Source organism: Ferruginibacter paludis (genome assembly GCF_030409685.1).
In the GTDB taxonomy this organism is placed as follows: Bacteria; Bacteroidota; Bacteroidia; order Chitinophagales; family Chitinophagaceae; genus Ferruginibacter; species Ferruginibacter paludis.
The window spans coordinates 1-57,671 of record NZ_JAUFQJ010000002.1 but is presented as its reverse complement, the minus strand read 5'-3'; the positions used below and the strand labels follow the sequence as shown (position 1 = coordinate 57,671).

Annotated in this window: 47 protein-coding genes (1 of these 47 running past the window's edge); 15 read left to right on the top strand and 32 right to left on the bottom strand. The window is 38.4% G+C overall.

All coding sequences use genetic code 11. The features are described from left to right. Together QWZ08_RS02255 and QWZ08_RS02250 are read right to left on the bottom strand one after the other, a co-directional pair. Nucleotides 1-138: the 5' end (the start) of a hypothetical protein gene (locus QWZ08_RS02255; protein ID WP_290335565.1), read on the bottom strand. Its footprint begins 237 nt before the window's first position; the window shows 138 of its 375 coding nt (coding positions 1-138); its start codon is at nt 136-138; its stop codon lies off the left edge, out of view. A 91-nt stretch (nt 139-229) separates the two neighbouring features. Beyond that, nucleotides 230-1,654 (bottom strand): sigma-54-dependent transcriptional regulator, encoded by a 1,425-nt coding sequence (locus QWZ08_RS02250; protein ID WP_290335564.1) that lies wholly within the window; start codon nt 1,652-1,654, stop codon nt 230-232. A gap of 213 nt (nt 1,655-1,867) precedes the next feature. Here QWZ08_RS02250 and QWZ08_RS02245 point away from each other — a divergent pair, with 213 nt between their 5' ends. Then, nucleotides 1,868-2,245 carry a response regulator gene (locus tag QWZ08_RS02245; RefSeq protein WP_290335563.1) on the top strand — a complete coding sequence of 126 codons (378 nt, stop codon included), beginning with the start codon at nt 1,868-1,870 and terminating at the stop codon, nt 2,243-2,245. Nucleotides 2,246-2,391: 146 nt separating this feature from the next. Here the strand turns inward: QWZ08_RS02245 and QWZ08_RS02240 are convergent, their stop codons facing one another. Continuing rightward, complete coding sequence (locus QWZ08_RS02240; RefSeq protein WP_290335562.1) at nt 2,392-2,568, bottom strand: hypothetical protein; 177 nt, start codon at nt 2,566-2,568, stop codon at nt 2,392-2,394. A gap of 393 nt (nt 2,569-2,961) precedes the next feature. Here QWZ08_RS02240 and QWZ08_RS02235 point away from each other — a divergent pair, with 393 nt between their 5' ends. From QWZ08_RS02235 to QWZ08_RS02225, 3 genes are all read left to right on the top strand, one after another. Next, nucleotides 2,962-3,240, top strand: a complete 279-nt coding sequence (locus QWZ08_RS02235; RefSeq protein WP_290335561.1) for a YtxH domain-containing protein — start codon at nt 2,962-2,964, stop codon at nt 3,238-3,240. A 117-nt stretch (nt 3,241-3,357) separates the two neighbouring features. After that, the gene (locus QWZ08_RS02230) at nt 3,358-3,747 is read left to right on the top strand and encodes a hypothetical protein (protein WP_290335560.1); all 390 of its coding nucleotides are present in this window, start codon (nt 3,358-3,360) and stop codon (nt 3,745-3,747) included. Next, nucleotides 3,744-3,986, top strand: a complete 243-nt coding sequence (locus QWZ08_RS02225) for a hypothetical protein (RefSeq protein ID WP_290335558.1) — start codon at nt 3,744-3,746, stop codon at nt 3,984-3,986. The genes QWZ08_RS02230 and QWZ08_RS02225 overlap by 4 nt, the downstream gene beginning before the upstream one ends. An 87-nt stretch (nt 3,987-4,073) precedes the next feature. Here QWZ08_RS02225 and QWZ08_RS02220 read toward each other — a convergent pair whose 3' ends face one another. The 6 genes from QWZ08_RS02220 to QWZ08_RS02195 all read right to left on the bottom strand — a co-directional run bounded on the left by QWZ08_RS02220 (nt 4,074) and on the right by QWZ08_RS02195 (nt 16,906). Then, nucleotides 4,074-6,197: a hypothetical protein gene (locus QWZ08_RS02220; protein ID WP_290335557.1), complete on the bottom strand. Its 2,124-nt coding sequence runs from the start codon at nt 6,195-6,197 to the stop codon at nt 4,074-4,076. 106 nt (nt 6,198-6,303) lie between these two features. Continuing rightward, on the bottom strand, nt 6,304-8,598 hold the full coding sequence (gene tamL, locus QWZ08_RS02215; RefSeq protein ID WP_290335556.1) for a translocation and assembly module lipoprotein TamL: 2,295 nt from the start codon (nt 8,596-8,598) through the stop codon (nt 6,304-6,306). 2 nt (nt 8,599-8,600) lie between these two features. After that, on the bottom strand, nt 8,601-13,841 hold the full coding sequence (locus QWZ08_RS02210) for a translocation/assembly module TamB domain-containing protein (RefSeq protein ID WP_290335555.1): 5,241 nt from the start codon (nt 13,839-13,841) through the stop codon (nt 8,601-8,603). Nucleotides 13,842-14,013: 172 nt separating this feature from the next. Next, nucleotides 14,014-14,979: a non-homologous end-joining DNA ligase gene (gene ligD, locus QWZ08_RS02205; protein ID WP_290335554.1), complete on the bottom strand. Its 966-nt coding sequence runs from the start codon at nt 14,977-14,979 to the stop codon at nt 14,014-14,016. A gap of 30 nt (nt 14,980-15,009) precedes the next feature. Then, the gene (ku, locus tag QWZ08_RS02200) at nt 15,010-15,783 is read right to left on the bottom strand and encodes a non-homologous end joining protein Ku (protein ID WP_290335553.1); all 774 of its coding nucleotides are present in this window, start codon (nt 15,781-15,783) and stop codon (nt 15,010-15,012) included. Nucleotides 15,784-15,811: 28 nt separating this feature from the next. Further along, nucleotides 15,812-16,906, bottom strand: a complete 1,095-nt coding sequence (locus tag QWZ08_RS02195) for a DNA topoisomerase IB (protein ID WP_290335552.1) — start codon at nt 16,904-16,906, stop codon at nt 15,812-15,814. A gap of 196 nt (nt 16,907-17,102) precedes the next feature. Between QWZ08_RS02195 and QWZ08_RS02190 the strand changes: the two genes are divergently transcribed. Then, the gene (locus QWZ08_RS02190) at nt 17,103-17,576 is read left to right on the top strand and encodes a pyridoxamine 5'-phosphate oxidase family protein (protein WP_290335551.1); all 474 of its coding nucleotides are present in this window, start codon (nt 17,103-17,105) and stop codon (nt 17,574-17,576) included. Between the two features lie 65 nt (nt 17,577-17,641). Here the strand turns inward: QWZ08_RS02190 and QWZ08_RS02185 are convergent, their stop codons facing one another. Further along, nucleotides 17,642-20,191, bottom strand: coding sequence for a cation-translocating P-type ATPase (locus QWZ08_RS02185; protein ID WP_290335550.1), 2,550 nt, complete (start codon nt 20,189-20,191; stop codon nt 17,642-17,644). 568 nt (nt 20,192-20,759) lie between these two features. Between QWZ08_RS02185 and QWZ08_RS02180 the strand changes: the two genes are divergently transcribed. Continuing rightward, nucleotides 20,760-21,500 carry a metallophosphoesterase family protein gene (locus QWZ08_RS02180; protein ID WP_290335549.1) on the top strand — a complete coding sequence of 247 codons (741 nt, stop codon included), beginning with the start codon at nt 20,760-20,762 and terminating at the stop codon, nt 21,498-21,500. Between the two features lie 91 nt (nt 21,501-21,591). Further along, complete coding sequence (locus QWZ08_RS02175) at nt 21,592-22,881, top strand: O-antigen ligase family protein (RefSeq protein ID WP_290335548.1); 1,290 nt, start codon at nt 21,592-21,594, stop codon at nt 22,879-22,881. A gap of 7 nt (nt 22,882-22,888) precedes the next feature. Here QWZ08_RS02175 and QWZ08_RS02170 read toward each other — a convergent pair whose 3' ends face one another. From QWZ08_RS02170 to QWZ08_RS02115, 12 genes are all read right to left on the bottom strand, one after another. After that, nucleotides 22,889-23,623, bottom strand: coding sequence for an ABC transporter ATP-binding protein (locus tag QWZ08_RS02170; RefSeq protein ID WP_290335547.1), 735 nt, complete (start codon nt 23,621-23,623; stop codon nt 22,889-22,891). 2 nt (nt 23,624-23,625) lie between these two features. Further along, complete coding sequence (locus QWZ08_RS02165) at nt 23,626-24,423, bottom strand: ABC transporter permease (RefSeq protein WP_290335546.1); 798 nt, start codon at nt 24,421-24,423, stop codon at nt 23,626-23,628. A gap of 154 nt (nt 24,424-24,577) precedes the next feature. After that, nucleotides 24,578-26,737 carry a glycosyltransferase gene (locus QWZ08_RS02160; protein WP_290335545.1) on the bottom strand — a complete coding sequence of 720 codons (2,160 nt, stop codon included), beginning with the start codon at nt 26,735-26,737 and terminating at the stop codon, nt 24,578-24,580. After that, nucleotides 26,734-27,627, bottom strand: a complete 894-nt coding sequence (locus tag QWZ08_RS02155) for a hypothetical protein (RefSeq protein ID WP_290335544.1) — start codon at nt 27,625-27,627, stop codon at nt 26,734-26,736. The genes QWZ08_RS02160 and QWZ08_RS02155 overlap by 4 nt, the downstream gene beginning before the upstream one ends. Then, nucleotides 27,624-28,346 (bottom strand): rhamnan synthesis F family protein, encoded by a 723-nt coding sequence (locus tag QWZ08_RS02150; protein ID WP_290335543.1) that lies wholly within the window; start codon nt 28,344-28,346, stop codon nt 27,624-27,626. The genes QWZ08_RS02155 and QWZ08_RS02150 overlap by 4 nt, the downstream gene beginning before the upstream one ends. A gap of 64 nt (nt 28,347-28,410) precedes the next feature. Beyond that, nucleotides 28,411-29,148, bottom strand: a complete 738-nt coding sequence (locus QWZ08_RS02145) for a class I SAM-dependent methyltransferase (protein ID WP_290335542.1) — start codon at nt 29,146-29,148, stop codon at nt 28,411-28,413. After that, complete coding sequence (locus tag QWZ08_RS02140) at nt 29,126-30,295, bottom strand: glycosyltransferase (protein ID WP_290335541.1); 1,170 nt, start codon at nt 30,293-30,295, stop codon at nt 29,126-29,128. The genes QWZ08_RS02145 and QWZ08_RS02140 overlap by 23 nt, the downstream gene beginning before the upstream one ends. Beyond that, a complete protein-coding gene (locus QWZ08_RS02135) occupies nt 30,295-32,520 on the bottom strand; it encodes a glycosyltransferase family 2 protein (protein WP_290335540.1) in 2,226 nt (741 codons plus the stop codon). Before QWZ08_RS02135 ends, QWZ08_RS02140 begins: the two co-directional genes overlap by 1 nt. 183 nt (nt 32,521-32,703) lie before the next feature. Further along, nucleotides 32,704-34,800 (bottom strand): glycosyltransferase, encoded by a 2,097-nt coding sequence (locus tag QWZ08_RS02130; protein WP_290335539.1) that lies wholly within the window; start codon nt 34,798-34,800, stop codon nt 32,704-32,706. A 112-nt stretch (nt 34,801-34,912) separates the two neighbouring features. Beyond that, nucleotides 34,913-35,230: a hypothetical protein gene (locus QWZ08_RS02125; RefSeq protein ID WP_290335538.1), complete on the bottom strand. Its 318-nt coding sequence runs from the start codon at nt 35,228-35,230 to the stop codon at nt 34,913-34,915. Beyond that, complete coding sequence (locus QWZ08_RS02120) at nt 35,217-36,362, bottom strand: glycosyltransferase (protein WP_290335537.1); 1,146 nt, start codon at nt 36,360-36,362, stop codon at nt 35,217-35,219. Before QWZ08_RS02120 ends, QWZ08_RS02125 begins: the two co-directional genes overlap by 14 nt. 59 nt (nt 36,363-36,421) lie before the next feature. Beyond that, on the bottom strand, nt 36,422-37,234 hold the full coding sequence (locus QWZ08_RS02115; RefSeq protein ID WP_290335536.1) for a glycosyltransferase: 813 nt from the start codon (nt 37,232-37,234) through the stop codon (nt 36,422-36,424). Between the two features lie 312 nt (nt 37,235-37,546). Here QWZ08_RS02115 and QWZ08_RS02110 point away from each other — a divergent pair, with 312 nt between their 5' ends. After that, nucleotides 37,547-38,299: a glycosyltransferase family 2 protein gene (locus tag QWZ08_RS02110; protein ID WP_290335535.1), complete on the top strand. Its 753-nt coding sequence runs from the start codon at nt 37,547-37,549 to the stop codon at nt 38,297-38,299. 420 nt (nt 38,300-38,719) lie between these two features. On the opposite strand, the gene QWZ08_RS02105 is transcribed toward QWZ08_RS02110, so the two are convergent. From QWZ08_RS02105 to QWZ08_RS02075, 7 genes are all read right to left on the bottom strand, one after another. Further along, on the bottom strand, nt 38,720-39,088 hold the full coding sequence (locus tag QWZ08_RS02105; protein ID WP_290335534.1) for a cupin domain-containing protein: 369 nt from the start codon (nt 39,086-39,088) through the stop codon (nt 38,720-38,722). A gap of 349 nt (nt 39,089-39,437) precedes the next feature. Then, nucleotides 39,438-39,998: a helix-turn-helix domain-containing protein gene (locus tag QWZ08_RS02100; RefSeq protein WP_290335533.1), complete on the bottom strand. Its 561-nt coding sequence runs from the start codon at nt 39,996-39,998 to the stop codon at nt 39,438-39,440. 226 nt (nt 39,999-40,224) lie between these two features. Continuing rightward, nucleotides 40,225-40,587 carry a cupin domain-containing protein gene (locus QWZ08_RS02095; protein ID WP_290335532.1) on the bottom strand — a complete coding sequence of 121 codons (363 nt, stop codon included), beginning with the start codon at nt 40,585-40,587 and terminating at the stop codon, nt 40,225-40,227. Between the two features lie 326 nt (nt 40,588-40,913). Further along, a complete protein-coding gene (locus tag QWZ08_RS02090; protein WP_290335531.1) occupies nt 40,914-41,261 on the bottom strand; it encodes a universal stress protein in 348 nt (115 codons plus the stop codon). After that, a complete protein-coding gene (locus QWZ08_RS02085; protein ID WP_290335530.1) occupies nt 41,215-41,337 on the bottom strand; it encodes a hypothetical protein in 123 nt (40 codons plus the stop codon). The genes QWZ08_RS02090 and QWZ08_RS02085 overlap by 47 nt, the downstream gene beginning before the upstream one ends. Next, nucleotides 41,334-42,437: an alkene reductase gene (locus tag QWZ08_RS02080; RefSeq protein ID WP_290335529.1), complete on the bottom strand. Its 1,104-nt coding sequence runs from the start codon at nt 42,435-42,437 to the stop codon at nt 41,334-41,336. Before QWZ08_RS02080 ends, QWZ08_RS02085 begins: the two co-directional genes overlap by 4 nt. A gap of 9 nt (nt 42,438-42,446) precedes the next feature. Beyond that, nucleotides 42,447-43,469, bottom strand: coding sequence for a 2-hydroxyacid dehydrogenase (locus QWZ08_RS02075; protein ID WP_290335528.1), 1,023 nt, complete (start codon nt 43,467-43,469; stop codon nt 42,447-42,449). Between the two features lie 199 nt (nt 43,470-43,668). On the opposite strand from QWZ08_RS02075, the gene QWZ08_RS02070 reads away from it, so the two are divergent. The 7 genes from QWZ08_RS02070 to QWZ08_RS02040 all read left to right on the top strand — a co-directional run bounded on the left by QWZ08_RS02070 (nt 43,669) and on the right by QWZ08_RS02040 (nt 54,596). Then, nucleotides 43,669-44,271: a 2,3-bisphosphoglycerate-dependent phosphoglycerate mutase gene (locus QWZ08_RS02070; protein WP_290335527.1), complete on the top strand. Its 603-nt coding sequence runs from the start codon at nt 43,669-43,671 to the stop codon at nt 44,269-44,271. Nucleotides 44,272-44,686: 415 nt separating this feature from the next. Continuing rightward, entirely contained in the window at nt 44,687-45,511 is an 825-nt protein-coding gene (locus tag QWZ08_RS02065) for a DUF6544 family protein (RefSeq protein ID WP_290335526.1), read from the top strand. Nucleotides 45,512-45,664: 153 nt separating this feature from the next. Beyond that, nucleotides 45,665-46,411: a two-component system sensor histidine kinase NtrB gene (locus QWZ08_RS02060; RefSeq protein WP_290335525.1), complete on the top strand. Its 747-nt coding sequence runs from the start codon at nt 45,665-45,667 to the stop codon at nt 46,409-46,411. 322 nt (nt 46,412-46,733) lie between these two features. Continuing rightward, nucleotides 46,734-47,294 (top strand): helix-turn-helix domain-containing protein, encoded by a 561-nt coding sequence (locus QWZ08_RS02055; RefSeq protein WP_290335524.1) that lies wholly within the window; start codon nt 46,734-46,736, stop codon nt 47,292-47,294. Nucleotides 47,295-47,319: 25 nt separating this feature from the next. Then, nucleotides 47,320-50,271 carry an ATP-binding protein gene (locus QWZ08_RS02050; RefSeq protein WP_290335523.1) on the top strand — a complete coding sequence of 984 codons (2,952 nt, stop codon included), beginning with the start codon at nt 47,320-47,322 and terminating at the stop codon, nt 50,269-50,271. Beyond that, the gene (locus QWZ08_RS02045) at nt 50,255-50,689 is read left to right on the top strand and encodes a response regulator (RefSeq protein ID WP_290335522.1); all 435 of its coding nucleotides are present in this window, start codon (nt 50,255-50,257) and stop codon (nt 50,687-50,689) included. The genes QWZ08_RS02050 and QWZ08_RS02045 overlap by 17 nt, the downstream gene beginning before the upstream one ends. A gap of 730 nt (nt 50,690-51,419) precedes the next feature. Then, nucleotides 51,420-54,596, top strand: coding sequence for a chemotaxis protein CheB (locus tag QWZ08_RS02040; protein WP_290335521.1), 3,177 nt, complete (start codon nt 51,420-51,422; stop codon nt 54,594-54,596). A gap of 223 nt (nt 54,597-54,819) precedes the next feature. Here the strand turns inward: QWZ08_RS02040 and QWZ08_RS02035 are convergent, their stop codons facing one another. The 3 genes from QWZ08_RS02035 to QWZ08_RS02025 are packed head-to-tail and all read right to left on the bottom strand — an operon-like array spanning nt 54,820 to nt 57,648. Then, the gene (locus tag QWZ08_RS02035) at nt 54,820-55,701 is read right to left on the bottom strand and encodes a helix-turn-helix domain-containing protein (RefSeq protein ID WP_290335520.1); all 882 of its coding nucleotides are present in this window, start codon (nt 55,699-55,701) and stop codon (nt 54,820-54,822) included. Between the two features lie 23 nt (nt 55,702-55,724). Then, a complete protein-coding gene (gene fabF / locus QWZ08_RS02030) occupies nt 55,725-56,981 on the bottom strand; it encodes a beta-ketoacyl-ACP synthase II (RefSeq protein WP_290335519.1) in 1,257 nt (418 codons plus the stop codon). Nucleotides 56,982-57,003: 22 nt separating this feature from the next. Beyond that, nucleotides 57,004-57,648, bottom strand: coding sequence for a pyridoxamine 5'-phosphate oxidase family protein (locus QWZ08_RS02025; protein ID WP_290335518.1), 645 nt, complete (start codon nt 57,646-57,648; stop codon nt 57,004-57,006). Nucleotides 57,649-57,671 lie beyond the last annotated feature (23 nt).

The following is a 57,671-nucleotide window of genomic DNA, read 5'->3' as shown; positions in this document are numbered from 1 at the left end:
CTGTTCCGGAGTATAATATTTACCATTGCCTGTGCCGAATCCTTCTGGCGTCATTCTAAACTCGCTATCACGCTTTTTAATACGCAGTTTTTCCAGTACGGCGGAAAGGGTTGTCATTTCACCTGGTGTGATACTCATAATCGAATGTTTTAAATATTAGGCAATTATTTGCATGTGTATGGTGCTAACTTCATACCAGCTTTTCAAATACGGAAAGAAATTTTACACCTTAATTTTCGTAGTTTTTTATTTTGTTATACAGGGTTTTTCTGTCAACATTTAAAATAATGGCAGCTTTTGTCTTGTTAAAGTTTACCTCCTTCAGCACTTTCATAATAGCTTCATATTCTGCTTTGGCCGCAGTGTCTTTAAGATAGACATCTTTTTTAACAGGTGTTAACACTTCAGATCCGTTGGTATTGTTATCCCCAGATGTATAAACGGGGTTATCGTGTTTATATTCTTTATTAGCATATTGTAAAATGATTTCCGCGGGCAATAAGTTGGCTGTGATAATTTCTTCATTACAAAGTAATACCGAGCGTCGAATTACATTCCTGCATTCCCGCAGATTGCCTGGCCATGTATAATTGACGAACATGTCAATTACATCATTGGCGAATCCCTTTACATCCTTATTAAGTTCTGCACATGTATTTTTAAGAAAGAAATTGGCAAATAACGGGATGTCTTCTTTCCGTTGGCGTAATGGGGGTAATTGTATACAGAATTCATTAAAACGGTGATACAAGTCTTCCCTGAATTTGCCTTTCCGGTAAGCATCCTGAAGATTTTCATTGGAAGCTACAATGATTCTTATATCGAGCGATATTTCTTTGGTGCCTCCCACTCTTTTGAATTTCCTTTCCTGTATCACCCTTAACAACGAAGCCTGAATATCGTATGATAAATTGGCCACTTCATCCAAAAACAATGTCCCTTCGTTGGCCATTTCAAAGTGCCCCTCCTTATCAGACTGGGCTCCCGTAAACGCACCTTTTACATGTCCGAATAATTCACTACCTGCCAACTCTTTTGAGAGGGTGCCACAATCCATTGCTACAAAAGGCTTGTTTTTACGATGGCTTAAATCATGAATTTTTTTGGCTATTACTTCTTTACCGGTCCCACTTTCCCCATACAGAATTACACTGTAATCTGTAGTTGCTACTATTTCTACCTGGCGGTATAATTCTCTTGTACTGTCGGCATGGCCGGTTAAAAAAGACTTATCATCGGTTAACGGACTATTTTTAAGTGGATGATTCAATTGCTTTTCGGCATTTGCATTAAACTTATTGACTGCATTTTTAAGAACACTCAGCACCTCGTCAGGTATCAACGGTTTGGTTATATAGTCGTATGCCCCTAACTTAATCACTTCTACTGCAATTTTTATATCGCTGTATCCTGTAATGATGAGTACAATCGCATTGGGATTGTGGGCTCTTATTTCCAGCAATACATCTTTGCCATCTTTATCACCCAACCTAAAATCAGAAATGACAATATCAAAATTAGATTGCTTAAATTTGGCTATACCCTGCACCGCCGAGTAAGATACTTCCACTTCATAATTATTTCGAGTTAAGAAGCTGCTTAATAAGGCACACATATCAAGATCGTCATCAATAATTAATATCTTTTTTTTCATACTGTTTTAATTGGTAGTTATCGAAAGTTATTGTAACAATTGAAAATATCCTGCCACTTTTTTTTTCATTACATGTAATACATCTATAAAGTATATGGGGAGATTTTTCAACGATATGTGGAGGTACATTGTTAGCATTTTTCATTATTAACTCGTTTGCTCCTACGGCAAGTTGGCGTTATAATTGACACTTGTATAATAAAACTATTTATTTTGACTACCCTTGACGTTAAACAAATTGATGTACTAATTATAGATGATGAGAAAGATATCTGTTATCTGTTGGGCAACCTGTTGCGAAAAAAGCGGTTACAGTCCGAATACGTTAACTCATTAAAAGATGCAGCAAGTATGCTAGAGAAGAATGAGCCTGAAATAATTTTTTTAGACAACCATTTACCGGACGGCCTGGGCGTAAATTTTATCAGCTATATCAAACGCTTTCATCCTCTTTCCAAAATAATTATGATTACAGCACATGACAACGTTGCTGACAAACAGAAAGCGTTCAAAGAGGGTGTAGACTATTTTCTCAGCAAACCATTTTCCAAAGAAACCATCAACGGAATTATGGAAACTTTGGCGCATTGAGTTATCATGCCGGCTGTATTTGTAAACACATACCCACATAAAGAAAGCAGGCACAAGAGCCTGCTTTCTTTATTTAATCTCACATTTGCTGCACCGCATTTCCGGCTTCAACTGTTCGTTGCGGTTGTATTACATTCAATCACCCTTTACTCTTTTCTTCCAAACCTGCTAATGAGGTAAATTATTAAACCTACTACAATAACTACTACCAGTATACCCGTCCACATACCGGCTTTAAATATGTCGCCGATTGCCTGGCAACCAGGTAGTAAAGTTATTGCTACGGCTACCAGCAATAATGTTGAAAGTGTTGTTTTTTTCATCGCGTTGATCAGGTTTAAAGTTTAAAAAATAGTTCTTGAGAACACTATTAGGAAAGATTGATTGTTTTACTGCATTCTGCGTCTTTCAAATGAATTACACTTAGCATTATATTACAATCGTGCCGTTAATTTTAACCCTGTTGCCCGGCAAACACAGTATTGTAAGCGGGTTAAATGTTTATTCCATCCTTTTCCATGTGCTTTATATTCCTCATTTGTAGAAAAAGATACTCAGGCATGAGAAGAACATTGGATTAGATGCGACCATAGACACGTTGAAAAGCCTTAATTGCACTGATTTAGGTAGTATTAACAATGCTTTTCAACAGTTGGCAGCATTTTGGAAACCCTATACCTGAATAACTTTTTAAAACGATTCTAAAAACAAATACTATGTCAAAAGCAAAATTATTAACAGGTGTATTAGCAGGTGCCGCAGCAGGCGCAATTTTAGGAATATTAATGGCTCCGGATAAGGGATCTGAAACACGAAAAAAAATTGCAAAGAAAGGCAATGACCTGACTGATTCAGTTAAGGAAGGTGTTAACAAATTTGGAGAAACCGTTTCTGAAAAATATAAAAACATAAAAGGCGATGCCAGGCAAATGATGGATAAGGCAAAGAAAGAAGTAGAAAGCAGCGAGAATTACAACCCTGAAAAAGCTTTTTAAAAAAAGTACATTTGGTGGCCTGGTTATACGATTAGATTAGATTTCATTAATTGAGATGTGGAGAATTGTTTTAACCAGGTCATTTTTTTTAACTCCTTATGAACTGTATTTTTTTCTATGTCTATCATTAACAGGCAGCAATTAGCCAATAACATCGAAAATTTGAAGGCAGCTGAACGGGTCGAGAAAGCTATGTTTATTCACCAGTTGCAAACTATTCAGCAATCAGTAGACCCGGTGTTTTTATTGAAAAGAAAGTTGGGAAACGGGACAGCCCATATCCCGCAGCTTTTTGATAATTTGATTGATCAGTCATTTTATTCCGCTACGGATTTAATGAAAAATAAAATTGGTCTCAACAATGGTTCCTTTGTTGCAAAAGCAGCAGACAAACTAGTACAAGGAAATATTAACCGCTTCTTTGCAAACAACCGCTACAAGGTCAAATCAATCGCACTTGCCATTGCCAAAAATATTTTTAATTTACCCATCAAACAATTGTCATGAAAGAATACAATTATGCAGATGAGCTTACAAAAGATAGTAATTTTCAAACAACCTCAATGCGGATGAATCAAGATCCAAAAGAAAAAATAGTGAATGAACAGGATGAAGACATCATCCTGAATTTTGAGGATGATAAAAATTTATCGGATGAAAAATTACAGGGCTTTGAAGAAGGAGTTAAAAATGATTCCTTAATCCCTGAAGAAGACAACACCGGCACAGACAAGGATAAAGTATAAACCGGTAATAATAACCGGATATCTTTATACGTTTCCTCATACTTCACCGGGCGAATAACTTTGCCCGGTTTTTATTTTTACTATTTTCTATTTACGTATCACGGTTTTTTTAACACCATCAAAAATGCTTTTCCAGAGAAAGTTGAAAAACGACTTGTGTATGTCCCTTTCAAAATCAATTTCACCGGTATAGGTATTGCCATTTTTCGGATTGTTATTAACTATCAAAGTGTTCGCCAGTAACGAGACAAGCCCCCTCTTTTTTAGTTCATCATTATCGTCCATCTTTAATACTGACACTCCCAGGTTATTATATAAAAAAGTAGTGTTTCCCTTTGACTTGTAATTATTTCCGGTAAGGTCAAATGCCAATTTATTAATAGTGCCGTTTTTTATAGCTGCCAGCCCCAAAGGTTCTGTAATACTATTTAAGACGGTAGCGTTCATGGCGCCTAAAGAACCGGCTGCCGAAAAAGTGCTATCCGACTGATTCAACGGCATCCGCCACTCAGTAACAATATCAGCAGCGTTTAAAAATTGAGCCTTCGCGTTTAAAACCAATGTACTATTTGTTTTTATTCTTGCTGCAATATTCGTGACATTGCTCAAAGTTGCATCGATATGGGTAAAACCTACAATGCCCGTCTTCTTGGATTTTCTCCCCCGTTCTTTATACAACACCTCACCATCATGCACCAAGAGCCTTTTTATATATAATTGAAATGGTAATTTCAACAAAGCCTGGTAAGGATATCTGCCTACTTTGCTGCTGGTATCAAACGACAAGGTGCGATCGTTAAAAACTTTTAGCATTACCCGTAAAGACACCTCGTCTGTTTCCAGTACGTTATCGTTGATAAGTTTTTTAAAATTCAAACCACTTACATTGATATCAGTTGCATCAATATCATACCGGTCCTTTTGAATGGAAAGTTTTTTTACAAAAGCTGCCTCAGTTAAAAGCGGCTTATATGCAACATGCTTTACCTTTATTGTACCTGCCTTATTATTTAATACCAACCCTTCAGCCCTCACCTTATACAAGTTATTTTTAGTGATAAATGAAAAACCGCCTGCAGATAAATTCCAATTGGCATTACTAACCAGGTTGCTTAAAGTGCCTCCATTGGTACTGCTGACAATATCTGCCGCAGAAAACTCAACATCATTTATTTTAAAGGGAGGCTTGCCGGGTTTTTCAGGATCTTCAATTATAACAGTGGTTTTGCCCAACTGTATGCCACCAATCTGCGCTTCATCTATGAGGTCGTTTGTTAACACGGTGGACTCGTTACCAGACTGTAGTTTTTTGCTTTTTTTGTAGATCGTTATCAGTCCGCCATCCGCGGTAACCACTCCTGCCTTTAGTTGTTGAAATAAAATAAAAGCGTCTGTATTCAGGTTACTCACCTGCACATTTTTTATGTCCACCAAAGCATCGGTATTGTGTTGTTTGTATTGCTGTACACCACCTGCTTTCAATATTTTTTTTGGTGCATCATACACTAAATTGGTAATATTAATACGGCTGTTATTCGCAGACTCGGGCAGCTGAATATTCTCAACAGAAGCCGTAACGTCTTTTATAAAATAACTGATGATATTTTGATAATTCCTGGTGCTGTCAATTAAAAAATTATTAAGCGAAATGTTGATATTTTCCAGGGTAGTTAAAGGCTTTCCTTTTTTATCGGTTATTAAAACAGTACCATTTACTACACGAATGGTGTCGCCGCGTATGCTATTAAACCTGCCCAGAATTTTTTTGTATAATTCAAGTGTATCATTGTAGGTAAAAGGTTTCGGTTTATCTGCACCTGTATTTATTATTTGAATACGCGGCTTATTAATGATAATTGCTTTAGCTGACACATGTTGCCCCTGAACCAATCCCGGAATATCTACCCCTCTTACAGTTACTTCTTCTGCCCTGATATTATATAAGGCATTGGGTAAGCTATCCCCCGCCTTTAGCATCGCCTGTTGCATGCTATCGCTTTGTAAAGTAATTTTATAAAACGACGCATTGCCATTGATTTCATCAATCTGCGAGCTGTCGTAGTGTATAAAATATAAACTGTCGGATTTGTTTTCAATGGCGTTTTGTATGGCATTTTTTACAATTCCTTTTTTATGTTGCTGCCAGTAAATGTACCCTGCTATAGCACCCGCCAAGACAACTCCAAGCAATATTTTAAAAAAAATCTTCATTGTAAAAAATATTATTAATTAGTTGGAACATGCAAAATTTCCTAACCATGCTTTACCACCACTCTGCTGCCATTATAATAGTTGATTTAATGGAAACAGTATTGATTTAAAAAGGATAACCAATAGCGATATTAAAAACAAGGTTTTCCCTGCGCCATGTTTTATCACCCAGGGCAATCTTATCAATTACCCATCGTTGTCCATCAGGCAGGTATGGCTTGCGTAAGGGTATTCCGAAATCAAATCTTAATAAAATTACACTGGCGTCCACCCGTAGTCCAATACCTGACGCCACGGCGAGTTCTTTCAGGAAATCTTTTTTTAACTGTCCGGCTTTACCGAATAAAACAGTGTCCTTGGTCCATACATTTCCGGCATCAATAAAAAAAGCACTACTAAACCTACCTACGATTGGTATACGTATTTCGGTGTTGCCAAGTAGCTTATAATCACCGCCAATGGTTTGATAATATGCCTGGTCCTGCAGGGTAGGTTTATAACTTCCGGGGCCAAGTGTTCTAACTGCAAATGCCCTGATAGAGCTTGATCCGCCAACAATGTATTGTTTTGAAAAGGGCAGGTAAGCAGAATTATTATAGGGAAACCCAATGCCCAGTTGCAGTCTGTTAGCCAATTGCCATCTACTGCGAAACCTCCGGGTGTAGCGCAGATCCAGGTCTCCTTTTACATATTGGGCAAAGGGTGCGCCCAGCACATTTTTTGAACGCGGTTCTTTGGCACCTGATATTAGTCCAATGGTGGTACCTGCAACTTCGCCGTCTAATTTCAGGAACCACTGATTTTTACCCAGTGGATTTAATGTGTTGTAAGTATAACTATAATAAGATGACACAATAGCCTCGCTGTACACATTGGTTAACAGTGCCGGATTTAATGAAGCTGCTTTGTAAAAGCTATCTGTAACATTGGCAGCATTTACATAAGTAAAAGAAAACGGTGCCAGGATATGTTGCTTGTTCGCACTTTCCCTCCATTGAAATTCGTAGTTAAAACGAAAGATATTTTTGGAATAATAATTTTTTTTGATGAAATATTCGTAGCCCAGCAGCAATTGAGTACGGGCAGGATAAAGATTGCTTTCATGTACCCGAAAAAAAGGAATTAAGTACCGTGGAAAATTTAAAGTGGCTTCTGTACCAACACGGTAATTGTTATTTTTCTTAAGCGAATCATTGGAAGAAACTTCAAAGCTGCCATACATTTTTACGGCCAGCTGTTCCGATCCATGAAAAGTATTCCTGTTCTTCCAGTTAATACTTAGCTGCGAACCCACATATTTATTTTCCTTGCTAAAACCATCTATCTCTCCCTGCAGCGATTTCTTTTTTGCCGGAGTTAAATAATAAAATACATTCAGGCGGTATGGATTGGCCGTGTCCTTAACCGCTTCAAAACGGTTTTTAGAAAACTTAAATGCACCCAGGTTGATCAAACGGTTCAGCGTTGTATTCTGATCAATGCTGCTATAAATTTTACCCGGCCTGTAGGTAATGGTACGTTTAAATAAATCTTGTTTAAAATCATGTACCGTGTCTCTTATAGATAAACCATCTACATCAGTCGTACCTACTTTACTGGTATCAGGAGGAGGGCGCAATAACGTGTAGTTTGGAAAAACGGTAATGCGGTTAATGGTGTAAGGATGTTTGGCAATTTCCGGGGTAGTGTTCTTTATATTAAAAAACAGGTCTACCTGGTAATTACCAATGGTACTGTCTACATAGGCCATGATGTAATCCGGATTAAAGTTATAGTACCCTTTTGTTTTTAACCTCAGGTCAAGCCGGTCTCTTTCTGCTACAATATCACTAAGGCGGTAAGGCATCCCTTTTTTTAACAGGCTTCTCCGCTTTTTTTTAGTATCCAGTTGTTTCAGTAAAGCAGAGCTATCGTTTACCCAGGTGATGTTGCGGATAGTATGTTGAGGAAAAACAGTTGCGTTGTAAACCGCAGTTGTAAAATAACCCTTGTTAACCGTGTCGCCCTTTACCTTACTATGGAAATAGCCAATGTTTTCAAGATAGGCGTTCATATTTTCGGCCGTAACTTTTGCATTTACCCGGCTGCTCAATACAGGAGGTTCGCCCAGTTTATTTCTTAAAAATGCCCTGAAGCCTTTGGGCCTTTTGGGTTCGCCGATGAAATAATACCACCACACTTTATAAGGCTGACCCAATAAAAACTTATTGGTTTTCGGCCTGGCTGTTGCTTTTAGCTGGCTGCGCAACGACTTCGCAGATGCTTTCACATCCTTTTGTTTTTCCACCTTAATAATTGCGCCGCGGTAGAGCCTTTCACCGGGAGGCAGCCGCTTGCCAACGCTGCATCCCGCAGCAGTTAGCAGTAAAAAAAACAAACCGTATATGCTGAAATACTTCATTTTTATTTTGTAACCTTTTTCATTTTTCGCGCAAATAATTCCCTGAACTTATCATAATCCATCGTAACAATAAACGCAACGCCTGTTTCAAGCACATAACCATCCAGTATCACTTCAAACTGCGTTTTTTTGTATGCTCTTAAAAGATATTTACCATCCTGGGTTAATTTATAATTCACTGTTACGTCCGGTAAAAATCCACTTCCTTTTTGTTGTGCTGCTTTTGCCGCGGCATCCTGACCCTCTATACCAAAATTTTTACCTACGCTGATGCTCAAACGGTCGTTTACAAAACTCTTGGTTACTGCCACATTTAAATCCGTTCGTTGCTGGGCGTCGCCACTGGTGTAGTCTTTGTAACTATTCAGGTTAAGATCAACGTCCAATCCTTTAAAAAGATCAGATGCAATATTATCCAGTGCGGAAGAAAGAAATTTGCTAACGCTCTGCCTTGCCAAATCACCAAAGCCTCCACTGCTGCCCCCGGAGCTGCCGGTAGAAAAGAAGTCGGTACTTTGTTCGCCTACAAAACGGTTGAATAAAAGCAGGGAGAATACCTGCCGGTTAGTTGCAGCCACGTCACCCTTTAGCTGCGTTAGTTTGTTATCAATGGTAGTGCGCAGTTCGCTGCTAATATTCAGGTTTTTGCTTTCTTCCGGCAATTCTATATCGAAACTAATTTCGGGCTTCAGCATGGTTCCTTTCAATGTCAATAAAACCCTGAAGGGAATTTCCTGCTTAAAAGTATTGGCGAGCCTTGGATCAACTGTACCTACTTCATTTCCCAGTAAATCTTTGGCAGAAGTGTTGGCGATATATTCCGCAGTAATATTTATTTGTGCGTTGGCAGGCGGCCCGCTGAAAGCAATGGTACTACCGGGCAATAAATTAAACTGCTTTTTTAAAAACTGGTAGTTTAAAATGTAATATCCGCTGCTAAGCTCGTAGTTACCAGCTAAAATAATATTGCCGCCGGGGTCTACCCCAGCGTTCAACTGTGCATCGCCTTTTAGTTTTAATTCGTCACCCGTACTTGGATCAATGATGATGGTTAGTGCTGCCGCTTTACCAATTTCAATATTGAGGTTGTAATTTAGAAATTGTGCAAAGGAAGGCTTTACTTCTTTTGCCGTACGGAAAGGCGTTTTCTCAGGTAATGCAAAAGTATCCCGATCGATAAACCGAACTACTGATTTGGCGGCATCTTTATTTACATTGCTTTCAGGCAACACCAGCGTTACATCACTTTTATCATTAAGCGAAATATTGCCTTCGATATTGGGAGAGGTTGAATTTCCGGTAACGGAAATATCGGCATCCACCGCTGCAAAACCATACACCTCGTTTGAAAAAGCTTTGGCCACATTTACCAATGTAAAATTGGTAGAATTGACGGCAAGATTTAGATTATACTCTGATATGGATCTGGCAGTCACCTCTCCATCCAGCACAAGGGTATGGTTGGCAGAATCTTTTACCGTAAAATTATCGAGTGAAATAGTGGGATAGTCAAAAGAGATTTTTTGCTTGTCAATGGTATAGGTAGTACCTAGTTTTGCAATGCTGAAACGAGCGGTATCAAAACTTACAGCTCCATGCCACTGCGGCTCAGCAAACTTTCCATTGATGGCGATATTACCACTGATGCGACCGGAAGAATTTACCAGATTCCCCTGCGAAAAAGCCTGCAAAGTGGTCATATTTAGATTGCCTATTTGCATGGTGATGTCAAACTGCTTGGTATCATCATTTAGATAATAGTCACCTTTTACATTCACCTCATTACCATTACCCGTTAAATCCATTGCGGCCGAGATAACATTTTCGCTTGATTTTTCTGTAATCAGGTGTATGTTTCCTACAGGCTGTTGCATAAACTGCAAACTGTCTGCATTAATGTTACCTGTAAAGGCCGGTAATTTTTTATTAAATTCAGCAACGGAAAATTTGCCATTGATTACACCCGATGCCAGCAGCGTATCGCTGTTCATCATGGAGGTAATATCTCTTATTTTAAAATTACTGATGGTTACATCAATAGGACTGTTTAATACATTTTCCCTGCTGGCGGCTGCAATTTTGCTGCTATCATAACTAACCAAAAAATTGTTAACCAGTATGCCGTCGGGTGAATAAGTAATTTTATTGTTAGGTGCAACCAACCATTTTTTGTAATTCAGCATTAAGGTATCTTTTAAAGAAAAAGTATATCCTTTATTTTGCTGCGCAATGTCGGCGCCAATAACAAAGCGGTTGTTGTTTTTTACATCTCTGGTAGATGCTGTTATACTTAAACTATCACCGGCAACAGCTGCAATAACAGCGGTTTTATAAAAGCTGTTGCTGCCAAAATGCAACGTATCAAAATTAATTGCCCCCGAAATATCTTTATTGAGTGATGTTATATCGATTGTTCCGTTGCTTACACTATTGGTTTTATACACAAGGCTCGGCACCGTTGCATGTAGTTGCAGTGCACTGTCCTGTGCATCAGAAGCATAGCTTCCTTTAAAGACAATATTTTCATAGGTAAACCCATCTACCAGGCCTTCCACTACCGGGCTTTTTTTAATAGTGCCACTAAAATTGATCTGCTGCGGCTGAACATTTCGAATAACCGTATCTGTTACGTGATAATATTTGTCGATGTACTGCAACAAAGAAGGACCAATTTTATCGTATGCAAATTTTCCATTGGCAACGATATCCGCCATTGGCGAAACAAGACTAATATTATTCTTCCCATTGGAAGCTGTTGCTTTTGCAACAATGCTGTCAAGCGCATAGCGTTTACCTTTAATCGTTAAGTGGGAGGAATCAATTGAGGTATATACGTCCATGCTATCCGGATTCAAATTATCAGCTTTTACAAATGCATTGAAAGATGCATTCAATGTATCAGGATATAAATTAAGCGCTTTCAATTGTATAGTATCCAATCGCAAGTTTGCTTGCACAGAGGGATATTGGCCACTTACATTTGCAGTAGCATCATAATTAAGTTTTATATTAGGATCATCAATACTTCCATCACTGACAACATCTCCATTTTTTAAATTGGCGTTGAACAAAATGTTGTTATAGTCATATTTTTTTAACCTCACTTTTTTTACAGTTGCTTTTACTACGGCCATCATAGTTTTATAATCCAAACCGGTTCCTTTCGCATATCCGTTGAAGGTTAGGGCCCCAATAATTGAATCTTGCTTTATCAGTTTGCCTACCTCAAAATCCTGTGTAGCGAAACTTAAATCATAGCTGGCTTTTTGGGGATCTTTAAAATGATGCACATATCCATTCACTTTGGCCACGCCATAACTTCCCCGAAGGGTAAGATTTGGCTGCACATTATTCATATCACCTTTTGCCGTACCTGTAAGTATCATCAGTTGAGGTAAAATAACGGTTGGTGGAATAGTACCAGGCGGAACAAGAGCTTCAATAAAGCTTCTCTTCACCCGGCTATTGGTAATAACCACATCGTATCGAAGTGATGCGGGTTTATCTATATTTTTAACTGTACCCTTTCCCTGCAAATTAAAATCAGTGCTGTTGATATCAATGTCTGCCGTGCTGCTTTTCATGTTGCCTTTCAGGTGCGTTCCCAAACTGAAAGTAGCAGGCAGTTTATTCATTAGTTCAATAGTTGAATTAGCAGGCAAAAATTTTATGATATCCGATTTGGGCAAACTGCTGTTAAAAATAGTAATATCATATGCCAGGCTATTGCTGTCGGTTACGTTATATAAAACTGCTTTGGCATTTATAGTAGTACCGTCTAATCCCGAAAGCTGAAACACAGGGATATTTAATTCCTTTAATGTACCATTGATGGCTGCAGATATGGAAATGAATGCATTCCGGAATTTTTGTTCCGGAATATACTTCTTTACAAATGGCGCTACCATATAAATATCATTGATAGCTATCCTTGTATTTTTTAACCGCACATCAACATGGCTGTTTTGCGGTGTAAGGGTAATCTTTTTTACATCATCATATTTTACCACCAGTTGATTTTGAATAACACTCTGTGGTGTTTTTACAAACAGTTCTTTCAATTCAACTCCCTGATTACTGTACCTTATTTTGGCATGCGTAGTATCTATTATAAAACCACTTTTATCTGCAAAGGCAAGCTGCCTGATATCGGCCAGAATGGTGTCATTGGAATAAAATATTTTACCGGTGCTGATATTGATTTTGTTCAATCCAATATGGGAATAATCAAAGCCGGGTTGAGGCGCTTTATTGTTGTCATCATAAACAGCAATATCATTTTTTAACGACAACTGATTGATGGCCAGTTTCCAGTTGCTGTTTGAAGCAGCACTGAACGCCACTGAATGAACCGCCAGTTTTGGCGCCGTAAATTTGATAGAAGAGCTGTCCAGAACAACATCGCCCAGGCTCGCATTTTCAGCAGCAAGATTGAGGTTGGCTTTAGTAACCTCCAAATGTTGTATGTTATTGGCATAATACATTCCGTTTACTTTATTTTGATACGCAACTTTTATATCAGCAAGCCTGATATTACCTGCATTTAAAAAAAGGTCAACGGCTGTGGTATCTGTAGCAGTAGCTGGAATCTCTTTTATTGTTACCATATTAACAACAATACCCGAGGCAATAAAATCATCCACACCAAAGCGCATCCTGTCTGGTTGAAACTGGTTTAAATTAGCCACCGCATTTTTTATACCGGCAGTAAAAATATTACCTCCGTAATTATCAGTAAACTTCAGGCGGATATCATCCAGGATCAATTTTTTAAAATTAATTTTCAACGCCGCAGTATCGGCAATAATAGTTGTATCCTTTGTTGCACCGGCAAATGCATTCATAACAAACTGATAGTTGAAAGTGGTATCATTTTCAGGCCTGAAAATATTAGCGTACATATTTTTGACTGCCACCTTGCCTATATCTATTTTACCGGTAACCAGGTGAAGCATGTTGATGTCAACTGAAATTTGTTCGCCGTATAACAAAGTATCTTTTCTTTCGTCTTCCAGGTATATGCCCTTTAATTCCACCCACTTGGGCAGGCTGAAATCAACGGCCTGAATAGATACTCTTGTTTTTAATTTTTGCTGCAGAAAAGATTGAAGTTTGTTTCGGATGAGCGCTTTGCCGGAGGAGGTATTTATATAAATGAATACAGCAATTACAAGAAAGAAAATGGTACACAACAGGTACAAAAAAATTTTACCTGTCTTTTTTAAAATTGCTTTTGTTGTCATTCACTAAACCCGGTTTACCTTGCTACATGTATCAGCTACCACTTTCAGTAACCATTAATCAACCATATGTAGTAAAATATTATGCCTGTTTTAAAATAGCTGTATTTGCACCATCCCTTTCGCTATTGCAAAACATTTGGGTACTTACGTGGAATAAATTCTACAAGATGTATTAAGCGAGGTTGGATAAACATTGATCGATATCAATTCCTTTACCAAGCACACCTTCAAAAAAATCGCCGGATTGATGCACCCTCGCCAGCATATTATGAATGGTGAAGTCTCCGGGGTGAAGCCCTTTCTTTACTTCTTTCCACTGTAACGGGGCAGATACTGTGGCTCCAACTTTTGGACGTAAACTATAAGGTGCTGCAATGGTTTGGCCACGCCGGTTTTGCAGATAATCCAGGTAAATATGTTCGTCCCCGCGTTTAGAAAGGCTGCGTTCCAATGTGGTAAAAGCCGGTAGTATTTCACTTACCTTACTGCAACAAAAATGCGCAAAGTCTTTTACTTGCTCATACATATATCTGGCACCCAACGGAACATAAATATGCAGGCCTGTAGCCCCCGAGGTTTTACAAAAAGAAACGGCGCCGGCTTTGTCCAATAATTGCTTGAAAGTGTTGGCAGTTTCAATCACCTGTTCAAAAGTATTTTTTTCAGACGGGTCAATATCAATTAATAAATAGTCGGGTTTATCAAGATTTTTAGTGGTGGAGTGCCAGGGATTTAATTCAATACAACCGAGGTTATTCAGGTAAGCCAGCGTGGCGGCATTGTTACAAATTATGTAATCGATTTCCCTGTCGGCCGACTCCGAAAACAGCTCTTTTGTTTTTACAAAGGAAGGCGCATCTTCTCCCGCATCTTTATGAAAAAATCCACTGTCATGAATGCCATTCGGATTTCTTCTCAACGACTCCGGACGGTTTTTTAAATAAGGTAAAATGCAGGCACTCATTTGTTGGTAATAATCTGCCACCATACCCTTGGTAACATTATCTTCAGGAAAATAAATTTTGCCGGGGTGCGTGATTTTTATTTTGGCTTTTCCTATAACAATTTCTTTATCATTTACATCGCCGGTTTGCCCTGCTGAAGCACTTTTTTTTGCGGTTGATGTTGCTTTGTTCATAAAGAAGTATTTATTATTCAGGCGCTCGAATCAGGACGCTTTTTTTGTTTTGGCAGACAAACTTGCCTTTAACTGACCCATTAAATCTTTAGCTTTGCTATGTACTACCTTCATGTGAGCAGCGGCGGGTTTGGCTCCCTTAGCCTTGGCTTTAATCAATTTTAATAATTGCTGTGTATAAGTATCTTTATAGGACGAAATATTAAATTTGGCTGTTAACTGGTTGATGAGGGAAATAGCCATTTTAAGTTCAGCCGGCTTTACAGCAGAAGGCCCTATTTCTAATTCTTTCGGGTTCCGTATTTCTTCGTGAAACCTCAGCTGATTCAGGATCATGATGTCTTCAGTTGCCCGCAAAATTGCAAGGTGTTCCTTGTTACGCAATACAAAAGTTGACACGCCAGCCTTACCTGTTTTTAGTAATGCCTCTTTTAGTAATGCATATGCCCGCACACCTGATTTTTCTGGTACAAGGTAATAAGGATTCTCATAATAAATGCTGTTAATTTCCGTCTCGTTTACAAAGTCACTTATTTCAATCACCTTGGTTTTTACGGCATTAGCCGATTCAAAATCCTTATCATCCAGTACAACGTATTTATCGTTTATCATAAAGCCCTTCACGATGTTGCCCCATGCTACTTCTTTTCCCGTTTTTTCATTTACCCGTTTAAAGCGGATATTTGCCAAATCTTTTTTGTCGAGCATATCAAGGTCCAGTTCGCTGCCCTGTGTCGCACTGTATAATTTTACGGGGATATTTACAAGGCCAAAACCTATTGCTCCTGTCCAGATGGGTCGCATACATTGAAATTTATTTTTTGTAATTGCATTAGTTTGATTCTAATATTTTCATCACTATTTGTTCCTCAGCTGTCAGGCCAGCTTTATTATCGTCTGCTTCAATTGTATCAAGTTGTGCCAGGTATTTCTCCAGCGATTTATTTTCATACAGCGATAATATTACCGGGTGCACGTAATATTTTTTACACACCGTGCGTGTATTCCCTAACTGCACTGATACCTTATCAAGGGCTTCCACTATTTTCTTTTTGGCTTCCGTAGCAGTGTCAAAAAAGCCTAACTCCTTAAAGGCCAAAAATGCATGCAGTGTGCCGGACCAGGTTCTGAAATCCTTTGCCGTAAAGTCGCCGCCACTTGTCTTTCTTATATAGTCATTCACCATACCGGAATCAATTGATTTGCGGTTTCCTGTTTCATCATAGTATTGAAACAGTTCTTTACCCGGAATGTCACGACATCTTTTTACGACAGCCGATAATCTTTTACTACGTAAACTGATATCGTGATGAACACCCTTTTTTCCCTTGAAAGAAAATTTAACTTCACTACCACTTATCTTTATGTGCTTATCTTTCAGGGTTGTTAACCCAAAGGAGCCATACATTTTTTCATACATACTGTTGCCAACCCGAATGTTTGTGCGCTCCATTAAGCTGATAACCAAAGCCAGCACTTTTTCAAGAGGCAGCCCCGGTAAAGACAAATCTTTTTCTACCTGCAAGCGAATGGCCGGCAACACTTTTCCAAACTGGTATAAGCGATAATATTTTGTATGGTTACGTAACAGGTTCCAAAGATTATGGTATCTGTACTGCTTTCGCTTTTTAACATCAATGCCTGTTGCCTGCAGGTGCCCATTGTCTGCCTCACATATCCACACATTTTCCCAGGCAGGTGGAATTACTAAACCTTTTATCCTTTTTAAATGCAGTTCATCCGTCACCCGTTTTGTATTGGGTGCAACATATAAAAACTCATCTCCCTTTTTAACCCGTTGTATACCGGGCTCTGTGTCGTGCACATAAACTAAATTGATAGCCTGTGCTGTTTTTTCAGGATCGCCAATGATACGCCGGATTTTTCTTTTCGGTATTTGTAAAATTTCCTCCGCGACTGCTGCCATAATTTCTTTACTTTATTTTCCTATCTGAAAGTATTGTGCCCTAATTTTTGATGCTGATGCAAATTGTTTCTGATAAAAAATATTCCCCTTCCTGTTAGTTGCGAGTAAATTTCTCTACACCTTCCTTCCTGAAAGTCTGTTTGTAAGGTAAAACATCGTGGTACACCATTTGAATTATTGTTATAAAATTAGTTGTATGGGCAAGGATGATAATCTCCGTTTTATACAGGATAAAATTCAGGAATTTAAGATGGCTATGTTCAGGGCAGAGATGGATTCAGAGCTACAGCTACCGAACAATATCATTGCTACTTTTAAAACAGATGATGACGGAAACGTGTGGTTTTTTACGTCTTGTAAAGACGCTTATACGACGCAATTTGACAAGGATTTTTTTGCCCATCTGCAATACTACCGAAAAGGACAGGACAGCTGTTTAAAACTGAACGGAAGAGCGTCAATTGTAAAAGAAGAAGATGCAGATAGTGCTGATGCAGACGCTAATTCCGGCACCGGCAACGTGGGGATTGTTTTAATCAAGTTTAAAATTTTACATGCAGAATACTGCGAAAATAAACAGGCAACGTTTTCGTCTGTAAAAGAAAAATTTAAAACCTTTTTTAACGACCTGTTCATTCCAGGTTCGCACAGAATATATGATTTTACTTAGTTGACGCATATTCTCTTTGACTACAAGCATGCTCAAAAATCAGCCACGTTTAACGGCTGATTTTTTTATGGGCGAAACTTCAGGCGTTTAAATCCTTCTGTACACATCACCGATACCAATGTAGCAAGACCAACCACGCATAGTGCATTTCCGGCCACGGCGGTAGTTTTGAAGACGGTTTGCAAACCCGGTACAAATACAATCAGCAGTTGCAATGCCACTGTTAACACAATTGTTACCCACATAAACTGATTGGCAAATAGGCTACGCGAAAATACACCAAACTGAAAAGATCTTACAGACAACGCGTTGCCTAACTGTACAAAGCACAATGTGGTAAACACCATCGTTTGCTGTGCCTTAACGTCATAGCCTTGCCGGACAGCCCACCACTGAACAGAAAGCGTTGCTATCGTTATAATAACGCCGGTAAATAAAATATTTACGGCAAGGCCTCCGGCAAACAAATTTTCTCCCGGAGGCCGGGGAGGTTTTTGCATGATATTTTTTTCTGCGGGTTCCCCTACCAGGGCCAAACCAGGAAACCCATCTGTTACCAGGTTAATCCAAAGCAAGTGGATGGGCAACATGGGAATAGAAAAGCCAAACAGTGGCGCCATAAAAATGGTCAATATTTCGCCCAGATTACAGGCCAGCACATACAAAATAAATTTGCGTATGTTGTCGTAAATCCTTCTTCCTTCTCTGACAGCATTTACAATCGTAGCAAAATTGTCATCCAGTAAAATCATGTCTGCTGATTCCTTACTAACATCCGTACCGGTTATGCCCATGGCAATACCAATATCAGCCTGCTTCAATGATGGCGCATCATTTACGCCGTCTCCTGTCATAGCAACAAACTCTCCCTGCTTTTGAAGTTGTTGTACTATATGTAATTTTTGTTTCGGTGAAACCCTTGCATATACCAGCGTGCTTTTAACTATACCTGCAAATTCCTCCGGTGCAAGATCAGTCAGATCTGCACCAGTTTTTATTCCATCGTAAGTGGCACCCGTTATTCCCATGCGGGCGGCAATTGCTGCGGCGGTAAGTGGCTGATCTCCGGTGATCATGACTGTTCGGATACCTGCTGTTTTACATTGACTAATGGCATCAATTATTTCGGGCCTTGGCGGATCAATCATTGCCACCATACCTAGTAATTCCAAATCTGTTTCTATTTCGTTGGTTACAACGGCAGGCGGCTGGTCAAATATTCTATACCCCAAAATTAATACCCTTAACCCATCAGCAGCCCATTGCCTGTTTTTAGTCTGCCATTCCGGAATTTGTGGTTTACTTTTTTCATCAAGGGATTCCAGCATTTTTACCGGTGCTCCTTTCACAAATAAAATCCATCGGTTGCCGTGCTTATGCAAGGTACTCATCTTCATTCTTTCGGAGTCAAAAGGCAGTCTTGCTACTCCCGGAAACTGGTTACGTGCAGCCTCTCTTAAAATGCCATGCTGCATGGCATAATCTACCAGTGCTTTTTCTGTCGGATCTCCGAGTAAACCACCTGCTGCAAAACTTATTTCATTATTTAGCAGCATTGCATGCAGTAGCAAATCTTCTAAACCGGGCGCTGCGTACAGGTTTTCAACCTGCATACTATTTTGTGTAAGCGTACCTGTTTTGTCGGTGCAGATATAGGTGACAGAACCCAGTGTTTCTACGGCCGGCAATTTTCTTATCAACGCTTTTTGTTTTGCCATACGGCGGGCTCCCTGCGCCAACGCAATAGTTATTACAGCCGGCAAAGCTTCAGGCAACGCCGCTACTGCCAATGATAAAGCCGTAAGAAACATTTGAAAGGCAGGCTCACCACGCCAAAGCCCCAATGCGAAAACCAGCAGGCAAATAATAATTACAACAACAGACAATTGTTTGCTAAAGACCGCCAGCCGCTTTTGAAGCGGCGTTTGCTGGGTAGCAGGCGAAAGCATGCCGGCAATCTTTCCCAGTTCGGTGTCCATACCAATAGCCGTCACCACCGCTTTGGCACTGCCCGCACTTACGAGCGTACCTTTGAATACCATGTTAAGCTGATCGCCGGGCACAAGATTTTGATGCGCTATTGTATTGGTATGTTTTTCAACTGCATTGCTCTCGCCGGTAAGCGACGCCTCGGCGGTAAGCAGCGAGTGAACAGCAATCAATCTTCCATCTGCCGGCACAATATCACCCGCGTTTAACAACATGATATCGCCGGGTACCAATTCTGCCGCTACAAGTTTTACCGGGTTATTATTACGTATTACCAGTGCATAACGCGGATCCATTTGTTGTAACAGCAGTATGGACTTTTCTGCATTGTATTCCTGCGAATAACCCATCCAGGCATTTGCAATGATTATGGCTAAAATTACGCAGGCATCTATATGTTCGCCAGCAATAAACGAAATGACAGCAGCACCAATCAATATCAGGATCATTATATCTGTGAATTGCCCCAGTAATATAGCCAGCCTGCTCTTTTGTTTTGTTTGCGTTAACACATTCGCACCGTATTTTTTTTGAAGTGCAGCAACTGTTTCGTCACTTAAACCTGTGAAGGATGTATTGAATTGTTTTATAACATCGCCCGTACTAAGTTGATAGTATGTATTCATTTGCAACAAATCTTTGATAGCGTAAACATTTATCAGCAATAAGGTAGTAACAAAATTTGACAAATAAAATTTAAAAAAGACACAGGTTTAAAAAATAAGAGCAGAGGTTAAGTCTACCTGTAGAAACTATCAAATCAGCAAAGAAAAGATGTTATTGCTGTTCAGATCAGCAAATCGAAACGTTATGTACCTGCGTTTATGGCCGGTGCGTTTTTTGCGATGATGAATAACGAAGTTTTTCGGCAGTTGTACTCAAGTTGCCCTGTTATATCTTATGTTCCATCCGGCGGGTACTGGCAGAAAGAACTACAAAGTAATTGTACCGCAACCACACACGGGTATCGTCGTTGATTGATTCTATCAAATTTATAAACTGGTTTGTTTGAAACCTGCTGAAATTTTAAGAAAAGAAATAATTTGTGAAAAGAATAGCAGTCAACTTTTGTAATTTTGCCGCGGTTAATCATCCATATCCGTTAGTTAATTAAATGTATTTAGTTAGGATTGGTATTCTACTTGTCAGACCAAACCTGTTTGATAACCAGCCAAAATTTTAAAGCTATATTGAATGAACAGGACGATTGCTATAGGAGACGTACATGGCGGATTAAAAGCGCTGCAACAGGTATTTGAACGTGCAGGTATTACTACAACCGATAAATTGATTTTTTTGGGAGATTATGTTGATGGCTGGAGTGAATCTGCAGGTGTAATTGATTATTTACTTGCCCTTGATAAAACAAATGAATGCATTTTTTTAAAAGGCAATCATGATGAATGGTGCGAAGAATGGCTAAGATCTGGAAAGGCAAACGGCACCTGGCTGGCACATGGCGGCGAAGAAACCATTAGCAGCTACTATGCAGCCGCTACAGAAGCCCGCAGCTGGCACCTTATTTTTTTAGAGCAACTGCCTTATTATTTTATTGATGCTAAAAAGCGGTTATTTGTACATGCGGGTTTTACATCCAATCAGGGTCCGCAGAAAGAAAGCAATATATCCGACTTAAACAGGGACCGTACCTTATGGGATATGGCAGTTACCATGCACCTGCGGGAAAAACCAGGCTCACTTTTCTTTCCCAAAAAATTAAATCTATTTAAAGAAATATACATCGGCCATACGCCTACAATTTATTATGATGAAGACGTTCCCATGCAATCCTGCAACGTTTGGAATATCGATACCGGGGCCGCTTTTACAGGTAAACTCAGCGTTATGGATGTTGATACAAAACAATATTGGCAAAGCGATCCTGTGTATCAATTATATCCAAATGAAAAAGGAAGAAACAAACAGGATAATTAAGAATCGCATGGCAATCATATTGAAAAAATGTCCTTTCCAATTTAAACATCAAACAATGTCCATTACCCATATTTTTGCCTAAAATTGGTACATGCTGAAAGGACTACTGCTCCGGGATACTCGAGGCTCCGGCTTTGATAAAAAAGAAAAGACGCTTTATTTTTTATTACTGTTTTTTTTCGCTAGCCTTTATATGCCGGGGGTAACCTGGTTGTATAATGTTGCCATGTGGCTGTTTTTTGTGTATAGCTTTTTCTTTAATTCCATGTTACAAAAATGGGAATTATTAAAGCAGCGAAAAGAGATATTGCTGATGATGGCTTTCCTTTTACTAAACGCAATCAGCGCACTTGTATCGCACAACCGGCAGGAAGGCATTTCCTTTCTCGGGATACGAATCAGCTTATTTGTGATTCCTTTTGCTATTGGCTCCATTTATGTCAATGCGCAGTTGAAAGAAAGGGTGGTTGCAGGCTTTGCCACTGTTACTGCCTGTGCAGCCATCGGTTGCCTGGCCTGGGGTATGTATCGTGCCGGTGCAAATCACGACTGGTCTTTAATGTACAATGATAATCTCAGTGATATCATCAATTTTCAGTCAATTTATTTTGCCATGCTGGTAAACCTGGCTGTTTTTAGTTTCGTCTATTTGATGGCTAAAAAATCGACGCTCATTAATGAAAATTTATTGGTGCCTGTATTGATTATTTTATTGGTGGTGAACTTTTTACTTGCCAGCAGAATGGCCATTATTATTTTGTATAGCACCGCATTTGTATTTGCCATAATCCAGATCATCCGCAAAAAAAAATGGCTGGAAGGCATTACTCTAATAATGGGATTGCTATTGGCTGGCTTTTTACTGGTAAAATTTTTTCCGAAAACAATCAACCGTTTTAAAGAGCTTAGCTATACCAAATTTGATTACCGCAGCGAAGCCAAAGAAAGCCATTTTAATATGGCCCTTACAGCAGATCAGTGGAATGGCGCCAACATACGCATAGCGGTTTGGCAATGTGCCTGGACGGTTATTAAACAAAACACGATTTTTGGTACCGGTCTGGGCGACAAAATGGATGTACTGAAACAGGAATATGCCAGGAAAGGCTTTGCGTTTGGCATACAGACCAACAGAAATGTACACAATAATTATCTTGATGTATGGATGAGTTTGGGGCTTACCGGGCTGATTATTTTTTTGGCTGGATTTATTATTTTACCTGCGTATAAATGTGTTCATACCGGTGACTGGTATGGACTAATGATATTGATTAGTTTCAGTGTATCACTGTTTGCAGAAACCTATCTTGACAGAACGATGGGCAATACTTTACTGGCATTTTTTATTGCGTTTATCAGCAGTTGTAAAAAACGTCCTTAACGAACAGCTACTGATTATCTGCCAGGTACATTTCTACTGCTTTATTTGTTTCTCCAAAATAAGCCAGTGCGCCATGTTTCATATACGCAGTGCGGCCACAGTATTTTTTTATCACTTCCATACTATGGCTAACAAGTACAACGGTCTTGCCTTCTATCCAGGAGGATTCAAAAACTTTAATAGCCTTTTCCTGGAACTTCATGTCGCCTACAGCAAATATTTCATCTAAAAACATAATACTTGCTCCTGCGTTTACCGCAATCGAAAATCCCAGGCGTGCCACCATACCAGAAGAAAAATATTTGATCTTGGTATCAATAAATCCTTCCAGCTCTGCAAAACTTACAATTTTATCAAAGATTGCGTCAATGTCTTTAATCTTCATCCCCAAAACCGAAGAGGATACATAAATATTTTCACGTGCGGTAAGTTCGTGACTCATGCCAACACCAAGGTTCATTAGTAATGTAGTACCGTTGATGTCAACAAAACCGGTATCAGTTGGATAAACGCCAGCAAGCAACCTTATCAACGTTGATTTACCGCAACCGTTTCTGCCTATCAGGCCCACACACTCACCCTTGTTAATTTCAAAATTCATCATCTTAATTGCCTCCAAGTTTTTATTGCGTGGCGGATTAAAGAGATTGAACAGGCGGTGTTTTACAGTGTTGTGACTGTCTTCACTGATGTGAAATGTTTTACTGATGTTTCTTGCTTTAATTACAATTGTACTTTCCATAACTATAATTTTTCGGCAGCCTTAGCGCCAAGTTTATTTAATAAAATAATGCCGACCAATAAAAAAAAGATGGCATAGCCGAAATCAAAAGCCAGCAATTCAAAATCCGGTGCAACACCGTCCATCATTACCCGCCTTGAATTTATAATTATACCAGCCATTGGATTGCCGTATTCAAGTGCTGGCAGAGATTCTTTAAAAGAAGATAATTTGTAAAATATGGGGGACAGAAAAAACAAGAACGAAATAAATACCATCCAGATTTGATTGATATCTTTTGCAATGATATAAAGATTAGAAAGCATCAACGAACAGCCCAGGGATAAAATGAAGAGATTTATGAAAAGCACAATTACCCAAAGGTTATTATACGATATTGGATTAGATTGTGATTCAAAGAAATGATAAAAAAGGAAAAACATACTGAGATTGAATAAAAAGCCAATACTATTAGAAAATAATGTTGAAATATAAATCTCCAGCTTGTTCATATTGCTATACTCATACAGGTACTTTTTTGTATTTAAAATCTGAATAGTTCCTGTAGTTGATTCTACAAAAAATATCCAGAAAACTAGTCCGATAAAAAGATAAGATGCAAACGCAGGAACGTCAGTTTTTAAAATTACTTTAAACGCCACATAATAGATAGCTATATCCATTAACGGCTTTAATAATGCCCAAAATAACCCCAACTTATTTTCATAATACCGTAGCTTAAATTCAATTTTTGCAAGTAGCCACAAGCGTTCGTATTTATTGCTTCTGGATTTCCAGTCTTTTAATATGTTTCCTATCATGGGTAAGTTAATTTTTGAGGGTAAACAGAATTTTATTTAATCTATTACTTTAATATTTTTTAATCTTAGAAATTGAGTTTTATAAAATTTGACAGTATTCAATTTTTATTTTAATGCGGCAGGTCTTAGTTCACTTGTAATATACCAGTCATCATCATAACCATCTTTTTACTGTAATTGCAGCTTTGCGTAATATGCTATTCGATTTGATTATTGCAATCATTTTTTGCTTTACCCTTTGACTTATAAAACCAGCACCGGGCAAACCATACATTAACGTGGGATTATCATAGTTCATTCCAGGGCCGTTGGCATTTAGTAGATTTGAAATGTCGGTTGCGAATGTAGCATAAAAATCAGCATGTTTTTCAGAAATCAATCGGTATAAATACAATTGTTTATCATTTGTAAATGCTCTCGCCATCGAATTTTTTCTTATCCTGTAATTCCATAACGGTTCTGGGATTACTACACCTTGAAATCCATTTTTAACCATATTGATCACACTATCATAATCTTCCATTCCATAAATCATAGCAGCATCGTTTAAACCAGCCTTTAGAAAGCTCTCCTTTCTGTAAACCAACGCACTACTGTTTACCGAATTATGAGTAAGTAAATAAGGAGGTTCGGGGTTAAATGCGGGCCAAATCTTCTCGCTGTTTCCAAAATATTTACCCCAACAACCCACAAACCCAATATTGTCATAAGCAGTTAAAACCTGTATGGCTTTTTGGTAATAGCCAGCTTCCACAGTATCATCCGGGTCAAGAAATGCCATAAGTTCTCCTCTTGCCATTAGGGCTCCTGTATTCCTTGCTAAAGCAAGTCCTTCATTTTTTTTATGATGAATCAAAAAATTGTATTTTTTAGAAAGATCACCCAGCACTTTTAAACTTTCAGGGTCGGTACTGCCATCATCGATCACGATAATTTCGATATGCTTGTAAGATGAGGCGATAATAGATTTAATAGATTCTTCAACATACATTCCCATGTTATAAAAAGGGAGCACAACTGTTAATAATGGCTCGCTTGCAATTTTTGCAAGACTGCTTTCTTCCTTTGCTATAATGGGACGTATAAACGGGAAACTTTTGCGGGCTGTATTTTTTTGTAGTAGCTGGTTTACTAATAATGCTTTTTTTTTAAAAATAACATTGTAAGTGTAAGTACATTCAATATATTCCAAAGCTCTTTTTGAAATTTCGTTCACTTCTTCGTCAGTTAATAATAAAATAGTGTTGAGTCTATTTTTAAAAGAACCGGTCTCATTATGACTAAATAAAAAACCATTTACCCCATCTTCGATAATTTCTGATTGTCCTCCCTGAACTGATGCCAGAACAATTCTACCTTTACTCATGGCTTCCAAAACAGTGTAAGGGAGATTATCTACAAGGCTTGGAATTATTACTACACAAGCATTGCTAAGATACCCGTCTATTTTTTCCTCGTGAATAGAACCGAGCAACTGCAGCTTTTCTTCTGCAATTTCTTTTTTATATTTTCTTTTTATATGGTGTATGATATCTGTTCCTTCGGGATAATACATATGATTTCCTCCACCAATCATATACAATGGATGTTCAAACCCATTTTCCCATAACTGCTGAAAATACTGGATCAATTCAATGGCTCCTTTTTGCAGGGTCAATTTCCCAAAAAAAATCAATTTATCTTTTCTATTAACCAGGGATACGGACTGGCGTTTAAAAACATATGGGTTAGGCACTACTGTAATCTCCAAGTCATCTAATTTCATTCTTACCTTAAGTTCATCCACCAAGTACTGACTGGGAGAAATGAGCAGATCTGCTCCTCTGATACAAAACCTTTCCATCTCTCCAATCCAAAAATAAGGGAAGCGGTGGTAAGGAACTTTATTGTATTCATAGTACAAAAAAGAGGGAGCATGCAATGTGACAATAATCTTCAGATTTTTAAACAAGGGGTACTGAAGCCATTTATAATTTATGATATAATAGGCGATGCCTCCAAATTCCTGCGATTCCAAAGCTTCAGGTATGCCCTCTGTTTCCAGGTATTGCTTTATTATTTCGGCGAAGGCATAGCTTTGCGCTGTTTCAAAACCAAGTTCGCTCTTTTGCACCATTGCATTAGGATTAAAACGAATCACTCTTACTCCGGATGCTTCAATTTGTTCATGCTTCTTTTTTACTGAAAAATCTTTAACAAATACACTTACCTTCCAATCTTGCTGTTGAAGCATAACAGCGGTGTGTAAACAGTATGTACTGATCCCTCCACCAAATTCAGGAGGATATTCTGTAGTAAGAAGCCAATAGTTCAATTTTTATATTTCTTTACGTTATTATTAAAAAGTGAACGCCATGTTCGTTTACCCATCATTACTTTTATCAAATGTCCCAGCTGCTTATACCATAAAGGCAGTATTTCATACTCATTTCGGTAAAATTCATTTATATTAAGCGATTCATCCTGATCTTTAAATATTTTTAAATAAGCTTTTTGATTTGCTAAATCTTCCTTTGCTACCTGTATATTTTCGTTGAGGTAAACCAGTGCATTTTTTAATTGGCAAAATTGATTTAAATGATTGAAAAGATCTGGATTCTCTTTAAATAAATTAGTTTCTGTATCAGATAAAGCATTTGTAAGCTGTATAAAATCCTTTGATTTAATCCCGATGTATTTTGAGGCGTAGTAACGCTTACTTAATAAGTCGTAGTACGTGTTTACAAAATCCTGCAAGCTGACATCTCCATTATAAATTAAATTCCCTTCACCTCCGGGTAGTAAATCCTCTCCGGCAAAAAAAACAGGCCGAATGCCGTTAAATCCCTGATCAACGGCTTGTTCATCTAAACTTAAAATTATTTTTTCCAGAGGCGAGGTTGTCCAGCTTTTCCTTTCTAAACTCACTACAGGTCGTTCAGCAACATTAAAGTACTTAGGATGAAAAAATAACTGCATGAACATATTCTCCTGTCTTTGTATTGTTTCAACAAATGAATCAAGATTATTATCCGGAACATCAAAGTGGAGCGAAAAGTATATGTTTTTATTTTCGAACAGAATGGAGTTGTGTAACGCCTTTAGAGTTAATTTTTCAATGGTTGCAACACTATCAATAACAAATGAAATGATCATATTATCAATGTCAATGCCTGTATCGAGTAATGAATAATCGTTTGTAATTATGAAAATAGTATTCATCATATGCCCTGTATATAATATCCCTGGCTCCCGGCAATCCAGCTCAGCATTCTTTCCCAGGCATGGGTGTTAGTTCCAAATTCGTTGTCCAGTACATTTCCTCTTTCAAGCGTGGCTCGTATTTTCAAAGCGTTATATTTTTTAAAAAAAGAAACAATTATCTCACTACGAACCCAAAACATTGTCCCCCCTACAAAATCATATTTAATATGGTTGAACCCGTATTCAGAAATTAGCTTTTTGAGAATTCGATTACTATTACAACCAAAATTGTCATCTCTTTGATTATACTCATTAGTTACAAATTCTGAAGCGGCAATAATTCCTATTCTTTTTTTCTTTTCGAATAACTTGCTTATTTTAAGAATATTGTCCGGCTCAATTACACGAAATAATTTTTCCCTCCATAATTGTCCCAGGCTTGTATGAGGACTTCGTTTGTCATGAAGTAAAATGAAATAATCCACTGTAATATTTAGATTTATGCTTAAATCTATCAGGGCTAATTTTCCGCCCACATCCTTTCCAATATTGGTAGTTTCAATGATATAACTACGTGGGAAATCTTGCTTTATTCTATCACTGATTATTTTACTTTTTTGATGGCGACTCACGCTAAACAGAAGGGTGCTGTTTAATTTTTCAAAATTTAAAAAATAGCTTTTTAACTCATCGTATGAATCTTCATAGTATAAATGTGTAAGGATTGCTAAGTTTGCCAAAATAAATATATTAACTTGATCAAAATGTGCAATAAATTTTTACAATATTAGTTTCCGATTATTTTTATGAAATATTCAAATTAATTGAAACTACTTTTCGAAAAGGAAAATTGTTATACTCCGTATTCCCCATCCAAAAAAGATGTCCTTCTGCACTCATAAAATAAGTTTCAACATCATCTTTTAATTTGTTTAAAACTACTGTATAAACTTCCTGTATTTCAAAGCCCTTAAAATAATTATCAAGTTGAGCTTCATGAAATTCCTTCCCCTCGCCCATAAATACATGATCAATAGCATGAATATTGTTCCCGCCATTTTTTAAAAAAACTTTTGTTGCTTTAGCTAATTGAGTAGCTTTTTCTGCGGGTACATGTTCTAAAACGCTTATTGAATAAATAGCATCGAATGAATTTTTAGAGAGCATAGGAAGATTTTCATCAAAATATCTTCTCACAATTTTTACTCTTGGATATTTTTGTTTATACTCATCAAACTGAGTAGGACCGTTTCCGCTACCATCATACGGATCGATTATGGTAACATTATACCCAAGGTTTGTCAGTATATTTGCTACTATAGGCTCCCCTGCACCTATCTCCATAATATTTGAACCAATCGGCACATTCCCCAGGATAGCTTTAACCATCCACGCCCTTTGAATATTTTTCAGATCCCCATTTAAACCACACATTTCCGGTAAATTATTTCTGCTGTCTGCAAAATCTCTGACCGTGCCATAACTAACCTCTTTACAGGCATAGTTGCCTTTGTATAAATCAAGCAGTTTTTGATAGTTCATCTTGTTTTAGTTTATTAGTTATTAGTGCCTGATAATAATCAGATAGTTTTAAAGCATTTTCTTTTTCATCAAAATTTTTCTTTGCAAAATTTAACCCATTTTTACCAATGGCTTTTCCAGATTCCCGTTCAGAAAGTAACAGTCTTATCTTTGAAAGGATTTCCAAAGCATCTCCCTTTTTTAAAAAAATTGCTTCTACATTTTCCTTCATGTATTTTGCAAGATTAGTATGAGGTAAGATCACTGGTTTTCCAGTCATTAAAAACTCAGGCACTTTAGAAGGTAGTCTGTAGTCATTAAAACTATTTGGTTCACCAGGCTGTATCAAAGCATCAGCTAAATTGAGGATAATTGGTATTTCTTCGTAAGAGACAAATCCTAACTCAACGAAAGGAGTACTATCCCAGCGGGACCTATCTTCAAAAAAATCATAATGGTCTACACCTGTGCGCAAAAGTTTAATGGGAATCCCTTGCCTGTGAGCAAGGGCAACGGCCAGGTACAAACTTCTTACTTCTTTATAATTTGCAGGATGGACGTTTCCAATATAGGCGATGACAAAATCCCCTTCACCAATGTTATATTTTTTGCTGAATTTTGAAGAGTCAATATTCAAGTTGAATTTGGACACATCTATAATGGGCCAAATCATTTGAGGCTGTATGTTTTTAGGAACAAATTCAGAAAGGGTATCCATCAAAATTGTAACTCCATCGCATACCGAAAGAAATTCTTTATAATAAACCGGATGTGACAGATGTCCCGGGATATGCTGGTCATCGGGAATGTCTTCAATCCTGTTTACGCCAAACGTTTGTTTTAGTATCGACTCTTCATTGTCTTCTAAATGAATGATTAATTGGGCATTCCTGCACCTGCCTCGAAGGTTTAAAGAAAATTTACGAACTATTTCTCTCGGTGTCCATACATGAATGATATCTATATCATCATTCTGTCCGAATAGTAAATCATCAAATAAAGCTATAGAAAATAACGGAGTCAATCCAACTTCCTTACAGGAGTCTTTTCCAAACGGAACAGCTACTGTAACCGAGTGACCTATCTTCACTAATGCATTTGCATAATGGTAAACATGAAGGGCGCTATTGCTTTTAAAATCGTGATACAGTACAAATATTATCTTCATTATACCACTTTATATTTAGGTTCATAACCAGTTTGCCCCTGTCCATATATATTCAGCTTAAAATTTTGATTATAATATGGATCGGACCTTAATACTGATTCCCATTGATCTTTTAGTAACATTCTATCCATAAAATCATAGTCGTTGCCCCTGCTTATAGACTCATGGTGAAATAAAACCGAAGCAGGCGTACAAATAATTGTATAGCCTTTGTTCCTGATTTTTAAACATAAGTCTACATCCTGATATACAGACTCGTAACTTCCTTCAAAACCGTTTACCTGTCGAAATATGTCTTTCCTTACCATAATACAGGCTGCAGTTACTGCAGACACTTCTCTTGTACATGAAAGTGACCCAAAATATCCATCACTGTCTGAAGGAAAATTTCTCATTACATGATCGGCAGTTTCCCTAAAACCCAAAACAATCCCTGCATGTTGCACCGCGTTATTGGGAAACAGTAACAGAGAACCAACAGCGCCTACTTGTTTGATATCCGCAAAAAAAACCAAATTATTCAACCATTCTTCAACAATCACTTCTGTATCGTTATTTAGAAAAACATAATAATCACCTGACGCATGACCAACTCCAAAGTTATTTACCTTAGAAAAATTGAATTTTTCTTTATAATCTAACACGTTGATTTTTTCATTTGTTTTAAATTTATTCAACAGGTGGATAGCATCACTTTCATTGCTACCTGTATCTATAATTACAATTTCATAATTAGGATATGCTGTTTTTTCTAAGATACTTTCAACACAATTCTTTAACAACGGGGCACAATTTTTTGTCGGAATGATGATACTAACTTTAGGGTAATGTTGTCTTTCAAAGGGCAACAGTGATAATCGATGTGCAAATCTGTTTTGTCTGGCATAACCAGGAATTCCGAGTCTCTTAAAATGCCAGTTGACGGCAAGCTCCTGGAGCATTTCTATTTTGCCTTTAGCATCACCAGTCAGGGCTGTGCTACCTATGCTTTCACGCCAATGGTATAATACCTTGGGAATGTGTCCAATTTTATCAGTAATTTCAGAAACCCGGAGAACAAATTCATAATCCTGCACCTTGTCAAACTTTGAATCGAACCAGCCCGCTTTTTTACCTATAGAATATCTTACGAAAAGCAGATGTCCAACATACATAACACCACAGAAAAAAACAGGTGACCAGTCTGGTTTAAAAAATGGCTGATAATAACTGCCGTCTACATTTATTTTATCCTGATCCGAATATATAACATCCAGATCATTTGAATTCTGAAGATACTTAACCATTTCAAATAACGCGTTCTCTGTTAAAGTATCATCGTGATCTAAGAAAGCTACCCATTCTCCTTTAACTAATTCTAAAGCGGTATTAGTAGAGGTTGAAATGTATCCATTGGTTTTCCTGAACGTAACATTAATCCTCGAATCCTTTTCGGCGTATTTTCTTAATGATTCTCTAACAGCCCAACTGGTAGATGCATCATCGGAAATACACAGCTCCCAATTTCTATAAGTTTGATTCAGCACGGAAGATATGCACTCATCAAGCCATCCTATCGGAGTATTATAAGTTGTTATAACAATTGAAATCAGAGGGCTGTAACTAAAAGCAGCAGTTGTGTCTTTCATTTTTTTGCCCGCTAACCGGGAATCATCGATTTGACTTGCAAGCCATTCTTCATAAGATTGGTTGTCAGCATTGCCATGCTGGTATACGTGCAAGTAGCTCGCTTCACGAAATTCCTTTCTAACGCCACTTATCCCATTACGTTTTAAAGTGGTAAACAGAAATGGCATGGTGTTATGCTTATTTTTGCTTTTTAGCATTAAAAACAGTTTTCTTGCTGCCCTCAACTGCGATAATTTGGAGATCTTAATATCTTGAATTAAAAATTCAGATGGTGTAGTTGTTGGATCAAACCGAATACTTTTCACTTCGCCGGGGAAGGCGACAACAGCAATTATTTTATCTTCTTTTATTTCAGGAATAGGAATTGTGAAGTTTTCATTATACCCATCTCCGAGGTTAAAATAAATCTTGGGCTCCCTAATAGCACCTTTCAAACACTTTATCGGAATGATTATTTCATACCAACCTTTTTTTAATGACTTGGGTAGATTAACATGGAAATGTGGGTCGATGCCCTCATTACGGTAATGAACACTTCCTTCGTAAGTATTTATTATTTCCAGATCTTGAAGTAAAGTTAAACTGTAAACTGACATTATATAAATACGCTTTTGTTGTTAATAAGTAGCGTTATGAATTGTAAATACTCCTAATTTCCGCCTATAAATCAGAGCTGCTTTGTCTTTTTGTTTGCACTCTAAGTATGCTGCTTTTAACAATACTAAATCTTATTACTCATGATGTATCTTAAAATAAGCAAATGACTTAATTGAAGATACTCACCCCTTTTTATTATTTATTTTTCCTTTAATAAATGCGATTAGCTTTTGATTTTTAAATCTTAAGTTATCCTCTTCTAATCGCTTAATCAACAGCTCATAATCCCGGTTATTTTTGTGTGACTCAGTTAAGTACATTTCTGTTTGCTGCTTTTCCAGTTTAACTGATAGAATCTCGTTAAGCAGAATAGTATACTTGTCTGCTACTTCTTTCTTTTCTTCAACTAACCGCTCTATACATGAAAGGTGCAAACTGATAGCTGCAATTAATTCATTTTTTTGCTTTAAATTTTCACTTAAGGTATCCGCCAAAGTGTTAAGCTCTTTCTCTATCTTATTGTTTTTACTTATTAACTCATTATTTTTTTCTTCTTTCATTGCGCAGATCAACTGCAACTCATTTAACTTAATTTGATTAATTACAATTTGATTATTTAATTCCGTTACCTTTTTTTGTTCAATTCCAATTTTGTCTATAAGTTCATCCTGTTTTTTCTGAAATAATTTTTCTTGTACCTGAAATTTTTGGTGGTATTCCTGAGCTACAACTCTATGGGCATCCATTTGCGCCACTTCGTTATTGACTTTTTCAATAAGTTGCTTTTCAAGTTCTTCTATTTTACCCGTCGCTTTAATTATCAATTCATTTTTTTGATGCAGGTCCGTATTCAACAAAAGTTTATCATTATTCAAATTGACTTTATCATCATTAAGTTGCTTGTTAAATTGTTGAAGTAATTTATTATTTTCAAACAGCACTGCATTCTCCTTATCTAAATTTTGTGAACGCTTATCTTTTATATCTAATTCTTTAAGCAAAGTATTTTTTTCAACATTCAAACTGAAAACTTGCTGTTCCAATATAGTAAATTCGCTTTCGCTAAAACACGTTAAAGGTTGTGTATGTGTATTTAAAAAATTGAGCTGATGAGTATCCGGGCCCGAAAGAGACATTTCGATCGAAAATCCCGATGACGACAATTCTTTAACGGCTTTACCGGTCATTAAAGTAAACGCAGGGTCAATGGCTCTGGATATTTGAAGAATACTATCTGGCCACAACTCTTTATTTTTTACCAGAATAAGGTTTTGTTGAGCATGCAAAGAGCATTTATCCCATGACCATTTTATATTTTGAAGACCACCCTTTATGTCAATACTGTGAATATTAATAAGGCCAATATCATCTCCTAAATCAAAGCGAATAAATTCTACACCTTCATCAAACGAACCTAATTCAAATTTAAAAGACTTCCTGGTACCTTGTAACCGTACAAACTGGAAAACAGACCACTCCTCCAAAAAGATACCAGCCGCGCCTGCCCAAAAACATTGAATTTTTATGTAAGGTGTCTCATCATTTTTTTTCGCAGCCTCTAACGTGTATTTTTCGCTGATATAACTGGCTAGTTTATTGATACTCTCACTTTGCAAATTACGTATCATACTATTGTCATGGATTCGATAATAGGAAAGAGGTTTTCCCTCAATAAAATACACCTTTTTATTGTTGCTCCCCATTCTTAACCAAAGCTCATAATCTTCCCACCCACTGTATGGCATCTCTTCATCAAAAAGGCCTAAGTCTATTAAATCTCTTTTTTTTATCATTGACATTGCATCAATGTAATTACCATACATTAATTTATCATAATCATACTCCTGGTTGGAAAATACATTTAGTATTCTGGCGGTCCGGTCTTCAAATTTTTGAATTGGTGCATAACAGGCCGCATATTCAACATTTTTAGATAAAAAATAAAAGTGCATTTTTAAACAGCTCTTACTAATATAATTATCTGAATCTAAAAAAAACAAATAATTGCCCGATGCATTTTTTATTCCGGCATTCCTGCTTTTCGCCAAGCCCAGGTTAATGCTTTGCTTTATGAGATGAATTTTAGCTTTGGCATTGTTTTGAATGCCCTCTATTATATTTATCGAATCATCCGTGCTCGCATCATCAACAATTATTATTTCCAACATATCATGCTGGAATTCTGATTCGAGTACACTATTGATACATTGTTTTATATAATGGCCGTAATTGTAATTGGGAATAATTACAGATACTTCAATTTTATTTTTTGTTTTCATCTAAAACTATTCTTTCAATTTATTTTACAGCGGAGGATAATAGTTACCGTATCCGATTATAATTTGCTGTCTACAAAATTTGAAGGGTTGAAACCTGTTATAATTTTTATCTCTACTTTTTATTATTGCCATTTTTTCTAAAAATCTTTTCTTTAACTGTGCCCAAAAAACTCCTTTGTTCATACGTTCTTTTATACCAGTCAATATCATTCTGCAACTTGCTTAAATCTCCCAGCAGCTTATTGATCAGCTGCCTGTTACCCTCAATCGAATTCCGGGCATTTTCCAGCTGCTCTTTATAATTCCTGAGCTCTGTATCTTTCCCTTGTACTGACTGCAGCAAATTTTCAATGTCTTTTTCAAGGTATTGCTTAATCTGGACCAGGCTCTCGCTTATCTCGAGGTGAACGTTGTTGTCAACTGTTTCCATGTGCCAATTGATTTAGGTGGATGGTGGATGCTGGCTGTTTATAAGCGGCTTTATGGTATAGCCTTCTATATCGTTCACAGGTATCGGTATAATCGAAAGTATTTTTGCAATAATTGGCAGAATGTTCTCCCATTATCCGTAACATGCTGCTGTTATTATAAAACTGCAGTATTTTATTAATCGCCTCATTTTCGTGTTGAAATGTACCGCCATTTAACCCCTTCATCACCAGGTCTTTGTTTCCTACACAATCGGTTAACAGCACGGGCTTTTTCAACGCCAGTGCCTCCAGTACAGAAAAAGGCAATCCTTCAAAAGTGGCTGTAGAAAGGTACATATCTGCACTGCTGACAATACCATTCAATTCATCTTTACCCAGCCAGCCCGTAATGCGGATGTTTTTTGCCGTCAGCAAATGCCGGTCTGTTCCGTCGCCTGCCCATATAAATTCAAACTGATCAAATTCCTCAAAATAGGCTGCAATGCTGTTGAACAACGCTGGATTTTTTTGATTGACAATTCGTCCGCTTGTTACGATTTTGAAGAGATTATTTTCCTGAAAGTTATCCGGCACACAGTCAGCTGGCCTGCTGGGCGTGCCATTATTAATCATCATAACATTAATACCAGCCAACTCATATGCCTTTTGCTCCGACAGAGAACAGCATACCACCTGGCCGCCAAATACGGAAGCAAACTTTTCGAGTCTTTTGTAAATATAATTTGAGAAACTGCTGGCACTGCCTAAAAAAGGTGCACCGTTGGGCGTATATACAACCAGGTGCTGAATACCCAACAACCAGCAAACTATCCGGCCAATAAACCCACCCTTTGAACTATGCAGGTGCACTATATCTAAAGAGCCATTTTTTTTGAGGCGTTTGAGGATCACATAAAGTTCTATAGCAGCGGAAATGTCTGCCTTTACCCGTAAACTCCGTTGCGCCGATTTCCAGCGCAAAAACTTAACGTTCGGATAGGCCAGCTGTATTTTTACTTCAGAAAAAGGCGTTACCTGTTTTCTCTCTCCGTGAATAATGATGTGAAAATCATTATCAAGATTTTCTACCAGCGATTGCAAAAATGTTACAATGCCGCCCGCCAGGGGTTCCACAATATGTACAATTTTCATCTTAATAGGGATAGCTGTTTTTAAAGGGGTTGATATTGGGATGACTACTAATTTCTTAATTACGTTGCATTATATATAACTCTTTTTGTAATAAATATAATTTGGTACGGTATCATCATTAATATAAACAGCTTCACAGATCCCAGCATAGCCAGAAATTTGTTCTTGCCATAAAACGATACCACTTTTCTACGGCTTTTTAACTGAACAGATCTTTGTAATATGGATATTCCTTTATGATTTATTTCGCAGGTTACCAAAAATTCATCGATGATAGCAGTTTTCGCATGGTCTGTCATTGCGTAGAACAGGCCATAATCTTCTGCACAGGGATATTGTTCAGGGTACTTCAATTTTCCTACGCCAGCCATGCGCCACATCACAGTAGGATGGATGAATACATTTCTAAAATACATCTCCCGTTTTATGTGCTTATGAAGAGTAGGGGTGCAATAGCTGTAGGCAGATCCGCTTGTATTATCTTTAAAATAACACCAGCTTCCTGTTAGGTGAATCTCAGGATGCTTGTCAAAAAAGGCTATTTGTGTATAAAATCGGTTGGGCGAGCAAATATCACCGCAATCAAGACGAGCAATAAACCTCGTGGCATAATTTGCATAAATAAATTCCAGCGCCCTGTTCAACGCTATTGTAATGCCCTGGTTTTTGCTATTGGTAATTATTTTGATATCGTGTTGCGGGCAGTGCAATTTTTCGATTGTGACGGCATCTATACTCCCGTCATCTACAATTATAATAACATATTTGCCCCGGTTATAATGAATACTGTTTAAGGAGGTACGCAGACCTTCAAGATTATTATAGCACGGTATTATAATACAGAGATCAATAAGGTTGGTTGGACATATCATAGCTTACATTTGGCGCGACAGGCGAATATAAGAACCTTATTACAGATATAAATGATTATTGATAAAAAGATTATTAATAAATTAAAAAACCAATGTAAAACCAATGTGTCAGTAGAGAAAATTTCTATTGTTCGGGCAAAAAATTCAGCAAAATGTATTTTGAACGTTACTTGCTTGCAATTTAAATTTATATAAAATCTAATACAAGATCAATTATCTTCGTTCATTCAACAGTACTTACAATTCCAATAATTAATTTCGTATCAATCATATTTAAATATTGACTGCCTGCGTAATTTTAAGATTAACCCTATGTCTTCGCTTTCTGTAGTAATAATCACTTTTAATGAAGCGCATAATATTGAGCGTTGTCTGAACTCTGTCAGGCAGGTTGCTGATGAAATAATTATTCTGGACTCTTTTTCCACGGATGACACTGTTGCTTTGGCGTCTAAAATGGGCGTGGTTGTTAAACAGCAGCAGTTTCTTGGATATATTCAGCAAAAAAATGCCGCACTGGAACTTGCTTCAAATAATTATGTGCTTTGCCTGGATGCAGATGAGGCGCTGGATGAAGCTCTTGTGCAATCTATTCTTTCAGTTAAAGAAAACTTTACGGCCACAGCTTATCATTTTAACCGGTGCACCAGCTATTGCGGCCGCTTTATAAGAAATGGCTCCTGGTATCCGGATAAAAAAATCCGTTTGTTTGACAAACGTCATGCGCAATGGGGAGGCATCAATCCACATGACAAGGTAGAATTAACAGTGAAAAATGAAGTTGTTCAGTATTTAAAAGGTGACATGCTGCACTTTTCTTATTATACTATTGAAGAACATTTAGCAAGAATCAATCACTATACTACTATCTCTGCTGCGGCATTATACGCAAAAGGTGTGCGAAGCAACTGGGCTAAAATATTGATCAATCCGCTCTGGCGCTTTATTTACGGATATTTTATCAGGCTTGGTTTTTTAGATGGATTTTACGGCTTCGTAATTGCCATCAATTGTTCACACGAAACATTTCAAAAATATATTAAGCTTTATCAGCTGCAACAATAAGTAATTCAGCCCCGTTGGTGCCCTATACAGTTAGCCCCGCAAGCGAATTGCATTTATCACTGATCTTACTGGATTTCCTTTTATGGCCGAGAATTTCGAATTACCATTTCCTTTTTCACATCCCCCGTCAAGCAAACAAAAATGGCCGTTGAATATGCCGGTAGCGGGTAGCATGAACGCGTAAGAAAAAGGTGAAGAATTATATTGTGCTGTAGCTGGCAAAATTCAACAGCAGCTAAAGATGATGAGATTGGCCCCTGCTTCGCCAAAAAATAGCAGACGCTGCAAAGGGAACTATGATGGCTGAAAGTGAGTTAAGAAAAGGAGGCAGGTTATGATTTATCTGCCTGGGATAATAAAGTTACCTGGCGAAATATCACAACTTTCCGGCTTGCTGCCGTCAGCTGGATAATGGCTGTTTTATTCATATCCACTTTTTATTACAGTCAGAATTATTTTGAATCTGCCATTGGGTTTTATATGGCTTGACTGATGCGCAGGAATCAGTATTCCCTGGCCTGTTTGCAGTGTAGTGTCTTTTCCATCAATTACAATGATAGCGCTGCCATCAATGATCTGAGCATAGGTATCAAAAGGCGAAATTTTTTCATTGAGTCCTTCACCGTTGGCAAATGACAAGGCATTGACAGAGCCTGTCGCTTTTTTTAAAATAGATTTACTTAAAACCGAGTTGTGTTCATATTCTATCAACTCAACAATGATGTGAGCTTTTCCTTTTTCAATTTCACCTTCTTTACTGGGTAATTTTTCAAGTTCTTCCGTATCCATTTTTTTAATTTATAGTGTGTTGAAATATGTGGCACAAATGTCGGTCCACGTTTATGCATTTCCCAAAATGCCTTACCAGCCTCATTTTATAAGGAAGGCAGGTAAAAAAAATAAAGGAGCCGGTATAGAAATACAGCTCCATTTTTTTTGTCCAATATCCTATGAAAACCTTCTGCAAAGAACCGTTGATTATTATTTTTTCAGTTGCAAAATTTCTGGAAAAAATTGTATAATTCACGGGTGCTTGCAGGAGAGATAACATTTAGTATTTAATTCAGCAGCCTTAATGAATTCGTTTTATAGGCCGCTTTCGTTTTTTCTACAATGAAAGAACACTTGTTAAACAGCGCTACAAATCTTCCAGCAGGTTGAGCTTTTTCTTTTTTAAAGACTTGAAGTAAGTAGGTGTGAGCCCGGTTATTTTTTTAAACTGGCTGGATAGATGCGCTACATCGCTGTAATGCAATTTGTAGGCTATTTCGGTAAGATTAAGTTCATCGTAGATGATAAGTTCTTTTACCTTTTCAATTTTATGCATAATGATAAACTGCTCAATGGTAGTGCCCTGGGTTTCGGAAAAAAGATTTGACAGATAGGTATAATTATGATGCAATTTATCCGCCAGGAAATCAGAGAATTTCGTTTTGGGCAAATCATCCGCATAATGCACCATTTCCACAATTACGTTTTTGATTCTTTCAATCAGGATGGCTTTTTTATCATCCATCAGTTCCAGCCCGGATTTTAGCAGCAGTATTTTTAAACCCTCTCTCTTTCCTTCAGAAAGATCTTCCAACACATCTACCTCCCCCAAATTGACAGTTACGTAATGAAGTCCCAAAGTTTTAAATGCATCTTTTACAACCATTTTGCAGCGCAGGCTTACCATGTATTTAATGTAGAGCTTCAAAGTATCATTGCTTGCTGTTGTTAAAGATTTTATCAAAAATGTACCTCCATAATCAAGCCGGGTTACTAAATGTTGTAATCAGTACAACTGATTGATCCAATTAAGCGCAGCGGGCGCATTGCAAACCATTTCCAACTTCAGGTGACCAGTCTTTCGAAAGGCCAGTGCCGGATTGGATAAGCCACAAAAAGGCTGGTGAAACTTACAAAACCTCAGCAGGTAATACTTATTCTTCGTAACCACTTTTAATTACAGTTGAAATCATTTTAAATTGTTCACCGGCATTAAAGCAATGTTTGGCATGGGCGGGGATAATAATACCCTGCCCAAGTGTTAGTTTTAATTTTTTATCTTCAATGGTGATCTCCGCAGTACCATCAATTATCTGTATGAAGTTATCAAAAGGAGCAATTTTTTCTGCCAGTTCTTCTCCAGCTGCAAATGAAGAAACGGTTACGTTGCCCGTTGTTTTTTTAACGATGGTTCTGCTTAATACTGCATTGGGTATATACTCTATGATCTCTACAATAATGTGGACTTTGTCTTTTTCAATTTCACTTGTTCCGATATCCAGTCTTTCTGTTGCCATTGGTTTGCTTGTTTAATTTTTAATTACTACTATATAAGGATGTAATGTAGACCAATCCACCCAACAGCGCAGTTAAATCATTTTAACAAAAAACGCAAGCAGATTTATTCTTAACAAAGTTGTTTATGGCTGAGGGACTTGACGAAAATTCAGCTGCAACTGGTTAAATTAACTTTTTTTCTTTCTGTGCCTTTATCCTGGGATTGCAAGCAAGCTGATGGTTTTTACCAACGAGAAATGGTTTGGAAGCACTGCAGGCTGAAAAATGAATGCTATAAAAAAGAAAAGCGCAAAAAAATTTTCACATCAGTGGGTGAACTGATTTTTTATTTTTTTACCGGGATAATAAACATTGGTATACCTGTATGTTGCAATACAGATTCTGCCGTGCTGCCCAGTAAAATATGTTCCAGCCAATTGCGACTGTGAGTTCCCATCACAATTACATCTGCTTTTATTTCTTTTGCCACTTCTATAATGGAGGTGGATGCATCGCCTTCTCTGACAATTGTGTTTATATTATTTCCGCCAAGATGTTTTTTGGACTGCTCAAGAAATTCATACGACGATTTCTTAAGCGTCTCCAGCACATCAGGCTCCAACAGGTAAAAGAACTTTCTACCTGTTTTACAACGGTTGCTGCAATACACCCTGTTCCCTGAACACTTCTTCATGCGTAACCGTCCATGCCACACAGGCAATGGGTATGGCCAGTAAAAAAAGCCAGGCGGCCTCTAAAGTGATTATCATACCGTGATCAGTTTTTCCTGGTACAACGGGTAATCTGTATAGCCTTTTTCGTCGGCACTGTAAAAGAGGTCCATATGCAGGTCAGTTGACAAAGGCCAGTTATTCGCCAGCCGTTCAACGAGGTCGGGGTTGTTGATAAAAGGTCGGCCAAAGGCAATCAGGTTCGCCAGACCGCTTTCAATATCTGCTTCAGCTCTTTCCTTATCAAAGCCGCCACAGTGAATAATTGAGTTGGTGAAATTTTTCCGGATCAGGCTTTTTATTTCAAGTGGTACCGCGGGTGCACCCATGGCACTGTGATCCACCAAATGGATATGGGCAATACCAACTTTATTTAATTCTTTCGACAAGTATCCATACGTTGCATCAATTTCAGGGTAATGCGGCATGTCACTTGCCACACCATAGGGCGACAAACGAATGCCGGTTTTATCTTTTCCTATGGCTGCTGCAACTGCAGTAGTTACTTCAAGCACAAATCGGCAGCGGTCTTCAATGCTTCCGCCATAATTATCAGTACGTGTATTACTAAAAGGAGATAAAAATTCTTCCAGTAAGTAACCATTTGCACCATGTAATTCAACGCCGTCAAAGCCGGCGATCAGCGCATTTTTTGCAGCCATAACAAATTCATTTTTTGTTAGCAGGATGTCTTCAGCAGTCATTGCTTTTGGCACAATGAAATCCTGTAATTGTTTGCTATCTGTCCACATTTGGCCGGCTGCTTTAACAGCAGATGGTGCAATGATTTCAGTTCCTTCCGCCATGTTAAGCGGGTGGCTGATTCTGCCTGTGTGCATCAGCTGAACAGCTATTTTTCCGCCATTGCCATGCACGGCATCCGTAACTTTTTTCCATCCTGCTATCTGCGCTGTATTGAATATGCCCGGTATTCTTGCATAGCCCAACCCGTTCGGCGAAGGTGAAGTACCTTCTGTAATTATTAAACCGGCCTGCGAGCGTTGCTGGTAATACTGCACCATTAAATCGTTGGGAACATTGCCAATTGCCCTGCACCTGGTCATCGGCGCCATTACAATGTGGTTTAATAATGTGGCTGATCCGGTTTTGGTAGCCTGGAATAATTTGTATTCTTTCATGTTTGGTGTTTATGATGATAACTGTAATAATTTTGTCTTTTCAATTTTTACTTCGTTCACTGATGGAATACCATTTTCAAAATCGGTAAAGTTTTTAATGGTGGTCAGCGCAATTTGTTCAACTGCTTCTTTGGTAAAAAATGCCTGGTGAGGTGTAATCAGCACATTGTTAAAAGACATCAGCCTTTCAATCAAATCATCCTGTACAATGCTTCCGGATAAATCTTTAAAGAATAAATTTTCTTCTCCTTCGTACACATCAATTCCCAGGTAGCCCAGCTGCGCTCTCTTTAATGCTTCAACGGCATGCGAGGTTTGTATAACAGCTCCACGACTGGTATTGATCAGCATTGCGCCTACTTTCATTTTGCCAAAAGCAAAGCTGTTAAACAAATGACGTGTATCGGCAGTAAGCGGGCAATGAATAGAAATGATGTCTGACACCTGCAGCAGTTCTTCAAAGGTTTTGTATTCAACACCTTTTTCTTTCAGCAGATCTGACTCTTTAATGTCGTAGGCAATTACTTTACATCCAAAGCCCAGCATGATGGCGGAAAATGCCCTGCCGATTTTGCCGGTACCGACAACACCCACCGTTTTGCCCGAAAGATTAAAACCCATCAGGTTGTTCAGTGAAAAATTATTTTCTCTTACCCTGTTGTAGGCCTTGTATGTTTTTCTGTCAAGCGCCAGGATAAGCGAAACAGCATGCTCTGCTATGGCCTGGGGTGAATAGGCCGGCACGCGCATTACTTTTATATTGCGTTTGGCAGCGGCTTCAATATCTACATTGTCGAAACCTGCGCTGCGCAGATCAATCAATTTAATGTTGTTGGCAGATAACTTATCAATAACTGTTTTGCTGATTTTATCAGACAATAAAACGCAAACTGCTTCATGCCCGATGGTGAGATTGATGCTGTCTTCATTGAGGCTCGCATCATAAAAAGTCAGCTGATGTTTGCCTCCGGCATTGGCGTTATTAAGGTATTCCCGTTCATAATATTTTGTACTGAAAATAGCGACTTTCATTATTTGCTCTTTTGTTTGTATATGGTTAAACCAGTATGCTAAGTTGGCGTTAATACTGAAGCCGCTGTTACACAATTGCAGAAAACAATTGCATCATTCACACATCGGGACAATAAAAAGTTGTGAATGATTAATTTTAGCAGACAATGTTCTTATTTTCAACAATATCAATTTTATGTAAAAAAATAAATCACCTGAAATGTCATTAACAATCATCCGCCACGGGCAATCCACTTATAATCTTGCCAACCTGTTTACAGGTAACTTGGATGTACCGCTGACCGCCTTGGGCGAAGAAGAGGCGGTGAATGCTGGAAAAAAAATAAAAAATTTTGCTTACCATGTCGCCTTTACTTCCATGCTGGTAAGAGCGCAGGAAACCTTGCGGATCATACTCGAAACTATTGAACAAACAACTATACCCGTAATAAAAAATGCAGCGCTGAATGAGCGCATGTATGGCGATTTACAGGGACTGAATAAAGCAGACACGATAGCAAAGTATGGAGAAGCTCAGGTGGAAATATGGAGAAGAAGTTATGCTGTCCGGCCACCCGGTGGTGAAAGCCTGGAAGATACTTTCAACCGAACGGCGCCTTATTACAAAGCGGTAATTGAGCCCAGGGTACATGCGGGAGAAAATGTATTGATAGTGGCTCATGGCAACAGTTTGAGGGCCCTGATGATGTACCTGGAAAACATCAGCCCCGAAGCCGTGGTGCAGGTGAATATCCCGACAGGGGTGCCGAGACTGTATACTTTTGACAAGAATTTAAAGCTTATCAATGCGGAATATTTATAGAAACTATTTCTTTTGTTACACTCCGGTATTAAGAAATGATTTTTTTAATCGTCCCTCAGTGCGGCTGTAATAATAGACATACTGTTTTAGTTTACAACTTAACTGTGGAAATTGAAAGGCGTCGCGGCTTTAATGCTTCATTGGAATTACTGTTGATTTTTTTGCCGGATGATCATGGCTTAAAGATGCGTTTATATCGTTGGAAGAGTATTACACTATTGCAGGAAAGAGTCGCATCATTCACACTTTTGCATACCGGCGAAGATTTTAAGTGGTAGCTTACAGTAAAAAAAAGCGGCCCGGGCAAGGATCAGCAGTGACATCTGCTGACGTTCAGTTTGCATTCTAAATTGTTGTCCAAATTGGCTGGCTGCTTTTAGGCAAAAATGATTCTGAAATACAAAATTAAAAGAGTATGATCATTATAATAGCGATTGCAAGCCTGCTGATAATTGTATTTATTGTGGGTAGCATCAGTTTATCCAAGCGGTTTCATCAACAGGTGAAAACACTTTTTTCATTGTCTCAAAATATTTCAGCCAGCACATTTTCCTACCCTCAGCTTGCTGGCCTGCCTGCTCCGGTGCAGCGGTATTTTAAACATGTTTTAAAAGAAGGGCAGGCATACGTCAGTTATGTAAGCCTTAAACACGACGGGCAATTTAAAACCGGCTTAGATAAGGGCTGGATTGATATAAAAGGGGAACAATATTTTACAGCGCAAAAGCCAGGCTTTATATGGAAAGGAACTACCAGTATGTTCACAGCACGCGATATGTACATTGCAGACGAGGGGCGGCTTGTGGTGTTGCTCTTCAATGTGTTTAAAGTAGCAGATAGTAAGGGAGCAAATTTTAATGAAGGGGAACTACAGCGATGGCTTGGGGAAAATGTTTGGTTTCCCACTAATCTATTGCCTGGTGAACATATCAGCTGGACGGCAATCAATGACTCGGCTGCACAATTATCATTCAGCTATAAGGGAATTGCGTTTGCTTACCGGGTAAGCTTTAATGCTGCAGACGAAATAGCCACAATGGAAACTACCAGGTTTATGGAAGCAGGTATTCGTGAGACATGGATCATCAGGCTAAATGACTATAAAAATTTCAACGGAATACTTGTTCCAACTGTATGTGAAGTGTTGTGGCGGTTGAAAAAAGGTGACTATCCTTATGCCAGGTTTCATGTAAGGGAAATTATGTACGATGAGCCAAATTATTTTAAAGCCTCGAAATAACCGGGGATATGTCTGAACGTAGTTCTAATTTTATTCAGTGGGCTCTTTTTGGAAACATGTGAATGATGTAACTTTTAGCAAGAGTTATGTAACAATTGTGAACAAATGCTTCCTCACCTTTATGGAATCAATTACTATCAAAAAAATTTAACCATGTTATACAACCAAACCGCCGCTGTTGCTACTGTTCTGTTACCAGTAAAAGACAATTACAGCCTGAACGTTGTTTGGAAAGCGCCTGAAAAAATAAAGGAACTGCCGCCGCAGTTTGCTTCTATCCTGGCGCACGAGGTTAGAAACCCGCTTACCAATATCAACCTGTCTGTCGACATCCTGGAAGCGCTGATGACGGATGACAGCCAGAAAATATACCTGGATATCATTAAAAGAAGTTATACACGCATCAATGATTTAATCAGTATACTGCTGAAAAAAGAAGCGGAGGATACGGCCGATAAAAGAAAACAATCCGTTCAGCAATTACTGGAGGATGTGCTGGTAACTGCCGGTGACCGCATCATACTAAAAAATATTGAAGTGCGTAAAAGCTATGCCCCTGCTGATTATAAAATAACAATGGATGAACCAAAAATGAAAATTGCACTGACCAATATGATTGTAAATGCGGTGGATGCGATGGCTTCTGAAGGCGGAATGCTAACACTGGTTACGGGGTATGAGGATAATAAATTCGTGGTAAGGATTGAAGACAACGGATGCGGCATTAAGAAAGAAAATTTAAAAAATATTTTTCAACCTTACTATACAACCAAGCCAAATGGGTTGGGTGTTGGCCTTGCACTAAGCTATACTATTTTAAAAGCCAACGGGGCAAATATTACTATTGATTCTACAGAAGGTAAAGGCACCACTTTTATTCTCTCGTTTAATAATAATTAAGTACTAACTGCGTGCATATTTAATATAAAATGTAAGCCATTTCAACATTTTCAACAGACTAAAAAAATTAATCTGCCATTAACCTGCCCCCGGCACACTTACCAATTAAGTTATTCCACTTAAAATAAAAGTGCATTCTTCCAACCAATGATTGCTAGCCACCAACTCACCTTTACAAGTCAGTATTTTTTGCAAAAGTAAAATTGTTTGTAATCTGTCCGCCTATAACTGTGAATTATACAACTATTTCATAAAATTTTAAAAGACTTTACTATTCAAAGCCCGGCATCTTTGTGTGTAATAACCTTTAAATTAAATATAGTTGAAACTATACATCAAATACATGGTGAGTAACCGGTGCAAAACGGCAGTTAAGGAAGAGCTTAAAAAATTAGGACTGCATTTTATTATGGTTGATTTGGGGGAAGTTGAGGTCATGGAAAATATCACCGAACAGCAGCGGGAATTATTGCAAGCTGCGCTGCTTGATACCGGGCTTCAGTTAATGGATGATAAAAGAGCGATATTGATTGAACGGATAAAAACAATCATTATTGAGATGGTGCATTATTCAGAAGAAATAGAAAGAGTTAATTTTTCAACCTTGCTGAGCGAAAAATTGCATCATGATTATACTTACCTCGCCAATTTATTTTCCGAAGTGCAGGGCACCACGATTGAACAATTTATCATTTCGCATAAGGTGCAACGCATCAAGGAGCTAATCATGTATGACGAACTTACCATTTCTGAAATAGCCTGGAAAATGAATTACAGCAGCGTTGCTCATTTGTCACACCAGTTTAAAAAAGTAACCGGCCTTTCGCCATCGCATTTTAAACAATTAAAAGATAAAAAGCGCACTCCGCTGGAAGAAATTTAAGACACGATTGTTCCAAAATAATACAATGAATAAACAAGAAAGCATCGGGGCTGAACTGGTTGAAAATACAATGGAAATGCATATTTATGCCGCAATGATGCAGTCGCCCGTGGCTATTGTCATTTTAAAGGGGAAAAACTATACCATCGATTTTGTAAATACACTTTATTTACAATTATTGGGTAAAGACAACACCATTATTGGCAAACCGATGTTTGCAGTTTTTCCTGAACTGCAATCAACCGTAATAAGAGAATTGATGGATACTGTAACGCAAAGCGGTGAAACTAAATGCATCAGTGAGCAGGAATTTTACATACTCCGGAATAATAAAAAAGAACAACTTTTTTTTACCTGCAGTTATCAGCCCTTTAAAGAAAAAGAAGGTAGTATTACGGGTGTAATTATCATCTTTACAGAAGTCACGGAACTGGTGAATAGTAAAAATTTGAATCTCCTTAACCAGCAAAAATTAGCCGGTGAACTGGATATTGCATGGACAAAACTTAGTTTTAAAAAAGCAGAAAAAGACAGGCTGGCAGCCGCACTGATTATCGCCAATAATGAACTGGCGTTCCAGGGAAACGAAAAAGGAAAGCGGGCGGCAGAATTGGGTATTGCTAACATAGAATTGGCTTATCAGGATGATGAAAAGGAAAAGCGGGCGGCAGAACTGATTATCGCCAATAAAGAGCTGGCCTTTCAAAACGATGAAAAAGAAAAGCGGGCACAGGAACTTAGCATTGCCAATAAAGAATTGATTTTTCAAAATAACGAAAAAGAAAAACGTGCCGCGGAACTAATCATCGCCAATAAAGAGCTGGCCTTTCAAAACGATGAAAAAGAAAAGCGGGCACAGGAACTTAGCATTGCCAATAAAGAATTGATTTTTCAAAACAACGAAAAAGAAAAGCGGGCAGCAGAACTCGTGATCGCCAATAAAGAACTGGCTTTTCAAAATGACGAAAAAGAAAAGCGGGCAGCCGAATTGCGGATTGCCAATTATGCCCGAAGTCTCATCGAAGCAAGTCAGGATCCGTTGTTCACAATCAGCACCAACGGAAAAATTACGGATATGAACAACGCCTCTGTAAATATTACGGGTGCCAGTAGGGAACTATTGACCGGCAGCAATTTTTTCGATTATTTCACCGAACCTGAAAAAGCGCGGGAAGCTTACGAGCGGACATTTGCCGTAGGCTTTGTTGCCGATTACCCGCTTACCATCCGCGACCACAAATTAACGGATGTATTATTCAATGGATCGGTTTACAAAGATGAACAGGGCCATGTGCAGGGTGTTGTAATTGTAGCACGGGATGTAACTGCCCAAAAGAGAATTGAAGAAGAATTGATAGCAGCAAAAGTAGTCGCGGAATTGGCAACTTCCACCGCACGGGAAGCCCAGGGCAATGCAGAAGCGGCTACCAAAATAGCTGAAAACGCAGTAAAGGCAAAGCAGCAGTTTTTATCGAACATGAGTCACGAAATACGCACTCCAATGAATGCCATCATTGGTTTTACAAAAGTGGTTCTAAAAACGGATTTATCAGAAAAGCAAAAGGAATACCTGAACGCCATTAAGATAAGCGGCGATGCACTGATTGTACTCATCAACGATATCCTTGACCTGGCAAAAGTAGATGCCGGTAAAATGTCTTTTGAGCAAATACCTTTCAAACTATCCGTGTCAATAGCCGCCATGCTGCATTTATTCGAAATAAAAATCCAGGAAAAAAATTTAAAGCTCATTAAAGAATACGATAGCAATATTCCGGAAGTGCTGATGGGCGACCCCGTACGCCTGCACCAGATTATTTTAAACCTGGTTAGCAATGCCGTAAAATTTACCACCACAGGAAGTATTACAGTCGGCGTACGCCTGTTGCAGGAAGACTATGATACCGCCAGTGTTGAATTTTTTGTAAAAGATACCGGTATTGGCATAAGGGAAGATAAAATGGAAAAGATTTTTGAGAACTTTCAGCAAGCCTCGAGCGGCACTTCCCGTTTGTACGGCGGTACCGGCCTGGGCCTTGCCATAGTGAAGCAGCTGGTAGAACCGCAGGGAGGTAGTATCACGGTGAAAAGTGTAATGGGTGAAGGCACCACGTTTAGTTTTATATTGCCTTTTAAAAAAACAAAAGAAGTAGCAGAGCCTTTGAATGAGATTGCTGAATTCGATGATAAGATTAAAAACATCCGGGTACTGGTAGTGGAAGATATAGCGTTGAACCAATTACTGATGAGGACGCTGCTGGATGATTTTGGATTTGAATGTGATATAGCCGCGGATGGGAAAATTGCCATCGAAAAACTGGAAAACGGGGTATATGATATTATCCTGATGGATTTGCAAATGCCGGAAATGAACGGCTTTGAAGCAACAGATTATATCCGGAAAAAAATGAAGCTCACACTTCCTATCATTGCTTTAACCGCAGATGTTACAACAGTGGATGTGGCAAAATGCAGGGAAGTAGGTATGAACGACTACATAGCCAAACCTGTGAACGAACGACTGTTGTATAGCAAATTGATTGAGCAGGTAAAGCGCAACAAAGTAGTGAGTGAAGAAAAGGTAACATCCGCCTTGCATTACGAAAAATGTACCGACCTGGAATATTTAAACCGGCGCACAAAATCGAACCCGGCATTGATGACCGAAATGATCTTGCTGTACCTGGAACAAACACCTCCGTTGATCAGCGCCATGAAACAAAGTTTTCATGATAAGAACTGGCAATTGTTACATTCAGCTGTGCACAAAATGATTCCATCTTTTTCAATTATGGGCATCAGCACCGATTTTGAAAACATGGCAAGAGTGATAAAGGAATATGCGCATACGCAGCAATTCAGGGCAGGACTTCCGGATATGGTGTTACAGCTGGAAAGCGTGTGCGTGCAGGCCTGTATGGAATTGAGGGAAGAATTGATCAGCATTAAAAACAAAAGTGATGAATGCACAAAATGAAGTAAAAATATTTTTAGTGGATGATGATGCGTTGCTGTTAAAATCGCTGGAGATTGATTTTGCCATGCATACAAAATATACTGTTGAAACATTTGCTACAGGCGAATTATGCATCGCTAATTTATCCTTCAAGCCTGATGTGATCATTTTGGATTATCACCTGGATGGGATTGAAGTAGCTGTGATGAACGGACTGGAAACCCTGCAAAAAATTAAACTGTTTAACCCAGATCTGCCGGTGGTAATGTTATCATCGCAGGATAAAATAGAAGTGGCGGTAAACTGTATGCACCACAAAGCTTTTGATTATGTCGTAAAAAGCGAAACTGCTTTTGTTCGTTTGCAACGAATCATTGAAACCATTCTCCTGCACCAGAAAGTGAAAAAAGAATTGAACTGGTATATGGAGCATATGTGACGCGGTATAAAACAACAAATCCCGTTCATTTTCCAGCACGATACAAACCTGAATATAAGATTCAAAACAGATGCATGTCTAAACATCGCACATAAAAAAAGTGACGTGTTTAACACTTATACCTCACCCACTTTTCTTTAGCTACAAGTTAATCGCTTTCTGCAGACATCCATTAACCATCCGCCAGACAAAGTGTGGCCATCACGAGTCAACCACTCTGGAATAATCTGCTGCCTGATATGACAAATTGCCGTCACAAACATATAATCACTGCATAGCGTTGCTTTTTGTTTTGTCATTTGGGCAATAAGCACTGCGAAAGTGTGAAGAAGAGTTGAAATATTTGCCAGCCATGCACCTCAATCAGTAAATTATGTAAATTAATTCCATAATTGTGTAACCGCAAGTATTGAAAATTGGTGAACTTTACCAGACAATTGCACTCCACCCATGGTTACCTACTTAATTGAACACCATGCCATTAGCATAGTATTATTGCCACCCGGTCAAACTTTCATTTGTGAAAGATGCATATTTGATCACCAGACAATTACAGGTTGAATGGGTGTTTTATAAATTGATTATTATCATTCAGACAGGATGATGATAATTTGCTATACTGATAAGCAAACAGGCTTACCTTTGATAGTCTTCGTCAGATTCTGGTTAATCATTCGTTCCTTACCAGCTCTTTCCTGTTAGTTTATTTTTTCATCGTTTAATTTTTATTATGCCCACTGTTCAACCACACCATGTTATTGCAATTGGTGCTTCCGCCGGCGGTTTAGATGAGATAAACGCTTTTTTTGACCATACGCCGCTGGATGGCGTTTCCTATGTAATCGTTCAGCATTTGTCGCCCGATTTTAAAAGCAGGATGAGCGAATTACTTGGGCGCCACAGCAAGCTGGAAGTGAAAGAAGCTGGCAATGATATGCCTATTGAAAGCAACCAGGTGTACCTGATTCCCAACAATAAGTTCATGACCATTCATGAAAACAAATTGTATTTAACTGATAAGGAAAATATAAAAGGTCCGCACCTTACCATCAACGCATTCTTTAATTCGCTGGCGGCAGATTATGGAAAAAAGGCCATTGCGGTAGTACTTTCCGGCCTGGGTTCTGATGGAACAGAAGGAATAAAAGCGATTAAGAAAGCAGGGGGAATGGTGATTGCCCGCAATCCGGAAACAGCGGAGTTCGGCAGCATGCCCGCCAATGCCATTGCAACCGGTTTGGTAGATTTTATTCTTGAACCTGCATTAATGCCCTCCACTATTGAAGACTATGTTAAACAGGATGGCCTGCTGCTGGTGGATGATCAGGATGATGAAAAAAATTGCAATGCCATCATAAGTTTGATAAATGAAAAATTACCGCTTGATTTTTCTGAATACAAGCGGCCGACCATTCTGCGCCGCATAAAAAGAAGGGCTGCGTATAATAATTTTAGCAGTCTTGAAAAGTACCTTGAATTTTTAACAACTTCACCCGAAGAAATAAAAATATTGGCGCAGGATTTCCTGATAAGCGTCACTACATTTTTCCGCGATCCCAAAGCTTTTGATTTTATACAAACGGATATTTTACCGGTTATACTCAAAGGCCTTGCGAAGGGTGAAGAATTAAAAATATGGGTTGCCGGTTGCGCTACCGGAGAGGAAGCTTATTCGCTGGCCATACTGGTACATGAGCAGTTAAAGGATAGTTTAAAAGAGGTGGTAGTAAAAATGTTTGCTACCGACATTGATGCCGTCGCACTCGTGCATGCAGGCAAAGGAGTTTATGCAGCAGGCATTGCCAGGGACATCACACCCGAACGGCTTGAAAAATATTTTAGTAAGGAAGGAGATAGCTATAAAGTAAAACCGGAAATACGCAATATGCTGATTTTCGCTCAACATAACATCGTAAAAAATCCACCTTACTGCAATATGCATTTTATCAGCTGCCGCAACCTGCTGATTTATATGACGCCGGTTTTACAAAAGAAAATATTTTTAATGCTGCTTTTCGGGCTTAAACGGGACGGGTATTTATTTTTAGGTAGCAGCGAAAACCCCATGCCTATTTTGCAGCACCTGGAAGTAATTAATAAAAAATGGAAAATTTATAAAAACCTGGAAACAAAACGCACCATCAACTTTGATGGATTTTCTTTACCGCAGATGGCGGATGTAAAAGGCATGCGGGAGGTTTCGCCCCTTGGGGATATAAACGAAATTATGCATACAAACCTGGCAGAAGCTGTGAATACGGCATTTTTTAAAGAGCTCGACTACCTGGTGGTTTGTGTAGATGAAAACGGCCAGGTGGTAAAGACCTATGGCGATACTACCAAATACCTGCTGCAAAAAAACTTCAATTTAAACCTGGTTGAATTACTGCCAAGGCCGCTTGCAGTTGCTTATAATACGCTTAGCATCCAGGTAAAAAAAACAGGTAAAAAAGCGGCTATCTCCACGATTAAAATGCCACAGCATGAAACGGAAATAAATGTAACGATGGCGGTAAAGCCGCTGGTATTGAAAACACCACTACAGCGCTTACTAATGGTGACTTTTAGTGAAGACAAGCTTGTTAAGGAGACCACAGATACTGGCATTGTATACGATGAAAAGAAATATTTTGACGAGTATACGTTAATTTTAGAAGAAGAGGTTAATAATTTAAAGGATAAGCTGAATACAACTTATGAACAACTGGATGCTTCCAACGATAATATGCAGTCGTATAACGAAGAGTTGCTTTCAGCCAATGAAGAAATGCAAAGTACCAATGAAGAAATGCAATCGGTAAACGAAGAGCTGCATACCATCAATGCAGACTACCAGCTAAAAAATAAAGAACTGCAGGAATTAAATGATGACCTGGATAATTATTTTAAAAGCAATATCAACGGGCAGCTGTTTGTAGACAATAACCTGGTGCTGATGAAATTTTCGCCGGGCACTGTAAAGCAGATCAACCTGCAGCCGGGTGATATCGGAAGGCCGCTGAGTGATATTTCTACCAACATTAAATTTGAAACAATAGCAGACGATATCAGACAGGTAATTAAAGATGGCAGAGTGATTTCAAAAGAAATTGAAACCAACAATGGCAAGTGGTACCAGGTAATGACGATGCCTTACACGCAACAGGCTGATCATAAAAATACCGGCGCCATAATTACTTTTAATGACATCACAGCCCTGAAACAAACGCAGCTGGAGCTGGATGAGAAAAATGAAAGCCTGTCCCGTATTAATGCTGATCTTGAAAACTTTGTAAACACTGCTTCGCATGATTTACTCGGGCCGCTTAGCAGTATTGAAATGAGTATTGCCGTGATGAACGAGGTAAAAGTGGTTGATCCGGAACTGAATAAATTTTTAGACATCATCAATAAGTCCGTTAAAAAATTCCGCACACTCATCAGCGAGATTGCCAATATTGCAAAAATAGAAAGCGATATGAAAGCGCTGGAGATGGTTGACCTGGATGAAATATTGAATAATATTGAATGGAGCCTTGATAATAAAATAGCGGCATCAAAAGCAGTCATTCACCGGCAACTGGAAGTAAAGCAAATTTTATTTTCAAAAAAGAATCTCCGCAGTATTTTATACAATCTTATCTCCAACAGCATCAAGTTTAAAGGCGAACAGCCACCAGTGGTTCACCTGCGTACAAAAAAGCTGGGGAATTATGTCGTGCTGTCGGTAGAGGATAATGGCATTGGCATCAAAACGGCCCACATCAATAAAATATTCGACATGTATGGCAGAATTCACAATGACGTGGAAGGGCAGGGCATTGGCCTGTACCTCGCCAAAAAAATAGTAGACGCTGCAAAAGGAAATATCGTTGTGGAAAGCGAGTTGGGGAAAGGGAGTAAGTTTATTATTTACTTGCCGGGGTAAATTAAGTTACCTGTCGGAATAGAGTCACAACGCTAAAGGCTACTGCCGTTAGTTGAAGAATAGCTATTTTATCCATATCCACTTTGTATTACCGTAGCATTATTTTACCCCTGTCACTGCGTTAGGTATTGCCCGGCTGTTGTAAAGGAATCAGTATTCCCCGTCCGGGTTTGTGGTGAGCTGCAAACATGCAATAATGGTGGAAAATAATATACCAGGGTATCTACGCCAAGCCTCTTGCAAATCCCACTGTATCCCTGTATAATTGCGGCGACACATCCGCATTTACTTTAAAGAAACGGCTGAAATAAAATTCATCTTCGTAGCCTAATTCGTAAGCTATTTGCTTTACGGTTTTATCGGTAAGATATAGTTCTCTCTTAGCTTCAATAATGATCCGCTCATTGATCAAACTAGATAATGTTTTATTAAAATGCGTTTTGGTGATTTTTGCCAACGCTTTTGGAGAAATGTACAACAGCTCTGCATACTCGCTGGCCGTGTGCTTTGTTTTAAAATTTTCTTCTATGGCATCTTTTAACTTCTGCAATATAAAAGGCTCTTTACTGTCTTTAACCATTTCTGCGACTTTTGGTTGTTGTTCAATTTTTAAACGGGATGCAGTTATCAAAAATATTTTTAGATAAGATACCAGCAACTCGTGTTGAGCCAGTGCCGCATGTTGCATTTCGGCTTCAATTTGTTCACAAAGCATTTTAAAAGTTGCAGCAGAATTTTCATCTACTTTAACAAAAGGCGGCTGGTAAACATTGTTGTACAAAACACCATTCAACTCCAGTTCTTTTTGGTGTTTATGAATACAAAAAAAATCGAAATGAAAGTATATAGCGATGCCTTTAATGGGCTTCGCAGTCGTGAATACGTAAGGCTGATAAGGCGCAAAAGTAAACAGGCTGTTGGCCTCAAAATCATACCCCTCAAAATTGGCGTTTACTGTGCCTGCGCCTTCCGTAACCCAGATAAGGGTGAAAAAATTATTTCGCTGTAAATGATCAAAAAATTCATTTCCTTCAAATGAAAAAAGCTTGAACGCAGGGTTGCCGTTTTGCTGATTGATAAGTGTAAAATTCGACTGATTAAGCATAACTGATTTTTATTCTTCAATTATTAAGGATAATACTTTTTAAAAATGGTGGTAGCAATATGGCCGCCAAACCCAAAGGTATTGCTCATTGCATAATTAATTTCTTTTGCCTGGGCTTTACCCAATGTAAGATTAAACCTGCCTGCAAATGCAGCCTCCACCACTTCTGTATTTATTGTTGGTGGAACTATTTTTTCATCAATTGCCTTAATACAAATAATGGCTTCAACTGCTCCGGCTGCCCCCAGTAAATGCCCGGTCATAGATTTCGTGGCACTGATATTTAAATGATTGTTTTCACCAAATACTCTGCTGATTGCTTTGAGTTCACTCCCGTCACCCATGTGTGTTGACGTAGCATGCGCATTTACATAATCAATTTGAGAAGCGGCTATTGCTGCATCTTCCAATGCATCCAGCATGCCCAGGTAAGCGCCTTCACCTTCGGGATGTGTGCCGGTTAAATGATAAGCATCAGCCGCCATTCCGGTACCAACAATTTCAGCTAAAATAGTTGCACCTCTTCTCAATGCCAATTCTAAACTTTCTACAATTAATGCACCCGCGCCTTCGCCAATTACAAAGCCATCTCTTTTTACATCAAACGGCCTGGAGGCAGCCTGCGGATTTTCGTTGTTTGTCGACAATGCTTTGGATGCATTAAAACCTCCAACTGAACTCTCATTAATGGGTGCTTCTGAACCGCCGGTAATAATCATATCTGCTTTGCCCAACCGAATATAATTGCAGGCATCAATGATGGCATTGTTGGAGGAGGCACAGGCCGAAACAGTTGAAAAATTAAGTCCTCTCAATCCATGCCGGATAGAAATAACTCCGGAAGGAATGTCTGCAATCATCTTAGGAATAAAGTAAGGATTAAACCTTGGTCGCCGGTTTCCTTTTACAAAATCTTCCACCTGCTCCTGGAAGGTTTGAATACCGCCGTTACCAGATCCCCAGATAACACCAATTTTATTCCTGTTTAATTTTTCAAAATCAATACCGGCATTTTTTATCGCTTCATCTGCTGCGGCAACCGCATACTGTGTAAACAAATCGTATTTACGGGCTTCATTCTTTTCAAAATAATCAGCCGGGTTAAACCCTTTTACTTCTGCAGCAAATTTTGTTTTAAAATAAGTGGTATCAAATTTTGTAATCCATCCAACGCCACTCTGTCCGGCAATAATATGCTGCCAGAATGTATCAACCGTATTTCCCAAAGGTGTTATTGCACCCATTCCTGTTATCACCACTCTTTTTAATTCTTTTACCATCTTATCCCCTTTTTATTTTTTACTAGCCATCATAACCAGCATCAATACCTGCTTCTTTTATCCTTGTCTTTAATACTTTAACTTCTTCTTCCAGCTGCGCCATGCGCTTACGTTGCGGGGCAAATGCCTGCTCAATTTCCTCTGCTGAATACCTTGGAGTAATGTGTTGCGGACAGTTCCAGTCATACGCTTCAATAGTCAAAACCATCATGCGCTCGGGCCTAAACTTATAATCACCTAAATCCAGCAAGTGGTACAATTCCGGATTATTTTTCAGTTCTATAATCTCAGCCTTAGCATAAATTTTCAATCTTGCTCTTGCAGGATAATCAACCATTATCAATGCGACATTATTGTTAGTAGCCAGGTTACCGACAGTGATGTATTGCATGTTACCCTTAAAATCAATGAAGCCAATTCGCTTTGAATCCAGCACTTTTAAAAAGCCTTTCGGTCCGCCACGATGCTGAATGTACGGGAAGCCATTTTCTCCGATACTTGCCATGTAAAAGCTATCCCGCTGTGCTATAAAATCCACCTCGTTATCGGTTAAACCATCAATGTAAGTATCCCTTTCCATCCTGGCATATGTTGCCCTGCTACCCAGTTTTTCCTGCATTTCTTTTACCGCATCAGAATAGGCGATTGCTGCAAAATTTTTGGCCATTGGTATTTATTTTATTAGCCCAA

Bases quoted from the DNA above. Each gene is read 5' to 3' on its own strand.
- QWZ08_RS02090 (WP_290335531.1), bottom strand. From the start codon at position 41,261: ATGAAGAAGTGTTCAGGGAACAGGGTGTATTGCAGCAACCGTTGTAAA.
- QWZ08_RS02175 (WP_290335548.1), top strand. From the start codon at position 21,592: ATGCTGAAAGGACTACTGCTCCGGGATACTCGAGGCTCCGGCTTTGAT.
- QWZ08_RS02145 (WP_290335542.1), bottom strand. From the start codon at position 29,148: ATGAACTATCAAAAACTGCTTGATTTATACAAAGGCAACTATGCCTGT.
- QWZ08_RS02235 (WP_290335561.1), top strand. From the start codon at position 2,962: ATGTCAAAAGCAAAATTATTAACAGGTGTATTAGCAGGTGCCGCAGCA.
- QWZ08_RS02250 (WP_290335564.1), bottom strand. From the start codon at position 1,654: ATGAAAAAAAAGATATTAATTATTGATGACGATCTTGATATGTGTGCC.
- QWZ08_RS02195 (WP_290335552.1), bottom strand. From the start codon at position 16,906: ATGGCAGCAGTCGCGGAGGAAATTTTACAAATACCGAAAAGAAAAATC.
- QWZ08_RS02190 (WP_290335551.1), top strand. From the start codon at position 17,103: ATGGGCAAGGATGATAATCTCCGTTTTATACAGGATAAAATTCAGGAA.
- QWZ08_RS02125 (WP_290335538.1), bottom strand. From the start codon at position 35,230: ATGGAAACAGTTGACAACAACGTTCACCTCGAGATAAGCGAGAGCCTG.
- QWZ08_RS02060 (WP_290335525.1), top strand. From the start codon at position 45,665: ATGTTATACAACCAAACCGCCGCTGTTGCTACTGTTCTGTTACCAGTA.
- QWZ08_RS02085 (WP_290335530.1), bottom strand. From the start codon at position 41,337: ATGATAATCACTTTAGAGGCCGCCTGGCTTTTTTTACTGGCCATACCC.
- fabF (WP_290335519.1), bottom strand. From the start codon at position 56,981: ATGGTAAAAGAATTAAAAAGAGTGGTGATAACAGGAATGGGTGCAATA.
- QWZ08_RS02225 (WP_290335558.1), top strand. From the start codon at position 3,744: ATGAAAGAATACAATTATGCAGATGAGCTTACAAAAGATAGTAATTTT.
- QWZ08_RS02165 (WP_290335546.1), bottom strand. From the start codon at position 24,423: ATGATAGGAAACATATTAAAAGACTGGAAATCCAGAAGCAATAAATAC.
- ligD (WP_290335554.1), bottom strand. From the start codon at position 14,979: ATGAACAAAGCAACATCAACCGCAAAAAAAAGTGCTTCAGCAGGGCAA.
- QWZ08_RS02180 (WP_290335549.1), top strand. From the start codon at position 20,760: ATGAACAGGACGATTGCTATAGGAGACGTACATGGCGGATTAAAAGCG.
- QWZ08_RS02220 (WP_290335557.1), bottom strand. From the start codon at position 6,197: ATGAAGATTTTTTTTAAAATATTGCTTGGAGTTGTCTTGGCGGGTGCT.
- tamL (WP_290335556.1), bottom strand. From the start codon at position 8,598: ATGAAGTATTTCAGCATATACGGTTTGTTTTTTTTACTGCTAACTGCT.
- QWZ08_RS02045 (WP_290335522.1), top strand. From the start codon at position 50,255: ATGAATGCACAAAATGAAGTAAAAATATTTTTAGTGGATGATGATGCG.
- QWZ08_RS02210 (WP_290335555.1), bottom strand. From the start codon at position 13,841: ATGACAACAAAAGCAATTTTAAAAAAGACAGGTAAAATTTTTTTGTAC.
- QWZ08_RS02075 (WP_290335528.1), bottom strand. From the start codon at position 43,469: ATGAAAGTCGCTATTTTCAGTACAAAATATTATGAACGGGAATACCTT.
- QWZ08_RS02040 (WP_290335521.1), top strand. From the start codon at position 51,420: ATGCCCACTGTTCAACCACACCATGTTATTGCAATTGGTGCTTCCGCC.
- QWZ08_RS02185 (WP_290335550.1), bottom strand. From the start codon at position 20,191: ATGAATACATACTATCAACTTAGTACGGGCGATGTTATAAAACAATTC.
- QWZ08_RS02070 (WP_290335527.1), top strand. From the start codon at position 43,669: ATGTCATTAACAATCATCCGCCACGGGCAATCCACTTATAATCTTGCC.
- QWZ08_RS02120 (WP_290335537.1), bottom strand. From the start codon at position 36,362: ATGAAAATTGTACATATTGTGGAACCCCTGGCGGGCGGCATTGTAACA.
- QWZ08_RS02035 (WP_290335520.1), bottom strand. From the start codon at position 55,701: ATGCTTAATCAGTCGAATTTTACACTTATCAATCAGCAAAACGGCAAC.
- QWZ08_RS02105 (WP_290335534.1), bottom strand. From the start codon at position 39,088: ATGGATACGGAAGAACTTGAAAAATTACCCAGTAAAGAAGGTGAAATT.
- QWZ08_RS02155 (WP_290335544.1), bottom strand. From the start codon at position 27,627: ATGATGAATACTATTTTCATAATTACAAACGATTATTCATTACTCGAT.
- QWZ08_RS02230 (WP_290335560.1), top strand. From the start codon at position 3,358: ATGTCTATCATTAACAGGCAGCAATTAGCCAATAACATCGAAAATTTG.
- QWZ08_RS02050 (WP_290335523.1), top strand. From the start codon at position 47,320: ATGAATAAACAAGAAAGCATCGGGGCTGAACTGGTTGAAAATACAATG.
- QWZ08_RS02025 (WP_290335518.1), bottom strand. From the start codon at position 57,648: ATGGCCAAAAATTTTGCAGCAATCGCCTATTCTGATGCGGTAAAAGAA.
- QWZ08_RS02240 (WP_290335562.1), bottom strand. From the start codon at position 2,568: ATGAAAAAAACAACACTTTCAACATTATTGCTGGTAGCCGTAGCAATA.
- QWZ08_RS02170 (WP_290335547.1), bottom strand. From the start codon at position 23,623: ATGGAAAGTACAATTGTAATTAAAGCAAGAAACATCAGTAAAACATTT.
- ku (WP_290335553.1), bottom strand. From the start codon at position 15,783: ATGCGACCCATCTGGACAGGAGCAATAGGTTTTGGCCTTGTAAATATC.
- QWZ08_RS02135 (WP_290335540.1), bottom strand. From the start codon at position 32,520: ATGTCAGTTTACAGTTTAACTTTACTTCAAGATCTGGAAATAATAAAT.
- QWZ08_RS02130 (WP_290335539.1), bottom strand. From the start codon at position 34,800: ATGAAAACAAAAAATAAAATTGAAGTATCTGTAATTATTCCCAATTAC.
- QWZ08_RS02080 (WP_290335529.1), bottom strand. From the start codon at position 42,437: ATGAAAGAATACAAATTATTCCAGGCTACCAAAACCGGATCAGCCACA.
- QWZ08_RS02065 (WP_290335526.1), top strand. From the start codon at position 44,687: ATGATCATTATAATAGCGATTGCAAGCCTGCTGATAATTGTATTTATT.
- QWZ08_RS02110 (WP_290335535.1), top strand. From the start codon at position 37,547: ATGTCTTCGCTTTCTGTAGTAATAATCACTTTTAATGAAGCGCATAAT.
- QWZ08_RS02115 (WP_290335536.1), bottom strand. From the start codon at position 37,234: ATGATATGTCCAACCAACCTTATTGATCTCTGTATTATAATACCGTGC.
- QWZ08_RS02095 (WP_290335532.1), bottom strand. From the start codon at position 40,587: ATGGCAACAGAAAGACTGGATATCGGAACAAGTGAAATTGAAAAAGAC.
- QWZ08_RS02140 (WP_290335541.1), bottom strand. From the start codon at position 30,295: ATGAAGATAATATTTGTACTGTATCACGATTTTAAAAGCAATAGCGCC.